Here is a 54889-nt window from a genome sequence, read left to right on the forward strand (position 1 = left end):
TGGTGCAGATCCGCCATGAGGAGCATGTTCTCCTCGCCGGTGATCAGCCCGTCGACGGCGGAGAACTGCCCGGTGACGCCGATCGCGGCCCGCACGGCCTGCGGGTCGGTGGCCAGGTCGTGGCCGCCGACATGAAGATCACCGGCGTCGGCGGTGATGAGGGTGGAGAGGATCTTCACGGCGGTGGTCTTGCCCGCGCCATTGGGGCCGAGGAGGGAGAAGACCGTGCCCTGCGGCACTGCCAGGTCGATGCCGTCGAGGACCGTCTTGTCCCCGTAGGCCTTGCGCAGCCCCGTGGCCGCGATGGCGAGTGGGGGCGATGTCGTGGTGGTCATGCCGCAGAGCGTGCGGCAGGGCGCATTCAGAGCGGTTTCACGATGGTTTCAGCGTCCGCAGGAGGGGCCGCGGGGGATCCGCAGAGGGCCCGTCCGCATGAAACGAAAAAAGGCAAGGAGAGAACTCGCTCCTTGCCACTCTTAATTTATAGCGCACTGGGGGGCTTGCGGCAAGGCCCCGGTGGTGCCGCACAATCACTCGCCTAAGCCAGGACCTGAGGAAATAGGTGATTCACGAAGTGCGTGCATTGTTGTCGGTCAACGGGTCGTGCGAGGACAGCGCGTTCGACCTTCCCGACACCCTCTCCCCCAAGGCCGACCCGACGCTGATCGACGGCGACGAGCGGCACTTCGCGGCCATCGCGGAGAGCCTCGAGCAGACGATCGCCGAGGTGTCCGACCGCCTCGACACCGAGCGCAGGGCGCCCGGCGGCATCGGCCGTGAGGCCATGGACCGGGACCTGGAGATCCACCGGCTGACCGGCCGGCTGCGCGCCCTGCGCCGCTTCGGACTTGACCTGTGCCTCGGACGCGTCGTCAGCGAGGACAGCCCCGAGCCCGTGTACATAGGACGGCTCGGCCTCACCGACAGCGAGGGCCGCCGTCTGCTGCTCGACTGGCGCTCCCCCGCGGCCGAGCCGTTCTTCGCGGCGACCCACGCCAACCCGATGGGCCTGGCGAGCCGCCGTCGCTACCGCTGGACCCGTGGCCGGATCAGCGACTACTGGGACGAGGTGTTCACCGCCGACGGGCTCGACGGGCACGCCGCGCTCGACGACCAGTCCGCCTTCATCGCGAGCCTCGGCAGCAACCGCTCGGACCGGATGCGGGATGTGCTCTCCACCATCCAGGCCGACCAGGACGCCATCATCCGGGCCGGGTCCCGCGGCGCCCTCGTCGTCGACGGCGGTCCTGGCACGGGCAAGACCGTCGTGGCGCTGCACCGCACCGCCCACCTCCTCTACTCCGACCCCCGTCTCGGTCACCGTCGGGGCGGCGTGCTGTTCGTCGGTCCGCACCAGCCCTACCTGAGGTACGTCGAAGACGTCCTCCCCAGTCTCGGAGAGGAGGGCGTGCAGACCTGCACCGTGCGGGATCTCGTGACCGAGGGGGCGGGAGCCGTGCAGGAAAGCGATCCGGACGCGGCACTTCTGAAGTCGTCCGCCGCCATGGTGAAGGCCATAGAGAAGGCCGTCCGGTTCTACGAGGAGCCGCCCACCAAGGGGATGACGGTCTCGACCGACTGGGCCGACATCTGGCTGAGCGCCGACGACTGGGCCGAGGCGTTCGCAACACCGGGGCCGGGCACTGCGCACAACGAAGCGCGCGAGGAGATCTGGGAGGAGCTGGTCGCGATCTTGCTGGACAAGGCAGACGGCGATGTGCCGATCGACCTGTTCCGAAAGTCGCTGCGGCACGACGAAGAGCTGGTCACGACCCTCAACCGTGCGTGGCCGCTGATCGAGGCGACCGATCTCGTATCGGACTTGTGGTCGGTGCCCGCCTATCTGCGGATGTGCGCTCCCCACCTCGGCCCCGACGACGTCAAGAAGCTGCGCCGCCCGGAGGGCGAGGCCTGGACGGTGTCCGACCTGCCGCTCCTGGACGCGGCACGGCGGCGGCTCGGCGACCCGGAGGCGGCACGGCGGCGGCGTCGGCAGGAGGCCATCCTCGCCGCCCAGCGCGAGAGCATGGCGCAGGTCGTGGACAACCTGATCGTGGCCGCGGCCGACTCCGGCGCGGACGGTGACGACGGCGAAGGCCTGGTGACCATGTTGCGCGGCAAGGACGCACAGGTGAGCCTGGTCGACGAGTCCGAACTGCCCACTGCCGACCCGGACTTGCTGGCGGGACCGTTCGCGCACATCGTGGTGGACGAGGCCCAGGAGCTGACCGACGCGGAGTGGCAGATGCTGCTGCTGCGCTGCCCGTCCCGGAGCTTCACCATTGTCGGCGACCGCGCCCAGGCCAGGCACGGGTTCACGGAGTCGTGGCAGGAACGCCTTGAGCGGATCGGCCTCGACCGGATCGACGTGGCGTCCCTGAGCATCAACTACCGGACGCCGGAAGAAGTGATGAAGGAGGCCGAGCCGGCCATCCGGGCGGCGCTCCCGGACGCCAATGTGCCGACGTCCATCCGCAGCAGCGGAATCCCGGTCACCCACGGCTCCGTGACGGAGCTGCACTCGATCCTGGACACCTGGCTCGCATCGAACGCCGAGGGGATCGCCTGCGTCATCGGCGATCCCACGTTCCGGGCGACGTCCCGCGTCCGCTCGCTGACCCCGAGCCTTTCGAAGGGTCTTGAGTTCGACCTGGTCGTCGTCATCGACCCGGAGTCATTCGGCGAGGGGATCGAGGGAGCGGTCGACCGCTATGTGGCGATGACCCGGGCGACCCAGCAACTCGTCGTACTCACAAGCCGGTAACACCGACGGGCGGTTGACGCAGCGGCGGCAGCGGGGGCTTCAGACCGCTGCCGCCGCTGCCACGGGGGTCAGGACGCATATAGGCCAGGATCTGACCTCTATGACTCTTAGCGTGTTCCTTGACCGACGGAGCGAGAACACCGGAAGGCAGACCATGACTGCAGACGAACTGACCACCCGCGACGTGGACGAGGCGCCCGCCGTCGGCGGTGAGCGTGCCCAATGGCTGGCGGCGCTGGCCAAGCACCGGCATTTTCTGCGCTTCACCACCCGTGACCTCACCGACGAGCAGGCCGGACTGCGGACCACCGTCAGCGAGCTGTGCCTCGGCGGGCTGATCAAGCACGTCGCCGAAGTCGAGCGGGTCTGGGGGGACTTCATCCTCGGCGGCCCGGCGGCGATGCCTGATTACACGGCCATGACCGAGGCCGACCGGGCCCGCCGGGCCGACAGCTTCCGGATGCTGCCCGGCGAGACGCTGGCCGGCGTCCTGGACAACTACGCCGAGGTGGCGCGGCGTACCGACGAGTTGGTCACCACGGTGCCCGATCTGGACACCACATGGCCGCTGCCGAAGGCCCCGTGGACGGAACCCGGTGCGCAGTGGTCGGTCCGCCAGGTGTTGATGCACATCATCAGCGAGACCGCTCAGCACTCCGGTCACGCCGACATCATCCGTGAGTCCCTCGACGGCGCCAAGAGCATGAGCTGACCGCCGGCGAGGCGTGCGACGGTCCGGCGCGGGTGCCGCGCCGGACCGCTTCACATACGTACGGCGATGCCGTGAAAAGACGCTGCCGCTGCGGCAGTTGTCAGCTCGCCGCGAGGTTCGCGAGGAGTTCGGCGGCCGGCTTCGGGCGGACGAGCCACTGCAGGTGACTGCCCTGGAGCGTCCGGACGTCGAAGGGGTTGTCCGGGGTGAGCGTGTCGGCCTCGCGGATCATGCGGTCCTGCATGGCGAGCGGAATGCTGGCATCGTCGGTAAGACGCACGAAGGTCTTGGGCACCTTCCCCCACGTCGCGGCCTGTGCCCGGTCGTCGGCCGCGCCGAAGTCGAGGTTCTCGTCGGGCTGGAAGGTGTTCAGGAACGTGTGGAACTCGTCGTCGGTGAGATCGGCGGCGAAGGCCTGCCGCATCGCGGCCAGCACCCCGGGCTCTGCGGTGCGGAAGTTGATACGGATCAGACCGAGTTCGGCGGGGTTGCCCGCCATCGCCGGAGCGAAGGCAGCGGGGTCCACGTCCGCCATCTCCGGCTCGCCGTAGTAGTCGGTGAGGTCGACGGGGCACCAGGCGGACACGTACACGATCCGGTCGATCAGGTCGGGCCGCGCGTTGGCGGCAGCGGTGATCGTGACGCCGCCCCTGCTGTGGCCGACGAGGATGGTCGGCCCGTTCCGCTTCGCGCGTTCGAGGACGTCGATCACGCGGGCGACGTTGTCGGCGAGGGTGACGCCCTTGATGCTCCCCGGTGCCGCGGCGAGCGCGGCGAGATCCTGGGGAGCCTGGTACGCGGCGGGGAACGTCGCCTCGAACCCGTGCCCCACAAGGTCGACCGCGGCCGACCGGTGCCCGAGCAGGGCGAGTTCGGCCTGCAGCGGTGCGAACGAGAACGAGTTCGCGAAGGCGCCATGAACGAGTACGAATGTCGGAAGATTCTGCATTCCCGCAGCTTCCACCGAAACGATCTTCGAGACAAGGCCCGTCAGGCGTCGAAGCTTTGGCGGGAGGCTTCGATGTGGCCGATGTGCTGGTGGGTCCAGTCGCACATGCGGTGGACCATCTCGCGCAGGGCGAGGCCCGGTTCGGTGAGGGTGTACTCGACCCTCGGCGGCACGGTGGGGTACACGGTCCGCTCGACCAGGCCGTTGCGCTCCATCATCCGCAGGTTCTGGGTGAGCATCTTGTGGCTGATGCCCTCGACGCCCTTGCGCACCTCGCCGAAGCGCAGGGTGCTCTCACCCAGCGCGTCGATGATCAGGAGCGCCCACTTGTTGGCCACGTCCGAGAAGATCTCCCGCGCCAACGAGTCCGCGCGCGTCAGGTCCGCGTCCTCGGGGGAGCCGCTGAACTGCTTGGTCACCATGAGGTTCCTCAGTCACCGAAAAGTGCGTTCTTCCAGGTCAGCGCTCACTCTCCTACAGTTCCCGAGTAACCACAAGAGAGCGCTTCATTACTGGCGCGTCATTACCGAGGAGGCACACACATGGCCATCACCCTGGTGAACCCCGCCGGACTGCCGGAGATCGACGCCTACCGGCAGGTGTCGATCGCGACCGGGTCGAAGCTGGTCTTCATCGCCGGGCAGGTCGCGTGGACCGCCGACGGGGTCACGGTCGGCGAGGGTGACCTCGCCGCCCAGGTCGAGCAGTGCTACCTCAATATCGCCACCGCCCTGACCGAGGTCGGCGCAACCTTCGACGACGTGGCGAAACTGACGGTGTACGTCGTCGACTGGACCCCCGACAAGATGCCGCTGCTCATGGACGGCATGGCCCGGGCAGCCGCGAAGCTGGGGAGCACACCGGCCCCGCCGGGCACGCTGATCGGCGTTGCGGCGCTGGATGTCCCCGACCACCTGGTCGAGGTCGAAGCGACCGCGGTCATCGACTGAGCGGCTCGCTCACGAGGGAAACCGGGCGGGCCCCGGCCGCCGAGCCCGCGGCGACCGGGTCCCTGAGTGGGCGTCAGGCCGTGGGCGCGAAGCCGAACTTGTCGACGGCCTGGTAGTACGTCCAGGCCGTCGCGTTGCAGGAGGCCAACTTCGCTCCGCTGTACGCGGAGCAGACTCTCTTGAGGTCCGCGTAGAAGGCGCTGTCGACGCGCGCCTTGTTGGCGTCGAAGGTGCCCGCCTCCTTGTAGTTGCGGTAGCCGAAGTCATGCCGTGCACATGACATCTGGAAGGGGAAGCCGAAGGGGTTGTCGGGGGACGACGAGCAGTAGTCGGTGGACCAGTTGAAGGCGTAGGCGCTCCAGGCGCCCTGGTTCGCCCGGGCCGCGGCCCACGCGTCGTAGCTGCCGGCGCTGGTCTGGGTCCAGTCGCTGAGTACCTGGCCCTTGTCGGCGGGGACGGCCCCGGCCGGCGCGGCGACCGCCACGCCGAGGGCGAAGACGGCGGCGGTCACGGATGTGGCAAGAAGCTTGCGGCGCACGGGTTCCTCCAGTGGGTACGAGACGCGGACTGGTACGTGCGCCGGCACGGGCGCGCACGCCACATGGCTCATACCCGTTTCTGATCCCCCCTCAGACAACTTGCGTCCGAACGGAGTTCAAGCACAGGATCTCGGCATCGGCCCTGCCGGCGCCGAAAGATTCGCACCGCTCCACCGCTGTCACGTGGCATGCAGACCAACACCGGGAGGCATCGCCTCGTCATTTGGGGCCGCTCCAAGGGCATCGGCGTCAACGCGGACGGCACGAGCGGCAGCGTCACCTACGAGGACGCCCTGGTGCCCACCGATCGGGGCTGGCGCATCAGCCACCGCAAGGTCGCCGCCCGGTGAGTGCCTCTGAAGGGCCGGGGCGTCCCCGGCCCGGCCCGGCCCTTCAGAGGCGATCGAGGTTGCCGGTCAGTCGAACTGGCCGGGCCGGTAGTCGCCGCCGGGCCGCTGGGTGATGACGTTCAGGCGGTTGAAGGCGTTGATGATGGCGATGACCGACACCAAGGCGCCGAGCTGCTCCTCGTCGTAGTGCTTGGCGGCGTTCGCCCACACCTCGTCGGAGACACCTTCGGCCGCGTCGGCGATGCGGGTGCCCTCCTCCGCCAGGGCCAGGGCGGCCCGTTCGGCATCCGTGAACACCGTGGCATCGCGCCAGGCGGCGACCAGATGGAGCCGCGCCGGGGTCTCACCGGCTGCTGTGGCCTCCTTGGTGTGCATGTCGATGCAGAAGCCGCAGCCGTTGATCTGGCTGACACGCAGCAGCACCAGCTCCCCCGTCGCGGCCGGCAGCGTCGACTCGGCGACCGCCTTGCCCGCCGAGACGAGGCCCTGCACGGCCTTGGCCGCCACCGGATTGGTGAGGTGGTCGAGTCGTGTCTGCATGGTGATCTCCCCTTTCGTGCCCGGCCGTTCCGCCCCGTGAACGGAACGGCTGTTCGCGGGACCGCCTTGGTCCCGGTACTACCGACGAGGCGGCTCCGCGGATTGTGAGGCGGCGCGCCGACGTCACATTTCGCGGGGCCGTCTCGTCGTACTGGTGAGCACCAGCACAGCCAAGGGAGCGGCGACACGATGAGGACCCCATCCGCGCCGGGAGACGGCAGGCTCGACCCGGCCCTGAGCACGATCATGAGCGAGCGGCGTCAGCTGACCGGCCTCGCCTACCGGCTCCTGGGCTCGCTGGCCGACGCCGAGGACGTCGTCCAGGAGACGTACACCCGCTGGTACGCGATGTCCCCTCACCAGCGCTCGGTCATCGCATCGCCCGGCGCCTGGCTGACCAAGGTCGCGAGCCGCGTCTGCCTCGATCTGCTCGGCTCGGCACGCGCCCGCCGCGAACGCTATGTGGGCGAATGGATCCCCGAGCCCCTGCCCCACCACACGGACTGGGTCAACGGGCGGCCGGGCGGCACGGCGGCCGACCCCGCCGACCGCGTCACCCTGGCCGAGTCGATCAACATGGCCTTCCTCGTCGTGCTCGAGACCATGACCCCCGCCGAGCGCGTCGCGTTCATCCTCCACGACGTCTTCCAGTACCCCTTCGCCGACGTCGCCGAGATCGTCGGCCGGACGCCCGCCGCATGCCGCCAGCTGGCCACCTCCGCCCGCCGTCGCATCCGCGCCTCCGAGGCACCCACGACGTCGGCTTCCCGGCGGGCCGACATCGTCAGAGACTTCAAGCAGGCCTGGGAAGCCAGAGACATCGCCGCACTCATCAGCCTGCTCGACCCCGACGCCACGGGACTCTCCGACGGCGGCGGTGTGGTCCGGGCCGCACTCGATCCCATCCAGGGCGGCGAACAGCTCGCGCGCTACCTGATCGCCCTCACCGGTGCGACATCGGACCTCGACCGGACGCTCCTGGAGCGCACGGTCAACGGCCAGCCCGGCCTGGTCATCCAGCAGGACGGCATCACCACTGGGGTGATCGCCTTCGACATCACGGGCGACCGGATCAAGCACCTCTGGGCGGTACGGAACCCCGAGAAGCTCCGCCCGTGGAGAAGGGTCTGACGCAGGCCGCCGCGCCGCCCCTGCCTAGAATCCGCACCGGCGATCGCCGCGACGCCACCGAGGAGAAGAGCTGTCGATGACTTTCCGCCTGCACCTGGGGCAGGTTGCCGCGCGCACCCTGGCCGAGTTCCCCGAAGAGGTGGCGCCCGAGATCTATGCCGTCACGTTCCGGATCGACAGCGTCGACCAGGATCCCCGGTTCCCGTATCTGGCGATCGGCTACAACACCGAGACCGAGGTGGCACGGCTGCTCGCCGAGCTGGGTCCCCGCGAGGCGTGGGAGGCCCGCTGGAACTACGCCTACTTCCCGCCGTCGGGCCTCGAAGGCGTACGCATCACCGGCCACGATCCCCAACACGACCCGGCCGGCGCCGAGTTGCACCGCCACGAGGCGATGGAACAAGGCCTTTGGTACGAGGATGACCAGGCCGCAGCGGAAGGCCTCTCCGAGGAGGAGCAGGAGGAGCGTGACGAGCGGCTCGCGGAGGAGTTCAACGCGCTCTGCGTCGACGTGGCCCGCGAGCTCCACGCGGAGGGCCACCTCGTCCGCGCTCTGGGGCGGCCGCTGCCGGTGATCCTCTACGACATGTTCGCCCCTGACGAGATGTTCGCCCTCACCCGGGCCGCCAACCCGCCAGAGCTGGTTGCGGAGTTCCTCAGCGAGGATCCCGAGGGCCAGGCCTGAAGTTCACCTTTCTGCGACCAATTCCCGTACGGGCAGGAACCGCGCCTTCTTGATGTCCGGGCCGTCGGACGTTCCGGGGAGGACCCAATAGCCGTGCTCCTCACGGGGCTTGACGAAGCCCCGGTAGCCGATGAGGAGTTCGGCGGCGCCGTCGCGGTCGAGGTCGGCGGCGGCGACGTCCCAGCCGAAGTTGTCGGCGTCCGCACTGTGCGATGGACGGCTCGGCAGGTCGAGCCGGAGGCGATCCATGGTGAGCGGGGCCGCGTAGCCGCCGTGCGGCCGCGAGAGCAGGATGGTCACGTTGCCCGCCGGTTTGTTGCGGGAGTCCCGGTACACCAGGTCGTCCTGGCCGTCGCCGTTCAGGTCGGCGCGGGCCGGGCCTCCGGTGTAGCCGACGGTCCGCAACGTTCCGGGCGGGTCCTCTCCCCCGGTGTCGTAAGGGGCGGGAAGGCGGCTGGTGCGGGCGCCGGGGCCGTGCGGTCCGCCGTGCAGGATCGTCCCGTCGGCCTGGATGATGTCCGTGAACCGGTCGCCGTCCAGTTGTCCGACGGTGAGCAGCGGCGTGCTCGTCCCGTCGCGGTCCGGCAGCGGCAGAGCGCTCCCCACGCCGGCGGGCAGGGCGGCGACGGCAGGACCTGCGGGCGTACCACGGTAGAAGCGGGTGTCCGTGAGGCCGCGGGGCAGGCGGTCCTCGTCGTACCAGTCGGACACGTCCTGGTCCTCCGCCGGCAGGGGCAGCCCGCCGCGGGTGACCACGTCGTCGCGGCCGTCTCCGTCGAAGTCCCCGGTGACGAAGGCGGACACACCCACGTACCCGCCCTGGGTGGCCTCGACGGCGACGGTCCTGCGGGGTGCGCCGGCGCGGGTGAACGGCCCGTAGAGGATGGTGAGGCAGGCCGACGGGCGCGGCACGTGGAAACCCGCGGGCTCCATGTCGCGGCCCTCCCGCAGCCCGATCAGGTCAAGCGCCCCGTCTCCGTCGAAGTCACCGTCCGACATGAACAGCGGGTCGTCGGCGGGGAGTCGCACATCACGCGGGGTGCCCTTCTTGCCGCCCCAGACGATGCTCTGTCCGGTCCAGTTGTGTTCGCGGTTGCGGAACAGGTTCTGGACGACGAGGTCCGCAAGGCCGTCGCCGTCCAGGTCTCCCATGAGGTGGGCGGCGCTGTTCATGACCAGCGGCCGGGTGCTGGTGGCCGGGTCGAGTCCGGGAAGGCTCAGCGGGACGCCGGCGGCCGGCGCGATGCCTCGCGCCGAGCCGGCCACGAGGGCGCGGTGGTGCAGCCAGCCGCCGCCTTCCTTGGGCCGGTACCAGGCGTTGAGGTGGAGGTCGGGGAAGCCGTCGCCGTTGAAGTCCGCGCGGTTGACCTTCTGTCGCGGAGCTGCCGGTGCGGTGCGCTCCGAGGCGGCGGGCGGCGCGGCGCACTCGGCCGGGGCGACGGCCGGCGCCTTGCCGTCCGACTCGACGGGCGACGTGGGCTGCGGTATGCCCGGGTTGCGGTGCCCGCTGGAGGAACCGGAGAAATGCACGTACGTCACCACGCTCGCGAGAGTCAGCGCAAGGACGACGAGGGCGAGGACGGCGATACGGCGACCGGCCCCGGCCCCGGCCCCGGTCCGAGTCGGCGGCTTGGGACGGATGCCTTGCGGCGAAGGTGTGCTCACAGGCTTGACTGACCGTTCAGCGGCACCAAAGGTTGCATCTCAATCACCCCAATCGCTTCCATCACTGCCATCACTGCCACCCCTGATTCCCCACGCCACGCGTCCGCCTCTGAAAAGATCTGCCTCCAGGGGAAGTTGGCCGAAGACGGGGAGTGTCGATGGAAGCTCTGCAGGCGGGTGACCCGGACCGGGTGGGCGGCTACCGGCTGGTGGGGCGGCTTGGCGCAGGCGGCATGGGGCAGGTCTTCCTCGGCCGTTCCGCGGGCGGCCGCCCGGTGGCGGTCAAGCTGGTCCGCCCGGAGTACGGGACCGACGCGGGGTTCCGTCGCAGCTTCGCCCGGGAGGTGGAGGCGGCCCGGCGGGTGGGCGGCTTCTACACCGCCCAGGTCATCGACGCCGATCCGCACGCGGAGCGCCCCTGGCTCGTCAGCGCCTACGTACCGGGGCCTTCGCTGCAGACGGCGGTCACCGAGCACGGCACGCTGCCGGCCAAGACACTGCGCGTACTGGCGGCGGGACTTGCCGAAGGGCTCGGCGCCGTACACAACTGCGCCCTGGTGCACCGCGACCTGAAACCGGGCAACGTCATCCTGGCCTCCGACGGGCCCCGCGTCATCGACTTCGGGATCGCCCGCGCCCTGGAGGCCACCACACACACGGCGACCGGCGTCATCTCCGGCACGCCCGCCTACATGTCGCCGGAGCAGGCCCGCGGCGACACCGACATCACTCCCGCCAGCGACGTCTTCTCGCTCGGCTCCGTGCTGGCCTTCGCCTCGACCGGCGCCTCTCCCTTCGGCGTCGGGCATCCGGCGGCCGTGCTCTACCGGATCGTCCAGGAGGAGCCCGATCTGTCGCTGGTCGACAACGAGTTGCGCGGTCTTGTGGCCGCCTGCCTGGCCAAGGATCCGGCCGTCCGGCCGGAGATGGCCGACATACTGCGCGCCTTCGCGGGCGCCGACGCGAGCGACGACTGGCTGCCGCAGCGGGTCACCACCTTGATCGGCGACGTAGAGGCCGAGATCGGCAATGACGCCGATGACGGTGATGACTCCGAGGTCGCAGAAGGCGGCTCGATCGAGGACGGCGATCTCGGCGGTCTCGGCGCTCGTGCGAGCCGTGACGGTGCGACCCGCCGCGACACGACCGCCCCGGACTCCCCACCCCGCCGCGGTCTCTCCCGATTCGTGCCGGGCCGTCGGCGGGCGACGGCCGGCACCTCGCCTGCCGTCACGGAGCCCGGCTCGGTCGAATGGGGCTGGAACGGTCTGCCGTGGGGCGCGACGGTCGCCGATTTCCGGGCGCGGTTCTCCGCCGCCACACAGGAGAACGGCGAGTGGTGGGTCACGGGCCAAGGCCCGGAGACGTTCTGCGACGTCGTGATGAACACGCAGTACGGCTTCAACGACCGCGGCAGGCTGTATCTGGTGGTCTTCTACCCCGAGGCCGAGGACCGGGAGAGGCTGCCGGTGGCCGTCCTGACGACGATGGGCGCACCCGACGGCTCGACGACGAAATGGACGAGGGGCAAGGTCGTGGTCGACGTGAAGGTGGCGGGCATAGCCGCCAGCATCACGCATCTCGGCTTCGACGACGCCCGCTGACGGCATCGGCGGGTGGGCCCGACCGGGGGCGTGATGGGCGTGCTCCTTGCGCCGCCGAGCGTCGACGAGGCCGTCGACGGCTATCTGGAAATGGACTTCGTGGAGCCATCGCCGGGAGTCGCCGCTGCGGATCGCGGGCACGTGAGGGGGGCGGGACGGTGGCCGTCCGGATTCCCCGTCTCTACGTCACCCGGTCGGCGACCTGGGTGTCGTACGCCGTCGAGCGCTTCGACAGGGGCAGCTTGCGGTCCGAGGTCCTGGCGCTGAACGAGGCGGACCCGGAGGGCCGGCGCCCCTGACGGCGCCGGGGCCGGGGCCGCTACTTGCCGCGGCGCGGCTTTCCGCGCTTGCCGCCCTTGGCGGCGCCCGAGCCGCCGCGGGAACCCTTGCCGGCCGGCTTGCCCGCCGCGGGCTTGCGGCGGGCCCCGCCGGTGTCGGGGCGCTTGCTCTTGGTCTGCTTGGCCGGGGCCGGCTGCGTACGGCCGCGGGAGCTGTTGACCGTCCGTCCGCGCACGATGCCGATGAAGTCCTCCACCAGATCGGTGGTCTCCTCCTCCGGCCAGGACAGGGCGATGCGTGACTCGGGGGCGCCGGTCAGCGGCCGGTAGGTGAGGTCCTTGCGGTGGTGCAGGCGGGCCAGGGACTGCGGGACGACCAGGACGCCCACGCCGGCCGCGACCAGTTCGACGGCGTCTGCGGTGGTGGCCGGGCGCTCATGGGCGGGCCGTCCCGGCAGCTGCTCCCAGTCGAGGGTGTCGTCGAGGGGGTGCAGCACGATCTCGTCGGCGAGGTCCTCGCAGGACGCCTCTTCGACGGCTGCCACGACGTGGTCCTTGGGGATCACGACCACGGTCGTCTCGGTGTAGAGGGGGATCGCGCTGAGGTCCGTGCGGTCGACGGGCAGACGTACGAAACCGGCGTCGGCGTCAGGGCCGCGCAGCAGGTCGAACGCTTCGGCGGCGGGCACCGCGACGAGGGTCAGCGGGATGTCGGGGAGCCGCTCGTTCCAGATCCGCACCCACTTGGTGGGCGTCACCCCCGGGACGTAAGCGAGCCTGAAGGAAGGGGCTACCTGCGAGTCTGTCACTCCGCCAGATTACCCGGCGTGGTCAGCGGTAGCTCACATGCTCGATACCCTTGACACCATGACGTCGCACCAGACCACCCAGACCATGAAGCCCGCGACCGCGGCGAAGAAGCTGGGTGTGTACCTCGAGGCCACCCCCGCCGAGTTCCAGGAGGGTGTCGTCTCGCGCACCGAGCTGAACTCCCTGCAGACCGATCCGCCCGCGTGGCTGCAGGAGCTGCGCGCCAACGGCCCGCACCCCCGGCCGGTGGTCGCGTCGAAGCTGGGCGTCTCCATCGCCGGTCTCGCGCGCGGCGGGGTCACCGAGGCGCTCACCACGGAGCAGATCGAGGCGCTGAAGACGGAGAACCCGGAGTGGCTGCAGAAGGAGCGCGCCACGCAGGCCGAGGTCCGCAAGGAAACGGTGCGGATCAAGGAGAAGCAGAAGGAGAAGGAAGCGCAGCGGGCCGACCAGTCCCGCGGCCCGCGTTCCTGACTCCTGGCCCAGTGAGGTCAGACGCTCCCGGCGCAGTCAGAGCCTGAAGACGCGCCGGGCGTTGCCGGACAGGAACAGGTCGGTGGCCTCCTCGTCCAGGTCAAGATCGCCCAGGTGCTCAAGCGCCTGGCCGGGCGTGATCATGGGGTAGTTCGAGCCGAACAGCGCCTTCCCGCGGCCCCGACCGCGTACGTAGTCGACGAGTTCGCGCGGGTAGCGGCGTGCGGTGTAGGCGCTGGTGTCGATGTAGACGTTGGCGTGCTTGTCGGCCACGGCGATCATCTCTGCCGTCCACGGGTAGCCGATGTGTCCGCACACGATGGTCAGCTCGGGGAAGTCGATGGCCACCTGGTCGATGTACGGGATGGGGCGACCGGTCTCGGACGGGCGCAGCGGGCCGGTGTGCCCGACCTGGGTGCAGAAGGGGATGCCGAGGTCGACGCAGGCCGCGTACAGCGGGTAGTAGAGCCGGTCGGTGGGCGGGAGCTGCCACAGCCAGGGCACGATCCGCAGGGCCACGAAGCCGAGCTCCCGCACCGCGCGGCGCAGTTCGCGCACCGCCTCGACCGGCCGGGTGAGGTCGGCGCCCGCGACTCCGCGCAGCCGTCCATCGGACTGGGCGACGAAGTCCGCCACCTCATCGTTGCTGATCAGCGGCCCCTGAGGGCCGTACCAGGCTGCCGCGAGCCCGATCTCGACGTCGGCGGCGGCCAGCGCGGCGACCGTGGTCTTGACCGGCAGTGGTTCCTCGAGGAGCCCCTGCCCCGTCCACCGGCGCAGCGACTCGAACATCTCGTGGTTGGAGTGGCGGAGCGTGGGGTGCTGCATCCACGCGTCGATGACCGGCACGGGCTGCCTGCCTCTCTCTCGTGACGCGGCCTGCCGTCCTGCGGGGAGGCGCTAAGCGTCCGCTTAGGGGAGACCTTAGTCCCACGGCCCGCCGGACAGCCACCCTCGGAAACCGCATTCCCCCTGGCCCGCTCCGAAGCCACCCCCACCGATCTGCCGAACCAAGGCCCCTGCAATTCTGATCCCGTGGCCCTCACCTCCTCCGCCCCGGAACCCATCACCGCCGATCCGCCCTCCTGCACCGTGAACCCGCTGCTCACGCAGTCGTGGTTGGATCTGGCGTTTCTGCACTGGGCCGTGGATCCGGCCGACGTGGCGCCGCTGCTGCCCGCCGGGACCGTGCCCGATGTGCACGAAGGGGTCACCTATGTGGGGCTCGTCGCGTTTCGGATGCACCGGGTCGGCTGGTTCCGGCTCCCCGGCATTCCGTACCTGGGCACGTTCCCCGAGACGAATGTGCGGCTGTACTCGGTGGACGGCCACGGCCGCCGCGGCGTCGTCTTCCGTTCCCTCGACGCCTCGCGGCTGATACCGGTGGCGGTTGCGCGCGGCGCCTTCCGGCTGCCCTACCAGTGGTCCCGGATGAGCATCCGGCACAGCGGCGACATCGTCACGTACACGAGCAGCAGGCGCTGGCCCGGTCCGCGCGGCGCGCAGAGCCGGATCGCGGTGCGGGTGGGCGAACGGGTGGCGGAACCCACCGAGTTCGAGCATTTCCTGACGGCGCGGTGGGGCATGCACAACACCTTCTTCGGGCGGCAGATGTTCCTGCCGAACGTGCACCCTCGCTGGCCGCTGCACCGCGCTGAACTCCTTGCCTGCGACGAGGACTTGGTCGTCGCCGCGGGGCTTCCCCGGCCGGTGGGCGACCCGGTGAGCGTGCTCTATTCGCCGGGCGTCCCGGTGCGCTTCGGACGTCCCGCACGCCCCGGCGGCATCCCCACTCCCTGACCGGCCGGAAGCCTCGACCCGGCCCGTCCTATGCTGAGCGAATGATCGAACTGCCGCTTTCCGCACTGGAAGTTGCCATGGTCGAGGCCGGCACGTCGGCCGCCGACGCGCTGCGCAACTGCGACGGTGCCGCCCAGGAACTCGACCGTCTCGGCTACCACCGGCTGTGGTTCGCCGAGCATCACCGCTCCCCCGCCATCGGCGCCTTCCCGCCGCCGATCATGACGGCACGCATCGCCGCCACGACGTCGCGCCTGCGGGTCGGCTCGGGCGGCGTACTCGCCCCCAATCACGCGCCCTTCACCGTGGCCGAGCAGTTCGCGACGCTGGCCGCGCTGCATCCCGACCGGATCGACCTCGGGATCGGGCGCGGCCCCGGGACCTTCGACGAGGGGACGGCGCGTGCGCTGCGCCGCGGGGCGGATCCGGCCACGGACGAGGAGTACGGCCGCGATGTCGCCGCGACGCTGGAGTTCCTCACCGAGGTCGGCCTCGGCGAGCTGCCCGAGCCCTGGTTGCTGGCATCGAGCCGCGCGGGGGCGGCACTTGCCGCCGAACTGGGCCTGCCGGTCGCGTTCGCCCACCACATCCGCCCGGAGAACACCGTCGAGGCGCTCGCGCACTACCGGGAGGCGTTCCGGCCCTCCGCCTGGTGCGAGAAGCCGCGCGTCCTGGTGTGCGTGGAGGTCGTGTGCGCGGACACCCAGGAGCGGGCCGAGGAGCTGACGCGCCCCATGGCCGTGGTGAAGGCGGGCCTGCTCCAGGGGCACAGCGATGTGCCCTTCCCCAGTCCGGCGACCGCGGCGGCGCACCGGTTCGACGCCCGGGAGGAGACGGCGCTGGCCGCGTTCGCCTCCCACCAGGCCCATGGGACACCGGAGTTGGTCGAGAAGCGCCTGACGCGGCTCGCGGAGACCACCGGGGCCGACGAGCTGATGCTGGTGACGCCCGTCTACGACCTCGCCGATCGCGTCCGGTCCTTCCAGTTGGTACGCGAACTGGTCACTCCGCTTGGTACGTGAGCCGGTCAGACGGAGCTGCGGGCCTCTTCGTGGTCCGGCTCCGGTATCGGATCCTTCTTCTTTCCGGCGGCAGGCAAGGTGATCAGGAGCACGGCTGCTCCGAGGAGTGCGATGACCGCGATCCAGCCCGCGCCGACGTGCATGGCATGGATAAACGCGTCATCAGCGGCCTGAGCAAGAGCGGGCCGGTCGACAGTGGTGGCGACGTGGCGGGCCTGTTCGGCGGAGACTCGCGCCTGGTCCTGCACCGGACCGGGTGCGCCCTCCAGCGAAGGTTCGATCGCACGTCGGTACATGATCGACATGATCGTGCCGCCCACTGCGATTCCGATCACGCTGCCGGTCTGTCGCACGGTGTTGGTGACGGCCGATCCCGCACCGGCCTGTTCCAACGGAAGGTCGCCGATCAATGCGGCCGTGACGGGGCCGATCACCATGCCGACCGAGAGGCCCTGTATCAACAACAGGATCTCGATCCAGACGAGTGGAGTTTGGAGTCCGAGAAACCCGTACCCGCCCATGGTCAGCGCAGCCACGGTCAGCGCCGGCACGGCGACAAGGCGTAGCGGCAGGCGGCGAACCAGGCGCGAGGCAAGAGGCGCCCCTATGAGCGCGCCGAATGCGGTCGGGATATTGGCCAAACCCGCCTTCATCGGTGAAAATCCGAGCGCGCCTTGCAGGTAAAACGCGTTATAGAAGGTGATGGCGGCCACCCCGAAGAGCAGCAATCCGAGCGCCAAATTTCCGCCACCGAATGTGCGTTGCGCGAACAGGCGCGGATCAAAGCTGGGCACCTTGACACGCAGTTCGACGAGTACGAAAACGGCCAGCAGAACGAGACCGACAACGATCGGCGCCCAGACGTCGGTACGACTCCACACCGTCACCTGCCCCGCCCGGATCAGCCCGTAGGCCAACGCCACGAGCCCACTGATCGACAGCAACATTCCAGCGGGGTCCAGTGGCCGCGGAGTGGGGCTGCGGAAATTCGGAACCAGCACGGCGAGCCCGACCAACGCCAATGCCGCGACCGGGACATTGATGAGAAATACCGAGCCCCACCAGAAATGATCGAGCAGGAACCCCGCAAGGACCGGGCCGGCAGCCATTCCGACACCGGCCGACGTCGAGAATATGCCGATCGCGGCGGCCCGCGCGGGGCCGGTAAAGGTCCACATGAGGATGGCCATCATGGCGGGCGTGATCAGCGCGCTGCCCACACCCATCGCGGCTCGAGCCGCAATCAGCTGGCCCGTATCGCTTGCGTACGCCGCCCACAGCGAGGACCCGGCGAAGATCACCATCCCACTGGAAAACACAGTCCGGTGACCGAACCGATCGCCCAATGCGCCTGCAGTAAACATCAATGTGGCGAAGGCCAGAGTGTACGAACCGGTCGCCCATTGCAGCTGACCGGGATTGGCCCCCAGTCCACGGACCGGGTCTGCGAGGGTCTCAAGCGTAGTACTCAGGACGGTATTCTCTAGCCAAATAAGCAGCGAACACAGCATAAGAACGGCAAGAATCAATTGCTGCCTGGACTTCGGCAACGTTGGAGGGGCGGTCATGAACACCTTCGGATGTCGATCGGCGGGAAACTGAACGACTGGACGATAAGCAAACTCCACGACGCCGTCAAGCTCAGAATTTCTCGCCAATACCGTTGCGAAGGAACGGACCATATGCCCTCTGCCAGATTTGCGGACTGAACAATTTTGTGCCCCTGGCGGATTTGCGAGTTGAAGGATTTCATGTCCCGGAGGGTTGTGACTGAGGGTTGCGACCGAGCGGATTTCATGCCCTCCACTGATATGGCTCAGAGCGGCTTCGGCGCCGGGTCCATTGCCAAGGCGACGGCTTGGTCGACGCTGAGCTGGGTGCCGCGGGTGAAGGCCTTGTCGTAGTCCTCCGGTCCCAGTTCCTTGCGGCTGAGGGTGCGGGCGGCATCGTGCGGAGCGTTGAAGTGTGCCGAGCCGAAGAGGGGAAGACCGACCCTCCGCCAGATGCGGTGAGCCGCCCCTTGAAGCACGGCGGCGTGGTCGCTGTGGCCGCCGGACGCGTGGAGCAGGGCGATGAATTCGATGGGCAGGACCACTCCGACCAGGTCGTGGAATTCGTAGTTGATCGAAAGGCTCTCCCGCGCCAGCTCCGCGGCCTCGTCGCTCTGCCCCCGAGACCACGCCGCAAAAGAGAGCACATACAGCACATACGCCTTGCCCCAGCGCTCGCCATGCACATCGCAGATGTGGCGGGCTTGTTCGCAGACTTCGACGGCGCGCTCAAGGTCGCCCTGGAACGCGAATGCCATGGCCAGCTCGATCCGGGCCATCAATACGTTGCTGTTGAGTTCCCCCAGGGCCGCGTATCGGTCGAGGGCGGCTTCGAAGTACTTCTGTGCCACCCCGTGTTCATCACGGATCAGCGCGGCACAGCCGAGCCGGTGGGTGGCGTACGCGTATGCGGCGTCGTCGTCGATACGCAGTGCCTGGGCTCGGCAGTCTTCCAGCATGGCCACGGCCACCGCCGAGTCGCCCTGGAGAATGGCCACGTATCCGGTGACCCAGAGGGCCTTGAGCCGATCGGGAGTGCGGCGGGAGGCAGTCGCGAGGGCTCTGTCCAGCCAGTACCGGCCGTCGCCCAGCAGCCCGCAGCCGACCCAGTAGAACCAGAGCGTCCCGGCAAGCCGCAGCCCTGCCTCTTCCTGGCCGGGCGTGGACAAGGCGGAGTCGAGCGCCGTGAAGAGGTGGGTGTGCTCGCGCCGGGCGGCGTGGAAGACGGCGGCCTGGCCGGGGCCGAACCAAGCCCGCTCGCCCTGCTCGGCGAACTCCTGGCACCAGGCGAGATACCTGCTCTGCTGCGCTTGCTCCTCGCCGAGGCGCCGCAGCCATTCGCCGCCGTACGCCCGCACGGTGTCGAGCTGGCGAAAGCGCTCGCCGTCCGGCCACTTGTCGCGCACGAGCAGAGACTTGGTGACGAGCCCGGCGAGCAGATCAGCGATCTCCGGTTCGCCCAGAGGCGAGTGACCGCACACCCGCTGGGCGGCGTCGAGGGAGAAGTCACCGGCGAACACGGAGAGCCGGGCCCACAGCAACCGCTCGTGCGGCCGGCACAGTTCGTGGCTCCAGCCGATGGCCGTACGGAGCGTGCTGTGCCGGTTCGCGCCACCGGACGTGGACGTCTGCGGATCTGCCTCCGTGGCCTCCTCGACGAGGACCTGGAAGCGGTCTTCCAAACGACTGCCCACCGTGTCGAGCCGCTCGGTCCGCAGGCGTCCTGCCGCGAGCTCGATCGCGAGCGGGATTCCGTCAAGGCGTGCACAGATCCGCTCCACTTCTGGCCGGTTGCTGTCGGTGAGTTCAAAACCAGGACACGCCTCGCGAGCGCGCTGCGCGAAGAGCACCGCCGCCTCGTCGACGACCGGCATCGGCTCGACCAGGAACTGCTGCGCGTCCTGAAGGGGAAAGGGCTGCCGACTGGTGGCGAGGACGTGCAGACGGGGGGCGGCGCGCAGCAGCAGTACGGCAAGGTCCGCGCAGGCTTCAACGAGGTGCTCGCAGGTGTCGAGGACGAGCAACAGGCGTTTGTCCTCCAGGTGATCGGTCAGTGCCTCCTCCTGGGACCGTGTCGTGTGGTCGGTGACACCGATCGCCGCGGCAACCGCGTGCACCAACAACTCGCCGTGCCGCAGCCCTGAAAGGTCGATGAAGCACACCCCGTCGTCGAACTCGTTCGCCGCTTCTGTGGCCGAGCGCACGGCGATACGGGTCTTGCCGACCCCGCCGGTCCCCGTCAGGGTTACCAGCCGGGAACGGGTTCGGGCCTTGCGCAGCACAGACAGCTCATGCCGGCGGCCGATGAAGCTCGTCTCCTCCACAGGCAGATTGCCGAACACCAGCACCTCACATCAGGGGATATGCGCCGAATCCTCGGCAGAGAACCTACGCGTGCAGACGGACTGGATGCCGGGGCCCCGGGGAGGATGAAAGATTTCCGACGGCCCCTGGCGACTATGCGCTTGGCTGTCTCCGTAATCGCATGCTTTCGGGATGCTCAAAGATCACGGCGCCTGGGACGACTCAGGCCGGCGACAACTTCCCTCCCTGGAGGAACAGTTGAAGGGTTGACGGGAGCCTGACAATCAGTATGGTCTAGGCCAATGAGTCGACCGAGGCGCCCGGTTGTCTCCGTCCCCCTCATCCCCCCACCTCCGAGGGAGCAGAGATGAACAAGAAGCAGAAGCTGGCGGCCGCCCTTGGCGCTGCCTTCGCGCCCGTAATCGTGCTGGCCTCCGTCACCCCGGCCGGCGCTCACGGATATGTCAACGCGCCTCCGAGCCGGCAGGCCCAGTGCGCGGCCGGCACGGTGAGCTGCGGCGAGATCACCCACGAGCCGCAGAGCGTCGAAGGCCCCAAGGGGCAGACGACCTGCAGCGGCGGCAATGCGCGGTTCGCCGAGCTGGACGACGACGGCAAGGGCTGGCAGACCACCGACGTCGGCTCGTCCCAGGAGTTCAGCTGGAAGCTGACGGCGGCTCACGCCACCAGCACCTGGCAGTACTTCGTCGGCGGCAACAAGATCGCCGAGGTCGACGACGGCGGCGCCAAGCCGGGCGCCACCGTCACCCACACCGTCGACTTCGGCGGGCTCAGCGGCAAGCAGAAGGTGCTCGCGGTGTGGAACATCGCCGACACCTCCAACGCCTTCTACGCCTGCATCGATGTGAACATCACGGGCTGAGGAGGCCGATCCGCGCGGGGTGGTTCCCCCACACCATCCCGCGCGGTCCGCCGGGCCGGCGCAGCCCCAACCGTCACCGATGGCTTTGATGATGCCGATGACTTCGAGGCGCGGCGGGAGTCCCACCTTCGACCACATCCCGTAACCGGTTGAGAAGGTGGACGCATGGCTGATCTGCGCGAAACGCTGGAAGCGCACGTCGACAAGGGCTCCGTGCCCGGGGCGGTGGGCCTGGTGGCCCGCGGTGACCGCATCGACGTGGCGGCCGTCGGGTCCGTCGACGTCGAGGGCAGCGCCCCGATGGCCAGGGACTCCATCTTCCGTATCGCCTCGATCACCAAACCCGTCGTCGCCGCGGCCGTCATGATGCTGGTCGAGGACGGGCGGATCGCGCTGGACGACCCGGTCGCCCGGTGGCTGCCCGAGCTGGCGTCACCGAGCGTCGTCCGCACGCCGGCCTCGCCGGTGGACGACGTGGTCCCCGCGGTGCGGCCCATCACCGTCTTCCATCTGCTGAGCTCCCGCACCGGTTACGGCTTCGCCTCCGACTTCTCGCTGCCCGCGGTCGCCGCGCTGGCCACCGCGCTGAAGCAGGGCCCTCCCGCGCCGCAGGCCGTGCCGGCGCCCGACGACTGGATGGCCGCCCTGGGGCGGATCCCGCTGCTGCACCAGCCGGGCGACGGCTGGCTGTACAACCTCAGCTCCGAACTGCAGGGCGTGCTCATCTCCCGGGTCACGGGCCGACCGCTGCCCGACTTCCTCGCCGAGCGGATCTTCGAACCGCTCGGGATGACCGACACCGCCTTCGCCGTGCCGCCCGCCAAGCTCGACCGGTTCACCGCCTACTACGGTGCCGCCCCCGAGGGAGGCCTCACCCTCCTCGACGCCGCCGACGGGCAGTGGAGCCGGCCGCCCGCGTTTCCCTCCGGCGCCGGCGGCCTGGTCTCCACCGCCGACGACTGGCTCGCGTTCGGCCGGATGCTGCTGGCCCAGGGGGCGGCAGGCTCCCGCCAGTTGCTCTCCCCCGCGTCGGTACGGCAGATGACGACCAATCAGCTGACCGTGGCCGAGCGGAAAGCCGGCGGTCTGTTCCTCGAAGGCATGGGCTGGGGCTTCGGCGCCGCGGTCGACGTCGAGCGGGCCGAGCCGTGGAGCGTGCCGGGGCGCTATGGCTGGGTCGGCGGCACCGGCACGACCGCGCACATCATCCCGGCCACCGGCACGGTCACCATCATGCTCAGCCAGCTGCAGATGGGCGGGCCGAGCTTCCCCGAGCTGATGCGGGACTTCTGGCGGTACGCGGCGGAGGTGTGACGGGCCGGCCCCTCCGGGTACGCCCGGTGGGAGATCGCCCGCTTCTCGAGTCGAAGCACCGCAGTCGTCAGGACAGCGGGCAGCCGGTCAGCAAGGTGGTCGGGTCCGCTCCGGTGGGGCGCGGGATCGTGTGGCTTGGTGGTGGGGCGTGGCCGGTGCGGAGCCAGTGTTCGGTGGCGGTGAACGCCGAGCGGTGGCAGGGCACCAGCGGGCGGAGTCTGTCCGGGAACGTGTCGTACAGCGAGTCGGTGTGTGTGCCGCCCTCGATGCGGTAGGAGCGGAACAGGTCGCCGCGGCCCGCGTCATGGACCATGCGGGCGTACACGTCCGCGTCGCGGCTGACGGGCAGCAGCACGTCGAGGGTGCCCTGCACCGTGATCAGCGGTTTTCCGATCCTGCCGGTCAACGCGACCCGCTGCACGGCTCGGTGGACCTCCGCCGGACGTGACGCGTAGTCGTAGTCCGCGTCGCAGGCGGGCGTGCCGGGTGCGCAGTAGGGAGTGCCTGCCTCCGTGGAGCCGTCGAAGTCGGGGTCGAACTCCTCGCGGTACACACGCTGGGTCAAGTCCCAGTACGAGCGGTGGTGGTAGGGCCACAGGAACTCCGAGCCCGCGGGGAAGCCCGCCGCGAGCAGCTGCCGGTGGGCGCGGGCGGCACCCGCGCCGCCTGCCGCGTAGGTGGGGTACGCGGCCAGGGCGGTCGGCAGGAACGTCAGCAGGTTCGGTCCGTCCGCGCGCCAGAGGGTGCCTTCCCAGTCCACGCCGGCGTCATAGAGCTCGGGATGGTTCTCCAGCTGCCAGCGCACCAGATAGCCGCCGTTGGAGATGCCCGTGGCCAGGGTGCGGGTGGGCTGCCTGCCGTAGCGCTGGGCGACCACCGTGCGGGTGGCCTTGGCGAGTTGGGTGACGCGCCGGTTCCATTCGGCGACGGCGTCGCCCGGCCGCCGGCCGTCGCGGTAGAAGTGGGGTCCGGTGTTGCCCTTGTCGGTGGCGGCGTAGGCGTACCCGCGGGCCAGCACCCAGTCGCCGATGGCCCGGTCGTTGGCGTACTGGGCCCGGTTGCCCGGGGTACCGGCGATCACCAGGCCGCCGTTCCACCGGTCGGGCAGCCGGATGACGAACTGGGCGTCGTGGTTCCAGCCGTGGTGGGTGTTGGTGGTGGAGGTGTCGGGGAAGTGGCCGTCGATCTGGATGCCCGGCACACCGGCGGGCGTGGACAGGTCCTTGGGGGTCAGGCCCGCCCAGTCGGCCGGGTCGGTATGACCCGAGCCGACCGTTCCGGCGGTGGTCAACTCATCGAGGCAGGCGGCCTGTTGGCGCGCGGCGCCCGGCACGACCAGGTGGCCGATGCGGGCGCAGCTCCCCTCCGCTGCCGCGGTTGGGACGGCCACGCTCGGGGTGGCCGTGAGCGCAAGGAGCAGGGCCGCTCCGGTGGCGACGCGGCGCAGCGGGCGGAGGCGGAGGCGGAGGCGGAGGCGGCGTGAACTGCCCTCTCCAGGTGGTGTGTTGGCGTGGGCTCCATGGGGGCGCATGCGGATGTCTGTCTCCGTGTACGGGAACGGAAGGGGACGAGCGGGTGCGACGACCTGCCGGACGCGGATGGCCGGTGGTCAGCCATAGAGCCCGAAGAACTCGGTGATCCAGTGGCTGGAGCAGATCGAGGCGATGAAGTGGGCGGTCCCGGTGGCGCCGCACTGCTGGGCGGCTGTGCCGGGTTCCACGGGTGTGCCGTGGCCGATGTTCGGCACCCGGTCGACCTCGACCGCGACACTGCCGTCGGGGGCCAGGTACTGCTCCCGTCGCGTGCCGTTCGGCCCGATGGTGGACGTACGGTCCGGGCTCTGCCCCAGGCCGTGCACGGCGGTCCACTGATCGCGCAGGGCGTCCGCGTTCTTCGGTACGACGGTGGCGTCCCGGTCGCCGTGCCAGATGGCCACCCTCGGCCAGGGACCGGTGTGGCCGGGGGCGGCGTCCGTCACGTTCTTCGCCCAGGCCGCGGGGGTCCGGTTCACTCCCGGGTTCATACAGGTGTACGCGGAGACGACGTCGGTGGCGCAACGGTAGGGCAGCCCGGCGACCACCGCCCCGGCCCGGAAGACGTCCGGGTAGGTGGCGAGCATGGCCGCGGTCATCGCACCGCCCGCCGAGAGGCCCGTCGCGTACGTCCGGGCGGGATCGCCACCGTAGGAGGATCCGGCCTTGGCGACCATCTGCCGGATCGACGCGACCTCGCCCTGACCGCGCTGTGTGTCCCCGGTCTGGAACCAGTTGAAGCACTTGTTGATGTTGTTCGACGACGTCGTCTCGGCGAAGACCAGCAGGAACCCGTACTGATCGGCGAACTTGGTCAGCCCCGAGTTGTCGGCATAGATCTGGGCGCTCTGCGTGCAGCCGTGCAGGGCCACCACGACCGCCGGTTGGGCGGGCAGCGACTGCGGCCGGTACACGTACATGTTCAGGGCGCCCGGGTTGGCCCCGAAGTCGGTCACGCGCTCCAGGGCGACCGTCGCGCGGGCCTGGGGCGCCGGGGCGAACAGGGAAGCCCCCGCGGCGAGCGCGAGAGCGGCGGCGGGCAGGCCGATCCTGCGCAGCCGACGTCTCAGCGGTGCCGCGCGACGGGGCAACAGGGCTGTCGGGGTGGGGGGTTGGGCGATGCCGTCCGGCATGGAAGCCTCCTAAGGGCAGCCGAGGTGCCGGTCACCCTAAGAGGCGGTCCAGTCGCCGCGACATGGCGGCGGACGCCACAACCACCGTCCACGCAAGGGGCGTTCGCCCTGTTGCGCAAGCACAAGCGGCAGGCCGGGTGAAGTCGTGAGCGTCTTCCTTGACTACTGTGCGACCGTGCTGACACTGAAGACGGAATCCGATGCCGAACTTGCGGTGGCGGCGGCCCAAGCCGGAGCCGCTGTCGTGCGCACCATGTACGGGGATTCACTGCCCCGGTTCGAGAAGACGGCCGGCGACTTCGCGACGGCCGCGGACCTCGCGGCGGAGAAGGCCATCTGCGACGTCCTCAGTACGGCCAGGCCCGATGATGCCATCACCGGCGAGGAGGGCGGTCAGCAGGGCGCGGGCGACGCGGCGCGCCGATGGCTGGTCGATCCCCTGTGCGGCACGCTCAACTACGCCGCGCACACCATGCTGGTCGCGGTGAACGTCGCCCTGCGCGTAGGAACGGACATCACGGCCGCCGCGTCAGCCGATCCGTTCACCGAAGAGGTGTTCTGGACCGACGGGGAACGCGCCTGCCTGCACCGCGGTGGCGTGGACGAGGAACTCGCGCCCTCCCCCGATTCACGCCTCGTGGACGTCAACCTGGACCCGCCGTTCCCGAACGCCCCTGCCTTCCGGGCGGTTCGGCTGCTCGCCGACCCGGCCTTCGTCCAGGGGTTCCGGCCCCGTGTCGTCTCCACCACTCTGGCGGTGGCCTGGGTCGCGGCCGGCCGCCGGGCCGCCTACATCACCGACGGACATCTCCGCGACAGCGTGCACTTCTCCGCAGGCATCGCCCTGTGCCGAGCCGCCGGCTGCACGGTGACCGGCATCGACGGCCAACCGCTGCACACGGGCGCGGGCGGCCTGATCGTGGCAGCCGACCGGCAGACCCATGCCCAGCTCCTGGACATGATCGGCCGTCAGGAGCCGTCGGCGCGCTAGCTCGTCGCCCGTTGACCGTTGCCCGTTGCCCGTTGCCCGTGCTCAAGCAAGGGACAGCACGGCCACGTCGTACCGCTCCCGCACAGGAACCGGTCGGGACGTCGGCTCGTTCTCGGCGTCGGCCCGCAGCCGCCCAAGCCCCTCCTCGAACTGCGCGACGGTGAGCTGGGCGAACTTCGACTGGGGCCGCGAGGCCATGCGGGCGTGGTAGTCGCGAAGACTGGTGGTGATGGGGCGGGCGAAGGAGATGACGGTCCGGACCGTGAAGCCGGCCAGGGCGAAGTCCTCGAGCACATCGGACCTGGAGGGAAAGCGCTGCTCGTCCAACTCGCGGAGGCCGGGCCAGTAGTCGTAGACCAGGGCGTCGAGCCGCTCGCGAAATGTCGTGCGGATGACGGTCGTTCCGCCGGTCCTGAGGATGCGGGCCAGCTCGTGGGCGACCCGCACGCGGTCCGGCAGATGGTGGATCACGCGCGACAGCAGGGCCAGGTCGAACAGGTCGGAGCGGGTGGGCACGGCTTCGGCGGTACCGGCCAAGTACTGGACCGCGGCATGGGAGTTGTGCCGCCGAGCTTCAGCGAGCATGGGCACGGAGGCGTCGATCCCGACCACGCGCGAGGGGTCGAGCCGCCGCGCCATCGAAGCGCAGAACATGCCCGTGCCCGCCCCGATATCCACCACCGCGGGCGACGGCCGGCCCACGAAGGAACCGATCAAGTGTGTCCAGTCGTGGAGAGACGCGTCGGGCATCTCATTGCCGCCCTGATATACGCCCGCCAGCCGCTCATCGTCATAGACCCTGCCCATGCCGATCATGCTTACGGCTCGGACACCGCAGGGCAAGACCGCCCGCGCGTTCAAGTACGCGCAGCCTTACGCCTCAGACCTGCGCGTCGGCCTTACGCATCAGCAGATGACCCCGGCGGAAGCGCTCCCCCTCGCCCGGCTCACGCAGCATCCGGCCGATCTCGACGAATCCGGCCGTGCCGGCAAGCCCCGCGAGCTCATCGATCGGCCACCGGTAGGCAGTCGCCACCTTGTGGTCGAACGGCGTGACCGGCTCCCCCTCCGACTCGAAGAAGCCGAGCAGGAGATGCCCTCCGGGTGCGAGTACGCGCCGGAACTCGGCGAAGTACGGGGGCAGTTCCTGCGGCGGGGTGTGAATGACCGAGTACCAGGACACGATGCCGCCAAGACCGCCGTCGGCCAGGTCCAGGGCGTCCATGGAACCGACCTCGAAGCGCAGGTCCTGGTAGGCCGCGCGGGCGAGGTCGATCATCACCGGCGAGAGGTCGACGCCGAAGACGTCGAGCCCCAGGTCCCGCAGGTACGCGGTCGTCTGTCCCGGACCGCAGCCCAGCTCGGCGACGGGCCCCGCATCGGCGCTCCGCACGATGTCGGCGAACGCGGTGAGCACCGCGCGATCCAGCGGAAGAGCGTCCAGCGAGTTGCGGGCGAATTCCGCGTAGATCAAGGCCATGGCGTCGTAGGCGTCCGCTGTTGCACTGAGGTAGGAGGAAGGTTGAGTCACAAGCGCGGATCCTAGGGGGCCTGCCCGATCGGTCCGGTGGCCGCCCCTGCTGTGCCGGCTTCGCCCGCGTCAGGTATCGCGGCCGCATCCGGCGCGGCATCCGCAGGCGCCGGTCTCGCCCTCGTCGGACGGGAGCAGTGCGGCCGTCGGGGCGGCGCAGCAGCCTCTGCCCAGCCATGCGTCGCGGCCCTCCTTGACCGCCATGGCGGCGATGACCAGACCGGCGATCGGGTCGGCCCAGTGCCAGCCCAGGGCGGCGTTGAGGACCAGGCCGAGCAGGAGCACCGCGGACAAGTACGTACACAGCAGCGTCTGTTTGGAGTCGGCCACCGCGCTCGCGGAACCGAGCTCACGGCCGGCCTTGCGCTGCGCGGCGGACAGGAACGGCATGACCGCGAGCGACAGTGCGGCGATCACGATGCCCGGGAGGGAACGCTCGGCCTCGCCCGTGCCGGTCAGCGCACGGATGGCATCGACACCGACATAAGCCGCGAGCGCGAAGAAAGAGAAGGCGATGATGCGCAGGGTGGCCTTCTCACGGGCCTCGCGCACGGAGTGCTCGCGCGCGGAGAACTGCCAGGCGACCGCGGCGGCGGACGAGACCTCGATGACCGAGTCCAGACCGAAGCCGATCAGGGCCGTGGAGGAGGCGATCGAGCCTGCCGTGATGGCGACGATCGCCTCGATGACGTTGTACGTGATGGTCGCACCGACCAGCAGGCGTATCCGCCGGGTCAGCGCCTCGCGACGGACCAGGGACGGGCCGAGGGATATCGCGGCCATCAGCAGCAGCCCTTCTCGTCGGCATCGGGGCACGTTCGGTCGCTCTCGACGGCGACCACGGCGGTGCGCAGCGCGTCCAGGGCATGGCCGAGGCGCCCGTCGGCGAACTCGTATCGGGTCCGGCGACCGTGGGGAACGGTGACGACCAGGCCGCAGTCGCGCAGGCACGCCAGATGGTTGGAGAGCCGGGTGCGCGAGACACCGAGAGCATCGGCGAGGTCGGCGGGGTAGGCGGGCGCTTCACGCAGGGCGAGCAGGATGCGGCAGCGGATCGGATCGGCGAGCGCACGGCCGAACCTGGCAAGGACCTCGATGTCGGAGGCGACAGTCAACACACCTCAACAGTACACGGATTCCTGAATTCAGCTAATCGTGTACTCACACTGCGGAGAGTGGTCGGAGCAGCACCGCAGGATGTGGAACGGCAGTTCCGCGGCTGCCTGGACGAGGCGCATCGTGACTTCGACGCGGCCCTCGTCGGCGGTGTCGGGCACGCCTGGGAGGTCTCCGGCGAGGGACTACGGGCACTGGAGGCGGCCACCGGCGAGTGCTGGACCCGCAGCTACTGCCTGCTCTACGGTCAAGATCGGCGGCGTTCGGCTGTTCAACGTGGCCATCTTGCACGTTGAACACGACACGGCCGTCGCCAAGGCGCGGGCGACGCTGGGAGATTCGGCGTACGCGGCCCAGCACGGCGCTGGTCGCGGAGGGGCTGACGGACCGGCAGATCGCCGAACGGCTCGTCATCTCCAAGCGGACGGCGGACGCCCACGTGGAGCACATCCTCGGCAAGCTGGGGCTCACATCGCGCACCCAGATCACGGGCCTGGAGACCTGACGCCGCGGAACGAGCGCCGGTAGATCTGCGGCGGGACCCCGACGACCCTTTTGAACTGGCGCCGCAGGGTCGTGGCGGTGCCCATGCCGGTGGCCAGCGCGATCGCCTCGATGCTGTCGTCGGTGGCTTCCAGCAACTCCTGGGCGCGGCGCACGCGTTGGGTCAGGAGCCACTGGAGCGGCGTCTGCCCGATCACCGACCGGAACTGCCGCCCGAGATGGCGCGGGCTCGTGTTGGCCTTCCGCGCCATGTCGGTCACGGTCAGCGGTTTGTCGAGGCGCTCCTGTACCCAGGCGAGCAGGTGGGACAGCGTGTGGTCGCCCGTGGCCGGTACGGGCGTGGACACGAACTGGGCCTGGCCGCCGGGCCGATGGGGCGGCACGACGAGACGGCGGGCCACGGAGTTGGCGACGGCGGCGCCGTGGTCGACATGGACCAGATGGAGGCAGAGATCGACGGCGGCGGCCTTGCCCGCGGCCGTGAGGACGCTGCCGTTGTCCGTGTACAGCACGTCCGGGTCGACCAGGGCGCGCGGATGGCGTGCGCTCAGCTCCGCGGCATGAGCCCAGTGGGTGGTGGCCCGCCGGCCGTCCAGCAGGCCCGCGGCGCCGAGCACGAACGCACCGGTGCACAGGGATGCGATCCGGGCACCCGCCTCGTGCGCCGCCCGCACGGCGTCGACGAGCTCCGCCGGGAGCGGATCGTCGATGTCGGCGCAGGCGGGCACGATCACGGTGTCCGCATCGGCCAGCCGGTCGAGACCGTGGTCGGGCTCGACCGTGAACGGGCCGACCCGCACCGGTCCCGGCCCGCAGAGCAGTACGTCGTACCAGCCCCGGGTGGCCTCGCGCGGAGGGTTGCCGAAGATCTCGTAGGCCACCGCCAGTTCGAAGTGCAGCAGGTGACCGGCGGCCGGCAGCGCGACAGTGGGCATGTCCGAAAGTGTACGGGTGTTGTCGTTCCGGACCATCACGGTCGGGCCGCATCGGCGGCAACACTGGGCCCATCAGCACATCGAGAGCGGGGGAACCATGGGTACAACAGGAGCAGTTGTGGTCTACGGCGCGACCGGGCACACCGGTCGCTTCATCGTCGCCGAACTGCGCAGACGCGGCTTCGGCACGATCGTCTCCGGCCGCAACGCGGACCAACTGACCGCGCTGGCCGCCGAGTTCGGGGATGTGGAGGTGCGGCCGGCCACCGTGGACGACGCGGGCTCGCTGGACCGGGCCCTCGCCGGAGCGGCGGCGGTCATCAACTGCGCCGGGCCGTTCGCGGTGACGGGAGGCCCGGTCGTCGAGGCTGCGCTGCGCGCGGGGATCCCGTACGTCGATGTCGCGGCGGAGATCGAGGCGAACGTCGCGATGTTCACCGATCATGCGGAAGCCGCCCGGAAGGCAGACGTGCCCGTGGTGCCCGCGATGGCCTTCTTCGGCGGTCTCGGCGATCTGTTGGTGACCGCGGCGATGGGCGAGTGGACCGCCGCCGACGAGGCGCATGTCGCCTACGGGCTGACCAGTTGGCATCCCACGGCGGGCACCCGGGCCGCGGGCGAGGTGTCCCATGACCGGCGCGGGGGCCGAAGGGTGCGGTTCGCGGGCGGGGCGCTGGAGTACCACGACGACAAGCTGCCGGAGCAGGACTGGGACTTCCCCGAGCCGCTCGGCCGGCGGGCGGTGCTCGCGGAGTTCACCATGGCCGATGTCGTCACCGTCCCCAGCCACGTGTCCGTACCCGAAGTCCGCACGTACATGGCCGCGGACGCCGCGCGCGACCTGGCCGACGAGGACACACCGGCGCCGGAGCCGGTCGACGACCTGGGCCGTTCGGACCAGACGTTCGTCGTCGACGTCATGGTCCGCGCCGATGGCGTCGAGCGGCGCGCCACGGCCCGCGGCCAGGACATCTACGCCGTCACCGCTCCCCTGGCGGTGGAGGCCGTGCGGCGCGTCCTGACCGGGCAGACCCGCACCACGGGAGTCGCGTCGGCCGGCGCGATGTTCGACGCGGCGGACTTCCTGAAGGCGCTGCACCCGTACCTGTCGGTCGAGCTTCCGAACTGACCGGCAGGACCGGCCGCCGCGGCATCTTGCCTGGTCAGCACCTAGACTGCTGCCGTGAGCGAGAACCTTCCCCCCTGCCCCGAGTGCGCCGGCGCCTACACCTACGAGATGGGCGCACTGCTGGTCTGCCCGGAATGCGGGCACGAGTGGTCCCCGGCATCCGCCGAGACCCCCGACGCCGGTGGTGCGCCCGCGGTCATCAAGGACTCGGTCGGCAATGTGCTCGCCGACGGCGACACGGTGACCGTGGTCAAGACCTTGAAGGTCAAGGGCAGCCCGGCCGGGATCAAGGCGGGCACCAAGGTCCGCAACATCCGCCTCGTGGCGGACGGCGTGGACGGCCACGACATCGACTGCAAGATCGAAGGATTCGGCCCCATGCAGCTCAAGTCCAGCGTGGTCAAGAAGGCGTAGCGGCCCGCTTCATCCTCAGCGCACGGTTCGCACCTTCGCCTCCGCGTCGCGCAGCACCCCCGGCACCAGTCGGCGGTGGACGGCGGACAGCGGGGGCCACAGCAGTCGGCCCAACCACCGGTCGTAGCGCAGGAACGTGCCGAGCGACACCCGCCCATCGGCCGCCCGCACGACAAGATTGCCGGTCAGGAACCAGGAGGCGGCCTCGAGCCGTATCCAGTCCTCGCCGCGTTCGGCGATCCGCCAGCCGGCCACGGTCTGCGGCGATCGCCCCCGGCTGAGCCGGATCCCGAGCAGACCGCGCCAGATGAACCGCTCGGCGGGGCTGGGGACATCGCCGAACATGGCCCGGGCCCACCGCTCCGGCGAGGCGACGACATCCGTGGCGATGGTGAAGCGGTCGACGTAATCGATGACCGACAGAGAACTCAGCGCGCGGAAGGACTCGGGCAGACGGTGCACTCCCACGGCACCATCGATCTTGCGTTCACGTTCGTCGAAGGCGACGGTCATCTCGCTGTCTCCGTTCACTTATACGGATGCGTATATGGCGACGATAGCCCGTTTGTACGGTGGCGTATACGCGGCGGAAAGTGAGGTGGGGCACAGAGGACGATCCGTGGTGGCAGGATGCTCCGATGGCCCCGCACACCGAACCCTCGCCCTCGTCCTCGCCCTCCGACGACGAGTCGGCCGCCGCTCCTCGTGACGCCTTCCACCCCGACCTCCCCGGCCATGAGGCCGGGGCGCCACCGCTCAACTCCCGCCTGCATCACATCCGCGCCGACGCCCTGGACGGGGAGACGGCGCAGACGGGCGGCATGCGGCGGTTCGCCGCGATCAGCGGGCGGAGCGTCGGTTCGGAGCACATCTGGATGGGCCAGACGCACGTCGCCCCGAACACCGCCTCCTCCAACCACCATCACGGCGCGTCCGAGACCGCCATCCATGTCATCAAGGGCCACCCGGAGTTCGTCTTCCTCGACGACTCCGGCGGGACCCCGCAGGAGATCCGGATCCGCACGGCACCGGGCGACTACGTGTTCGTCCCTCCGTACGTACCGCACCGCGAGGAGAACCCCAGCCCCGGCGAAGAGGCGGTCGTGGTCATCGCCCGCAGCACGCAGGAGGCCGTCGTGGTCAACCTGCCGGAGCTGTACGTCCTGGGCGGCGAGCCCGATGCCGCCGACATCAACCCCCCGCGCTTTCCCTGACGATGAGCCGGTGCCCGACCCGGTGATCCCGGGTCGGACCGCCGTCGGCCCCCTCGACGCGTTACAGAGCAGCGCGTCCGGGCGGGGCCGACGGCAGGTGCTCGGTGGCTTCGCGTGCGGCGCGTACGTTGTCGATGCCCACGTCGTTCGTGAGCGTGGACCGGGCCGAGGTCTATACGGACTGACAGCTCAGCGGAAGGCGCCCTCGCCGGTCAGGGCCTTGCCGATCACCAGGGTGTGGACCTCGCTGGTGCCCTCGTAGGTGAGGACCGACTCGAGGTTGTTGGCGTGGCGGATCACCGGGTATTCGAGCGTGATGCCGTTGGCCCCGAGCAGAGTGCGGCACTCACGGGCGATTGCGATGGCTTCGCGTACGTTGTTGAGCTTGCCCAGGCTGATCTGCTCGGGCGTCAGCCGCCCCGCGTCCTTGAGGCGGCCGAGTTGCAGCGCGAGCAGCATGCCCTTGCCCAGTTCGAGCGTCATGTCGGCGAGCTTCTGCTGGGTGAGCTGGTAGGAGGCGAGGGCGCGGCCGAAGACGGTGCGGTCGCCGACGTAGGAGATCGCCGTCTCCAGGCAGTCGCGGGCGGCGCCGAGTGCGCCGAAGACGATGCCGAAGCGGGCTTCGTTCAGACAGCCGAGCGGTCCGGAGAGCCCGCGCGCGGACGGCAGCATGGCCTCGGCGGGCAGGCGGACGTCTTCGAGCACGAGCTCGCTGGTGACGCTCGCGCGCAGCGACAGCTTCCGCTTGATCTCGGGGGCGGAGAAGCCGGGGGTGTCGGTGGGGACGACGAAGCCGCGCACGCCGTCGTCGGTGCGGGCCCAGACGACGGCGACGTCGGCCACCGAGCCGTTGGTGATCCACATCTTGGTGCCGTCGAGGATCCAGTCGGAGCCGTCGCGCCGGGCCGTCGTGCGCATGGCACCGGGGTCCGATCCTGCGTCGGGCTCGGTCAGGCCGAAGCAGCCGATCTTCTCGCCCGCGGCCATCCCGGGCAGCCATTCCTGCTTGTGCTCCTCGGAGCCGTACTTCCAGATCGCGTACATCGCGAGGGAGCCCTGGACGGACACCAGGCTGCGCAGTCCGGAGTCGACGGCCTCCAGTTCGAGACACGCGAGGCCGTAGGACAGCGCGCTGGTACCGGCGCAGCCGTAGCCCTCCAGGTGCATGCCGAGGACCCCCAACTTGCCCAGTTCGCGGGCGAGTTCACGGGCGGGTATGGCGCCGTCCTCGAACCACTGAGCGACCTGCGGGCGCAGTTCGCGCTCGCCCATGGTGCGGACGGTGCGCTGGATCTCGCGCTCCTCCTCGGTGAGCAGGCCGTCGATGGCGAAGAGGTCGAAGGGGTGGGTGCGCATGGGGCGGCCTCCGGATCGGGTGTGCGGTCGTGGTGTGCGGATCGGGGTGTACGGGTTGTGGTGTGCGGGTCGTGGTGTGCGGGGTCGGTCGGGCATAGGCTAGCCCCAGATCGGATTTTGGATCCAGTATTGATTATCCGTAGCGCCGTGCGTAGGTTCACGGGCCAGGGATTCACGGGCCAGAGGAAGGGAGCCGCCATGCCGGGCCAGTTCAGCCCCGCCCCCCAGGGGGCGCTGTCAGGGATCGTCGTCGCCGACTTCGGGCGGGTGCTCGCGGCGCCGTACATGACCATGCTCCTCGCCGATCTCGGCGCCGAAGTGATCAAGATCGAGCGGCCGGGCACGGGGGACGACACCCGGGCCTGGGGCCCGCCCTTCGCCGACGGCGAGGCCACGTACTTCCTCGGCGTCAACCGCAACAAGCGCTCGGTCACGCTCGACCTCGGTCAGCAGTCGGGGCGGGAGGCGGCCCGCGCGATCGTGGCCCGCGCGGACGTCGTCGTGGAGAACTTCCGGCCCGGCACGATGGACCGCCTCGGCCTCGGATACGAGGAGATGCGGGCCCTCAACCCCGGCCTGGTGTACTGCTCGGTGACCGGGTTCGGCACCGACGCCGGCGCCCGGCTGCCCGGCTACGACCTCCTCGTACAGGCCATGGGCGGCCTGATGAGCGTCACCGGGGAGCCCGGCGGGCAGGGCACCAAGACGGGCGTGGCCCTGGTGGACGTGATCACCGGCCTGCACGCCGGGATGGGCATCCTCGCCGCGCTGCGGCACCGCGAGCGCACCGGCGCCGGCCAGAAGGTGGAGGTGTCCCTGCTGTCGTCACTCCTGTCGGCGCTGACCAATCAGTCTTCGGCGTACGTCGGTGCGGGGGTGGTGCCGCAGGCCATGGGCAATCGGCACCCGAGCATCGTTCCGTACGAAGTGATCGCGGCGAAGGACCGGCCGCTGGTCCTCGCGGTCGGCAACGACCGGCAGTTCGGCACTCTGTGCACGAGCATCGGCCGGGCGGACCTCGCGGACGACGAGCGGTTCGCGACGAACAGCGCGCGGGTCGCCCACCGGGAGGAGCTCCTGCCCGAGCTCGCCGCGGCGCTGTCCGCGCGGACCGCGGACGAGTGGTTCGAGCACCTGACCGCGGCCGGGGTGCCCTGCGGCCCGATCAACGACATGGCTGCGGCCTTCGACCTGGCCGAGCGCCTGGGGCTCGACCCGCGGACGGCGATCGACGACCCGCGCCGGGAAACACCCGCCGCCCAGGTGGCCAACCCCATCCGGCTCGGCGCCACGCCCGCCGCCTACCGCACCGCGCCGCCACGCCTCGGGGAGGACACCGCGGCGCTCCTCGCCGAGCTCGGCCTCGAGCAGGCCGGGGCCGCGGACGCACCGGATGCGGCCGGATAGGAAGATGGACGCGGCGTGACCGAGTACCGGGCGCCGGAGACGAAGAGGTGACGGGTGATGAGCAGCACGGCACAGCGGCGGCGGCCACCGACCGCCCAGCAGTTCGTCCTGGACGAACTGCGGCGCGCCATCACCAGCGGCGAGCTGAAACCGGGCACCGCGATCCGGCAGGACGCGCTCGCCGAACGGCTTGAGGTGAGCCGGGTGCCGCTGCGGGAGGCGCTGAAGATCCTCGAGGGCGAAGGCATGGTCGTCCACCGGGTGCACCGCGGCTATTTCGTCACGGAGCTGTCCCTCGACGACCTGCGCGAGGTGTACCGCATCCGCGAACTCCTCGAGGCCGAGGCCGTCCGCGAGGCCTGCACCCGGCTCTCCCCCGCGCTCCTCGACACGCTCGACGAGGCCGAGCGCGCCGTGGAGGAGGCGAGCGAGGCCGGCGACGTCAGCGCCATGGCCGCCGCCAACCGGCGCTTCCACTTCGCCCTCATCGAGGCGTCCGGCATGCCCCGGCTGATCCGGCTGATCTCCACGCTGTGGGACGCGACGGACGCCTACCGCTCCCTGTATTACGTGGCATCGCCCAACCGGGAGCGCGTCGTCCACGAGCACCGCGCGATCGTCGAGGCGCTGCGGGCCGGTGACGTCGAGAGCGCCGTCCGGCACCTCGACGAGCACCGCGCGCACGCCGTCGACACCCTGCGCGAGATCCTCGAGGCGCAGTGACACCGGCCCCGGGTCCCGGCCGGCGGGCCGTCCTGGGCGCCACCGCGGCCGCCCTCCCCTTGCTCGCCGCCGCATCCGGATGCCTGCCGGGAGGGTCCGAAGGACCGACGGCCCGTCTCACCCTGGCGACAGGTGCGTGGGGCGGCCCCTTCGCCCGGTTCGGGGAGCGTCTTGCCCGCGAGCTCGGCGCCCGGGAGCCGGGGCTGAGGGCCCGCGTCCTGCACACCTCGGCCAGCGTCGCGAACCTGCGTCTCCTCGCGACGGGCGACGCCGATCTCGCCCTGTCCCTCGGGGACACCGCCGCGGACGCGCGGGCCGGCGCGGGCGGCTTCCGGACCCCCGTCCGCGTACGGGCACTGGCCCGGATCTACCTCAACTACCTCCACCTCGCCGTCCCCGCCGACTCCCCTCTACGGAGCCTGACGGACCTGGCCGGTCGCCGGGTCGCCGTGGGCGCGGCGGGCTCGGGCACCGCCGTGGTCGCCGAACGGGTACTCGCCGCCGCCCGCCTGTCCCGTCCGGTGCGGGAGGTGCGGCTCGATCTCGACGCGTCCACGCGGGCCCTGGCGCGCGGCGACGTCGCGGCCCTCTTCTGGTGCGGCACCATCCCCACCGCGGCGATCACCCGCCTCGCGGCCGGGACACCGGTGCGTCTGCTGCCGCTCGACGGCCAGGCGTCAGCACTGCGCGAACGCCACGGTGCGCCCTACGTCCCGGTGGAGGTGCCGGCCGGCACCTACGGAGTGCCGCACGCGGTGCCCACGGTGGGCGTCCCCAGCTATCTGGTGGCCCGCCGCGACCTCTCCGCGCAGGTGGCGGAGGCGGTGACCCGGGTGATGTTCGAGGCCAGGGAGCAGTTGCCGGGCCCCGAGGTGCCGGGCGGCTATCTCGACGAGCGGTACGCGATCGGCACCGGCAGCGTGCCGCTGCATCCCGGGGCTGTCGCCTACTACCGCGGTGCTTACGGCTGAGGGGGGAGCGGCCGTTGCCGGCGCCGCCTACGGCTGCGGCGACAGGCGCGGCAACTGGGTCGTCAGCGGACAACCTTTACTCCGAAGTGATGGCCCATGCCGAGGGCGAGGCCGATGGCTCCGTGCATGTGGGCTGTTCCTGGGTGACGAAGGACTTGACGACCTTGGTCCGCGTGAGGCGCGCTGGATCTGCTCGGCGAGGCTGTCGGTGTCGCAGGGATCGAGCTTGGGCATGGTGCCCCACGGTGTGGGCCAGGGGTGGTCCATTTCGGCGCCGTAGAGGTAGGGCACGGCGTAGTCGATGAGGGTCTTGCCGGCCAGTTGGCCGGCGATGGCGGTCAGGGCGGTGACGGCGTTGTGGCCGTCGATGCCGTGTAGGGCGGGTTGCCCATCATGTCGGGCTCGGTGCGGGCCAGGGTGGCTTCGACATCGCGGGTGCCGACGTACACCTCGTGGCCCAGCTCGCTCAGCTTGGCGGCGTGCGCGCGGCCTCCGCCGCCGGTGCCCAGGACTGCGATCTTCGTGGTCTTCATGGCGAACTCCTTGTGTGCGAGGGGTGTTTGCGAAGGCGTGGGTGGGGGTCAGTGCCCGGTCTTCTGGGTGACCCCGATGACGTAGCCGTTGAGGTCGCGAAAGCAGAGCGCCGGGTGACCGCCCGCAGCTACGGGGCCTTTCATGACGTCGACGTGGTCGCGACGTCGTGGACGCCCAGGCAGGCCGAGATGGCGGGGGTGTGCATGACGTGGTCAGGCGCTTTCGTCGGGCCGGGGGATCATGGCCGGGTCGTCGGGGCCGAAGATGCCGAGGATGTAGCCGTCCGGGTCGCGGAAGAAGAATGAAGTAGTGGATGCCCGAACAGCCGTTGGCGGGCTGCATGGTGGGCAGCAGGGCGCGCAAGCTTTCGTCCCCCTGGATCATCAGGGCGGGCTTGCCTCGATGCGTGATGATCAGCAGCGGGTGTTCGGGGTTCAGGGGCCCGGTGTCCAGGACGCCGAAGCCGAGCTTCTCGTAGAAGGCGGCGGTGGCCAGAGGGTCCTTGACGGCCAGGCAGGGGGAGACGTTCATCATGACGGGCTCCGTGGGGAGGGTGGGCGAGGCCCGGCAATGAGGGCCGGTTCGGGGATGAATTCAGGGATGAATGAGGGCGCCGCACAGCGTGGTGGTGCGCGGCGTGCGCCTCCACGCGGTACCCGCGACGTGGCTTGCATTCCAATTAGTACATAGGTACTGAACTCTGTCCAGAGGTGTGGGCAAATAGGGCATAGGTGATTTCGTCGGCGCCTGGAAGTCTCCGCCCTCCGCGTGAGACTCGGGCCGCACTCGCTCCTGAAGAGGAAGATTGAGTGGCGAGCTGCCGGGTGCGGGATATTCGGATAGGATTGGTACTTCTGTTCAGAACTCTTCTCCTCTGTTCGCGTACGAGACTCCCGGGAGGGACACGGCCATGGCAGACACGGGTGGCCCCGCGCGGCGCCGGTACGACCCGCGGGCGCGGACCGAGGAGGTCACCGCCGCCGCCGAGCGGGTCATCGGTGCCCGCGGCATCGAGGGGGTGACCCACCGGGCGGTGGCCGAGGAGGCCGGGGTGCCGCTGGGGGCGACGACGTACCACTTCGCCACCAAGGACGACCTGATCAAGGCGGCCCTGCAGCGCTCCGTCGACCGCTTCGTGGCCTATCTGGACGAGTGGGTGGCCCGGCGCCCGCAGCTCACCCCGGAGCAGCTCGCCGTGCTGCTCGCCGACGCGTTGATGGGCAGCTTCGGTCCTCAACGTGACCAGCAGGTCGTGGAGTTCGAGCTGTATCTGGCCGCGCTGCGCCGCCCGGCGCTGCGGCCGGTCGCCGATCGCTACATCGAGGCGAGCGTCGATGCCCTGTCCCGGTATGTCGACCCGCTCACCGCCCGCGCCGCCGCCGTGGCCGCCAACGGCTTGACTCTGCGGGGTCTGGCAGGCAGTGAGCCCCCGAGCCGGAGCGAGGTGGAGGGCATCCTGCGGCTCATCCTTACCGCCAGCTCCGGCGCCGCGACACCCCAGGACAGCTGAGGAGCCACCGTGAGCAGCTTCGCCCGTCCCCGCATCACTGCCGGTGAGCGCCGCGCCCGACTGGTGCGCCGCCAACTCCTGGACCCCGCGGTGCGGGCAGGCCGCGTACGCGAGGTGGCGCGGTCCGTCCTTGCGCTGCACGCCACCGACGCGGCGACCGTCCACCTCTCCGTCGCGGCCCGGCTCGCCGACCCCCGCCCCGAGGCGGTGGAGCGGGAGCTGTACGAGCGGGAGTCGCTCCTGCGGATGACCGCGATGCGCTGCACCCTCTTCGTGACGCCGACCGGTCTTGCTCCGGTGCTCCTTGCGGCATCCGGGCGGCCCAACGCCGCCGTACGCAGGAAGCAGTTGCTGCGGCAGCTGGAGTTGTCCGGTATCGGGGACGAGCGGTGGCTGGCGAAGGTGTCCCGTGCCGCCCTGTCCGTCCTTGCCGAGCGGGGCGAGGCGACCACTGGTGAACTGGCCGCCGAAGTAGGCGGGTTGGAGCGGCAGATCGTCGTCGCACCCGGCAAGCGGTACGAGTCGCGCCGCAGCGTTGCTGCCGACCTGCTGTTCGTCCTGGCCGCCGACGGGCACGTCGTGCGCGGGACACGGCGGGGTGGCTGGACCAGCAACCAGCACGCCTGGACCCTGGCGCCCGAACTCCCCGAGCTCACCCCGGCCACGGCACGGGCCGAGCTGGTCCGGCTCTGGCTTGGCGCCTTCGGCCCCGGCACGGTCGCCGATCTGAAGTGGTGGACCGGCTGGACGCTCACCGACACCCGCAAGGCATTGGCCGCCTCGGGAGCGGTGGACGTCGACCTGGACGAGGGTATGGGGTATGCCCTGGCCGAGGATCTGGAGGAACCGGTCGATGGCGCCGGGCCCTCGGCCGTCCTGCTGCCGGCTCTCGACCCCACCCCCATGGGCTGGCGCGACCGCGGTTTCTACCTCGACCCCGCCCACGTCCCCGCGCTCTTCGACCGGATGGGCAACATCGGCCCCACCGTGTGGTGGGACGGCCGGATCGTCGGCGGCTGGGCCCAGCGCAAGGACGGCACCTTGAACTGGCGGCTGCTCGACGATCCCGGCCGACAGGCCCGTGCGGCCATTGAGGCCGAGGCGCAGCGGACCGCGTCCTTCCTCGGCGATCGTCGCTTCACCCCTGCCTACCGAACCCCACTGGAGCGCGATCTCGCCTCCTGAGCGACTGGAGCTTGGAGTGGACGACCGTCCGGTCCGCGCCCGGGGTCTTGTCCATGCCGGGCACGTGGGAGATCAGCATGGTGCGGTCCCTTGGCGGTCATGGCGGGCTCCTCTCCTGTCGGGGCAAATCGGTAGAAACTCCTCTCCAGCTCCTCTCCTTGCTTCAGGCCCCACGCGAGACCTCGCTGCGGGCCCTGACCAAGCTGGAACAGCAACGAGGAGGCGGCCACCGAGACGGCTCGGTAGGCGTCATCGCCCTTCAGCTGCCAAGTCCCGAATCCGATGGGCGGGATCATCGTCGGTCGACGGCTCCGTTGGCCATCCGGTCGACGTCCAGGGTCAGTTCGAGGGCGTCTAGGACGGTCGCGGGGGCGATCTCGTTGTCGGCCTCGCCGCGCAGGCACGCCAGGACGTGGTCGATCATCGCCGCGTACTGGTCGGCGGGCGGCAGCTCCAACTCCCGTACGCCATCAGGGGTGTAGGCGGTGAGGGTGCCGGTCGGCTTGCCGTCGAAGCCCATCGTCGACCGCGACTCGAGGACTCCCTGGGCGAAGGTGGCGGTGTAGCCGCCGCGGGCGCCCCACGGCATGGGCAGCAGCGAGGACACCGAGTCCCGGGCCATGGCCCCGTCGAAGCGCAGGACCGCCTCGATGGCTGCGCTGTCGTCGTCGCGGGCGACGGTGGTGACGTCCAGGCCCTGGGGCTTGCCGAGGGTGCGGATGACGATGTCCATGTCGCCGTGCATGGCCTCCAGCGGCAGCACCTTCAGGCCCAGGGAGAACCCCGGCCACAGGTGGGCCGTCCGGTTCCACAGGGCCAGCTGCTCCAGACGCCCGTAAGTGCCCTCGCGTACGGCGTCGAACAGGACCCGGTTGGCCGGGATGAACCGCTCGTACATGTCCACGAACACCTGCTTGTCGCTGCGCTCGGCCGCCTCGGCCACGCGCCGTGCGTCCGCCAGGTTGTCGGCGAGCGGAAGCTCGACCAGGACGTGCTTGCCCGCCTCCAGCGCACGCAGCACGTACGCGGTGTGGAGCGGGACGGGCAGGCAGATGTCGACGAGGTCGAAGTCGCCGTCGAACGCCTGGTCAAGGTCGGTGGAGGCGGCGAATCCGAACTGTCCGGCCACCGTTTCGGTCTTCTCCGGATCGCGGCCGAACATCACCACTTCCACGTCCCCGCGCGCGGCGTAGACGGCGGCGTGCGCCTGGCCGAAGTTGGTGCCGAGAAGAGCGATCCTCATGCCGTCACCTGCTCGTCCGTCGAAGCGGGGGTGGGAGCGTCGACCGGGGCGGAGAAGAGACCGAAGCGGTTGCCGCGCGGGTCGATGATCCGGGCGTAGACGAGTCCGTCGGGGTTGGCATCCGGGCCGAACTCCACTGTGGCGCCCAGCTGTTGGGCCCGCTCGGCCGTCGCGGGCACGTCGAGGACGAGGAAGGCGGGCATCAGGTAGTCGACGCCGTCCGCCCCGTGGTCGTACAGCCCGCCGGAAGGCCACGGATTGCCGGTGAAGATGTTGGAGTAGGGCTTGCCGCCCGCGCTCTTGTCCTGCTCTATGCGCCAGCCGAACGCGCGACGGTAGAAGTCCTCGGTGCTTTCGGCGTCGGTGGTGCCGATCTCGAACCAGGCGAACGAGCCGGGCACCGGCTTGGCCGCCATCTCCTGCATCTGCGCTTGCCCCTGCTCGGCGAAGTCCTTCAGCCGCTCTGGGGTCTGGTCGTTCTGGAACAGCGAGAACACGTTGCCCCGCAGATCCGCCATACGGCCGAACGCGGTCACATCGGAGACCTGCGTCGCCGGGACGACCACGGTCGCGCCCAGCTTCTCCAGCCTGTCCTGGTCGGCGGCGACGTCCGAGGAGACGATGGAGGCGTTGATCGTTTCCTCGGGGCTGCGGGAGTTCTCGTAGACCGCGCCCATCGGGTACGGCATGCCCGGAGCCATGATCCGCGTGTACGTGACGCCACCGACCGAGGAGTCCGGGTCGACGGCGAAGCTCCAGCCGAGGAGCGGGCCGTAGAAGTCCTTGGCTGCCTGGCCGTCAGCGGTGCTGATCTCGAACCAGACGACGTTTCCCGGGTCCATGAAGCTCATGCCGGTTCCTCCTCCTGTGAGGGGTGACGAGGGGTGATGTGGCGTCGTCCGACGCGATCCCGCCGGACGCTTTCGATCCGTTTCCGACGCTAGACTCCTTTTAGGACACGTCACGCCCTAAAAGACTGGCAGCCTGAACGGCATGACCCAGGACCTGCCCGCCCGCATGCTCCGGCTGCTCTCCCTGCTGCAGACGCGCCGCGAATGGTCGGGCGCCGAACTGGCCGAACGCCTAGGCGTCACCGGCCGCACCGTCCGCCGCGACATCGACCGCCTGCGCGAGCTCGGCTACCCGGTCGAGGGCACCACCGGCCACGCGGGCGGCTACCGTCTGGCGGCCGGTACGGATCTGCCCCCGCTCCTCCTCGACGACGAGGAGGCCATCGCCATCGCGGTCGCCCTGCGCACCGCCACCTCCGGTGTCACCGGCATCGAGGAGACGGCCGTGCGCGCGCTCGCCAAGTTGGAGCAGGTGCTGCCCGCCCGCCTGCGTCACCAGGTGTCCGCGTTGCAGACGGCCACGGTGCCCCTGGCCTGGGGCGGCGGCCCGCAGGCCGACCCGGGCGCCCTCGCGGCCCTGGCAGCCGCCTGCCGCGACCACGAGGCCGTCACCTTCGACTACCGCTCCCGGCAGGCCACGGAGGCCACCGCCCGCCGCGTCGAGCCCCACGCGCTGGTGGCGGCCGGCAACCGCTGGTACCTCGTCGCCCACGACCTGGGCAAGGACGGCTGGCGCACCTTCCGCGTGGACCGCCTGGCCGCCGTCTCGCCCACCGGCCGCCGGTTCACCCCACGCGAGCTGCCTGCCGACGACCCGGCCGCGCACGTCGCCACCACCATCGCCACCGCCCCCGCCCGCTACACCGCCCGGGCCACCGTCCCCCTCGACGCCGCCACCGTCCGCGCGCGCACCGGAGCCCTGCCCGAGCGCGTGCGGCCGCAGGGCGACCACACCTGCACCGTCGACATCAGCGCCGACAACCCCCTCCACATCGCCGTACAGCTCCTCAACCTCGGCGCCGGCGCCATACTCCACGGCTCACCCGAACTCGCCCCGCACCTGGAGGAGCTGGGACGTCAACTCTTCGGTGCCGGCCGCACGCTCAGCGATGCGCCGAGCCGCGAGGAGGCGGACCGGTGAACGCCACCGACCCGTACCCCGCCCTCTTCCCGGCCTCCGCCGTGACCCCGGCTCCGCCCCCGTCACCGGACTTCCAAGGCGTCACCTTCCACGAGACCCGGGCCCGCACCCTCCTCAACCGCCTGCCCGGCGCCGAGCCCGGCGGCATGGGCTGGACGCTGAACCCCTACCGCGGGTGCACCCACGCCTGCACCTACTGCTTCGCCCGCGACGGCCACCACCACCTCGGCCACGACACCGGCGAAGACTTCCAGACCCACCTCTACGTCAAGACCAACGCCGCCGCCGTCCTGCGCCGCGAACTGCGCACCGGAAAGACCGGCGACCAGTGGGTGATGGTCGGCACCTCCACCGACTGCTACCAACGCGCCGAAGGCCGCTACCAGTTGATGCCCGGCATCCTGAACGCCCTGACCGACTACCGCGTCCCCTTCACGACGACCACCAAGTCCGCGCTCCTGCGCCGCGACATCCCCCTCTACGCCGAGGCCGCCCGCATCACCGACGTCCTGGTCATGACCTCGCTCGGCTCCCTCGACGACCGGGTCTGGCGCGCCTTCGAACCCGACGCGGCTCCACCCCGCGCCCGCCTCGACACGATCGCGGCCCTGCGGGCGGCCGGAGTCCCCGCTGGAGTCCTCATCGCGCCCGTCATCCCGCACGCCGGCGACCACCCCGACGCGCTCGACGCCCTCGTCGACGCCTGCGCCGAGGCCGGAGCCGTCACCGTCTTCCCCGACGTCATGCGGATCAGCCCCGGCGCCCGCGACTGGTTCCTCACCCAGTCCGCCCGCGTCCTCCCGCCCCACCTCCACCAACGCCTGGCCGCCGACTTCACCACCCGCCGCGCCATGCCCCCGCGCTACGTACAAGAGGTCACCGCCCACATCCACGCCCGCGCCGCGCACCACGGGCTGCCCCGCTGGCAGGACTACGTGCGGCACGTCAGTCACGCGCGCCGGTCCGTCCCTGGCTCGGCAGGTCAGAGGGCCTGCACCACCCACAACTGAAGTGACAGCCGCACCGCTACTGCCGGGCCTCCGAACGCTCAAGCGGCAGCCGCAACCGCACCACCAAGCCGCGCGGCTCCCGCGGCAGCAGGTCCAAGCTGCCGCCGCTCGCACGCGCCAGCTCATCGGCGAGGGCGAGGCCGAGCCCGCTGCCGTCGACGTTGGAGTGCCGGGGCGAGCGCCAGAACCGGTCCCTGGCCACGGCGAGTTCATCGGGCGGCAGCCCCGGTCCGTCGTCGGCGACGCGCAACACCACCTCCCCCGCGGCCTCGGCCAGGCTCACCTCGACCCGCCCGCCCTCCGGGGTGAACTTCAGCGCGTTGTCGACCGCGACGTCCAGGACCCGCCCCGCGGTCTGCGGCACACAGCGGGCGGCCAGCTCCCCGGGCAGCCGGACGGCGAAGTCGATCCCGCGCGCCTCGGCCACCTCCGACCAGGCATCGAGCCTCGGCCGCACCTCGCCCACCACCTCCACGGGTTCCACGGCGGCGGGCGTGCCGCTCTCCACCTGGGCGAGGGCGAGGAGGTCGTCGAGCAGGGCGCTGAGCCGGTCGATCTCGTCGAGGGCGCGCTCGTAGTCCTGCGATCCGGGGTCGGTCAGCTCCGACCGCAGGTTCTCCACCCGCAGCGTCAGCACGGCAAGCGGCGTACGCAGCTCATGCGAGGCATCCGCGACGAACGCCCGCTGGCGCTCCACCACCGCGGCCACCGTGTCGGCCATCGCGTTGAACCGCTCCTCGAGGCGCCGCAGCTCCGAAGGCCCTGAGCCGCCGACCGGAGCCCGCGCATGCAGCTGCCCCGCGGCGATCGCCTCCGTCGCCGCGTCCAGCTCCGCCACCGGCCGCAGCGTCCACCGGGCCAGGCGGCCCGCCGCCACGTAGGCCGCGGCGAACATCGCGACGGCGCCCCCGGCGAGCGCCGCCCACACCAGCGCGACGTCCCGGCGCGCCGCGTCCGCCGGCGCGACCAGCAGGACAGTGCCGACGACCTGGGCGTCCCGGCCCGCGGGTTCGGCCACCGTGACCCGCCGCGGCGCGAACGGCGTCACCAGCGGCAGCCGTTCCGTGGTCCGCCCGGCAAGGGCTCCGTGCCGGGCGTCGCGCGCGCCGTCGCCGACGCCGCCGCCGGCAGCGAGGACCTCTCCGGTGGCGTCCCTGACCTCGGCCCCGGCGTCGTAGAGCCAGGTGTACCTGCGGACCTCCGCCGCCAGGTCCGCTTCGGCCGGACCGCCTTCCCGTACCGCCTGTTCCGCGAGACCGGCCAGGTGGGTGGCGTCCGCGCGGCGGTCCAGGAGCAGTTGGTGCGTGCGCTGCTGTGCGTAGGCAAGGCCCAGCGGGACGGCAAGGGCACCGAGCAGCGCGCCGATCAGGAGGACGTACGTCAGGCGCAGGCGGCGGCGCATCAGTCCTCGGCTAGGCGGTAGCCGGTGCCGCGCAGGGTGCGGATCAGGCCGGGGCAGCCGGTCTTGGCGCGGATCCCGGCTATGTGTACGTCGAGCGACCGCGACACCGCCAAGTAGGCGTCGCCCCACACCGCGTCCAGGATCTCCTCGCGCGCCCGCACCACACCCGGCTCGCGGGCGAGCAGCGCCAGGACGTCGAACTCACGCCGGGTCAGGGCGACGGGCCGACCGGCCACGGTCACCTCCCGGGCGCGCAGGTCGACCGCCACGTCGCCCACCCGGACGGTCTGAGGCGCGGGCGCGGGACCTGAGCCGGTCCGTCCGGTGCGGCGCATCACCGCGTCCATCCGGGCAAGGAGTTCCTCGATGCGGAACGGCTTGACCAGGTAGTCGTCGGCTCCCGAGCGCAGTCCCTGGAGCACGGTGCCCTCGTCCGAGCGCGCGGTGATCACGATGACGGGTACGGCGGACACCTTGCGGAGCCTGCGCAGCAGCTGCAGTCCGTCCAGGTCCGGAAGGCCGAGGTCGAGCAGCACGAAGTCCATGCCCTGCTTCAGCCGCAGCGCGTCGTCGGCCCGCCCGGCCCGCACCGTGCGGTGACCCCGCGCCGCAAGCGCCTGGCCCAGGACCTCGGCAAGCCGGTCGTCGTCCTCGACGAGCAGCACCTGCATCCGTCACTCCTCGATTCGGCGTACCCCGCCCCATTGATCCCGGACAGGGTACGCCGCCTCTGATCAGGCCTTACGGCCCGTGACCCGGGTCATCGCCCGGCAGGCTGGGCGACCGCATCCGCCGGCTTCCCCTCCCCCGCCGCCGCTTCGCGCTCCGACCGCTTGAGCGCGATGTCCCGCGTCTCGCGCATCGCCAGGTACACCACGAAGGACACCGCGGCGCAGCCCGAGACGTACCAGTAGAAGCCCGACTCAATGCCGGCGTTCTTGAACCACAGCGCCACGTACTCGGCGGTGCCGCCGAACAGCGCCTGCGCCAGCGCATAGGGCAGAGCCACGCCAAGGGCCCGGATATGAGTGGGAAACAGCTCCGCCTTCACGGCCGCGTTGATCGACGTATAGCCGGTGACGATCACCAGGGCGATCAGCATCAGACCGAAGGCCTGCCAGAATCCGTCCACGCCGCCGAGCGCGGAGAGCAGCGGCACGCTCCCGAACATCGATCCGGCGCCGAACGCGATCAGCAGCGGACGCCGCCCGATCCGGTCCGACAGCATGCCGCCCAGCGGCTGCAGACACATGAACACCGTCAGCGCGCAGAAGCTCACCAGCGTGGCGTCCTGCTTGGCGAGGCCCGCGGTGTTCGACAGGTATTTGGTCAGGTATGTGGTGTACGTGTAGTACGAAACCGAACCGCCCAGCGTCAGGGCGAGGACCAGCACCAACTCCCGCTTGTAGGGCGCAAGGGCGCGCAATGTGCCGCGGCCGGCGCGAGGATCCGTGGCCACGTCCTCCTCTTCCTCGTAGGCCTCGGTCTCCAGGAGATTGCGGCGCAGGTAGAAGACGACCGCAGCGCCGAGTGCGCCGACGAAGAACGGGATCCGCCACCCCCAGGAGGTGAGCGTGTCCGGGTCCATGGTCCGCTGCAGCACCATCTGCAGGGCCAGGCCACACAGTTGGCCCAGCGTCATCGACACGTACTGGAAGCTCGACGCGAAGCCGCGCCGGCCCGGAGCCGACGCTTCCGTCAGATAGGTGGCGCTGGCCGCGTACTCGCCGCCCACCGAGAGTCCCTGCAGCAACCGGGCGACCAGCAGCACCACGACGCCGAGGTATCCGGCCTGGTCGTACGTCGGCGCGATGGCGATGAGCAGTGCGCTCGCCGACATCAGGCTCACGGTCGCGGTCAGCGCCGCCTTGCGCCCCTTGCGGTCGCCGAGCCGGCCGAGCAGCCACCCGCCGACCGGGCGCATCAGGAACCCGACGGCGAAGATGCCCATGGTGTTCAGGAGCTGCGCCGTGGAGTTTCCCTCGGGGAAGAACGACGAGGCGAAGTACACGGCGAAGCTGGAGTAGACGAACCAGTCGTACCACTCGACCAGATTGCCGATCGAGCCGCCGACCAGCGCCTTCCAGGGGCTCCTTGCGGGTGGCGGCGGGCTGTCGACGGTGCCGGGAAGTGACGTTGTCACCGGGCATCTCCTCACACGTTGCGGGTATTTCGCCCGCAGGCAGAGCAGCAGGCCCCCGCAGGTTCACCGCGCGAAGGATCATCCGACAACGGTCGGGTCCGAGATCTAACATGCGGCTAACGTTCGCCCCGGCGGTTCACCGGCCGCTCACCGGCCGCAGAGGGACTTCCAGTCGTCCTCGAGAATCGAGTACTGGACGATGTCGTGCCACACGCCGTCCACGTGGCCGTAGTGGCGCAGCACTCCCTCGCGGACCATGCCGGCCTTCTCGATGGCCCGCTGCGCGGCGACGTTGGACGGCATGAACCCCGACCAGACGCGGTGCAGTCCGAGCCGGTCGAAGCCCAGAACACCCAGCAGGAAGCCGATCTCGACGCTGTGGCCGAAGCTCACCCGGTCGGCGCGCAGCGCGAGACCGACCTCTGCGCTGCGGTAGCCGACGCGGACCATGCCGCCCTCGCCCGACTGGTCCTCGACGATCAGCTTCGCCGAGCCGATCAGCTCGCCCGTGGCGATCTCGCTGACGCCAAGCCGGTAGTGCGTGCGAGGAGTCCGCGCGGCGCCCGCCCTGGCCTGCTCGACCAGCGCGGCGGCGTCGGCGCGCTCAAAGGGCGGCATGCCGAACTCGCGGGTGGTGCGCGGGTCGCCGAAAATGCCGAGTACGCCTTCGACATCGCCGGGCAGGAATTCCCGCAGCCGCAGCGTGGCGCCTTCGACGAGAACGGCCCTGCTCGGTGCTCGCGGCGCGCAGACCTGCTCGGCTGCCGGGCAATCCGTCATTTGTTGACTCCTTGGTGATGTTCCGTCAGACCGAAAGACACACGCGTCACCCAGAGCGGCTTTCGCGCGCGGATCGCGGGCAGAAGGCCGGCCAGCGGCAGCAGCCACCCGCAGAGGAAACCCCGGCCCCGTGGCTCCCGAACCGCTCGTACGGCGGCGATGTTCGGATGCACCGCGTGGAGCCCCCGCTGATGCGCCGGTGTCATCCCCCAGAGCATCGGCGGCGGCCGGTATCCGGCGGGGTACTTCCACCGCCCCCGTGCGGTGCGGGCGGCCATCCAGGCGGGCGGGGTGTCGAAGACGAACTCCGCTCCGGGGAAACGGGCGGCGCACGCCTCGATGAGCCGGTGCACCACGTCCAGCGGGAGATACATCAGCATCCCCTGGGCGATGATCAGCACCCCGCGCGAGGCGTCCACCTCGTCCATCCACCGCGGGTCGGTGGCCGAGCAGGCCATCGTGCGGTGGCGCGGCGCGTCCGGCAGCAACCGCCGCCGCAGCTCCGCGACTTCGGGCAGATCGACCCCGAGCCAGCGCACCCTGCCGTTGTCCACCCGCCAGAACTGCGTCTCCAGACCCTCCCCGAGCGAGACGACCGTGCCGTCCGGGTGGTCCTCGAGGAAGCGGCGCACCTCTCGGTCGTAACAGCGTGCCCGTACCGCCATCCCCTGTGCCAGGCCCCAGTTGCCGGTGCCGAACCGCCGTTCAAAGGGGTAGTCGACGGCGTCGATCACCTCGATCGCCTTCGGGTCCGTCAGGGCAGAGCCCGGGTTCCTCGCGGCCAGAGCGCGGTGATGCAACGTCCATAGCGTCGTCTCTGCGACGCCGTCCAGCTCAGCATTCCGCTTCCGTCCGTCCATCGGGCGATGGTCACAACCCGGTCGGCGCCCCAGCAAGGAGCGTCACTCCTCTGCGCGGATAGATCACTCATTCAGTGGGATTTCCTTCCGCGGAAGCCGCCCCCGCCCTGCTTTCATGACTACCGCCCTTCATCTAATCTAGGTAGACCTACCTACCCAGTTTGGACTGTGATGAGCGAGACCGCGGATGCGAGGACGTCCACGCCGGAGCGGGGGCGGCGGCGGCCGGCCCGGGAGCGGCTGCTCGCAACCGCTGCCCGCCGCTTCTACGCGGACGGTGTGGCGGCGACCGGCATCGACACGATCACGGCCGAGGCCGGCGTGGCGAAGATGAGCCTCTACAACAACTTCTCCTCCAAGGCCGACCTGGTCCGCGCCTACCTGGACGCCCGGCACGAGGAGTGGCTCGGCCTGTACCGGGCACGGCTCGATCGGGCCAAGGGTCCGCGCGAGGGCGTTCTGGCGGTCTTCGACGCCTATGCCGACCACGCGGCCTTCGCCTACGAGCACGGCTTCCGCGGCTGCGGACTGCTCAACGCCGCCGCCGAACTCCCGGCCGGCGACGACGGCCGGGCCGTGGTGCGCGCCCACAAGGAGGAGGTCGAGCGCCTGATCGCCGGCCACCTGGAGGAGCTGCTGCCCGAGCGCCCCGACGATGCGCATGCGACGGCCGAGCACCTCGCCTTCCTGCTGGAGGGCGCGATGGCCCGTGCCGGTCTGGAAGGCGACGGCGGCCGCCTCCAGCACGCCCGCGCCATGGCGGCCACCCTCCTGGACCGGATGTGAAGCGGCCCGACGGACGAGTCCAGTCCGCGGGGATGGGCGCACTGTGCGTACTTGCGGCCTCAGTTCTCTGGGGCACGACGGGCACGGCCGCGACGTTCGCGCCGGACGTGGGCCCGCTCGCCATCGGCGCCGTGGCCATGGGCCTTGGCGGACTCCTCCAGGCCCTCGTCGCCGCGCCTCAGATCGCCCGCCACGCGGCCCGTCTTCACGCCCAGAGCGGCACGGTAGTGCTCGGCGCGGTCGCGGTGGCCGTCTATCCGCTGGCGTTCTACAGCTCCATGCACCTGGCAGGGGTCGCGGTCGGCACCGTGGTGTCGCTCGGCACCGCTCCCCTCGCCTCGGCCCTGATCGAACGCGTCATGGACCGCCGCCGGCTCACGCGCCGCTGGATGCTGGCGGCGGCCCTCGGCCTGCTCGGCACCGTCCTGCTGTGCGTCGCCGAGGCCGCCGACGGCGGGGGCCCGTCATCGGTGGCCGACACCCTGCTCGGCGTGAGCCTCGGCCTGGTCGCCGCCGCGACCTACGCCCTCTACTCCTGGGCCGCGCACCGCCTCATCACCCGCGAGATCCCCTCCCGTGCGGCGATGGGATGCGTCTTCGGCCTCGGTGGCCTGCTCCTCCTGCCCGTCCTGCTTGCCACCGGAGCGCCGCTCATCAACTCCTGGTCCAACGCGGCCGTGGGCACCTACATGGCGCTCATCCCCATGTTCGCCGGGTACGTCCTGTTCGGCTGGGGCCTCGCACACGTGCCCGCCAGCACGGCGACCACCCTGACCCTGCTGGAACCGGCCGTCGCCGCCGTACTCGCCGTCCTGGTCGTCGGCGAACGCCTCCCCACCACCGGCTGGAGCGGCATCGCCCTGATCATCGCCTGCCTCGCCGTCCTCACAAGACCGCCGGGCGCCACCCGGCGCCGAGGGCGGGTGCGGGGGCCGGTCGTGGGAGAGGATGCGGCGCGAGAGGGCCTTGTACGCCCCGGGGCCTGAGGTGCCTCGGGGCGACGGCGGAGAAGCGGAGGAACTGTTCATGGACGCCGGCGGTCGGGGTGCGTCACGATGACGGGCAGCCAGCTGATCAGCGTCCCGCAAGTTTCTGACTGCCCACGCCGCGCCGCCCGTGAACTGCCGCCCCGTCAGGCGCAGTTGGACCGGGCGCCGGCCTCTGGAAGGGATCGGTCTCTTGTCCTCATCGCCCGGTACGTCCCGCGCCCCCGTCTTCCACAGCCTCCCGTCGAGCGCCGACGTCGTGATCGTCGGCGGGGGCGTGATGGGTGCCTCCATCGCCTTCCACCTCGCCGAGGCCGGGGTGCGCGACATCGTCGTCCTCGAACGCGGCGAGCTCGCCTGCGGCAGCTCCGGCAAACCGATCGGCGGCGTACGCGCCCACTTCTCCGACCCCCTCAACATCGAGCTCGGCCGGCGCAGTCTGCGCGCCTTCCAGGACTTTCCGCACCGGCCGGGCGCCGGCATCCGCCTGGACACCGTGGGCTATCTCTTCCTGCTCACCAGTGAGACGCAGGCCGCCGAGTTCGAGCAAAGCGTCCGGCTGCAGAACGGGATGGGCGTGCCCAGCCGCATGGTCGACGCGGCAGAGGCGCGGCGCCTGTGCCCCTATGTGAGCGCCGAGGGCCTGGTGGCCGCCGTGCACTCCCCCACCGACGGGCACGCCCGCCCCGCCCTGGTCGTGCGCGGGTACGCCTACGCGGCGGCCCGGGCGGGCGTCCGGTTCGCCACGCACACCCGCGTGACCGGCATGGACACCGCAGGCGACCGCGTCAGCGCCGTGCACACCGACCGCGGCACGATCGCCTGCGCCACCGTCATCTGTACCGCGGGCGCCTGGTCCGGGCAGATCGGCGCCATGGCCGGCGTGGACCTGCCCGTCCGGCCGGTGCGCCGCCAACTCGCCTTCACCGAACCGCTGTCGCCGTCGGCCCCGCGGATCCCTTTCACCATCGACTTCACGTCGTCGGCGTACTTCCACAACAGCGACGACGGCCTGCTGTTCGGCCTCGCCGACCCGGGCCAGCCCGACGGCTTCGACACCACGTGGACCCCGGAGTGGCTCGGCCTGTTCCGGGACGTCGTACGCCACCGCGCCCCCGCGCTCGCCGCGATGCCGGTCGCCGACGGCTGGGCGGGGCTTTACGAGGTCACCCCCGATCACAACGCGCTGATCGGCCGCTCCGGCGAAGTGTCCAACTTCCTTTACGCCACCGGGTTCTCGGGCCATGGATTCCTTCAGGCACCCGCCGTCGGCGAGATCGTGCGCGATCTGCACCTGGAGCGGGAGCCGTGCGTCGACATAGCTCCGATGAGCGCCGAGCGGTTCCGGGCCGGGGCCGCGATCCGCCCGGAGGCACACGTCGTATGACTCGTCCACCCGCTTCGAAAGGCAGGCCTTTCATGATCAGCCAGTGGCGGCTGCGAGCCGCCTTCGCCGTCCGGCTCTCGGAGATGTACGGGCGTGAGGTCCCCGCCTACACCACGCTCGTGGACGTCTCGCGCGAGGTGAACGAGGACGTCCTGCGCGCGCGGGGCGCCGACGCCGAACGGCTCGGCTCCATCGGCCGGGTCACCGCGGAGCGGCACGGCGCGATCCGCGTGGGCACCCCCGCCGAACTGCGCGATGTCGCACGGGTCTTCGGCGCGCTCGGCATGCGTCCGGTCGGCTTCTACGACCTGCGGGAGGCGGCCGCGAGCGCGGTGCCCGTCGTGTCGACGGCGTTCCGCCCCGTGGACGCCGAGGAGCTGGCGCGCAATCCCTTCCGGGTGTTCACCTCCCTGCTCACGCCCGCTGACCCGCGCTTCTTCGACGCCGACCTGCGCGCCCGCCTGGAGACGTTCCTGGCCGGGCGTGAGCTGTTCCCGCCGGAGCTGCTCGCCCTGGCCGACCGGGCCGGTGCCGAGCGCGAGCTGCCCGAAGCGGAGGCCGAGCGCTTCCTCCAACTGGCCGTCCATGCCTTCGAGTTGTCGGCAGAGCCGATCGACCAGGCCTGGTACGCGGAGCTCGAGAAGGTCTCCGCGGTCGCCGCTGACATCGGCGGCGTCGGCTCCACCCACATCAACCACCTCACCCCGCGCGTCCTGGACATCGACGAGCTGTACCGGCGCATGACCGACCGGGGCATCGAGATGATCGACGCCATCCAGGGCCCGCCCGACTGGAAGGGTCCCGATCTGCTGCTGCGCCAGACGTCCTTCCGCGCCCTGGCCGAACCGCGCGCCCTGCGCCGGCCGGACGGCACCGTCACGCGCGGCGCGCTGCGGGTGCGGTTCGGCGAGGTCGAGGCCCGCGGCATCGCCCTCACGCCCGCGGGCCGCGCACTCTACGACCGGCTGCTCGCCCTCGTCGACGACCAGGCCACGGCCCGCCCGGCCGCGGACCGCACCGCACTGGCCCGCGCCCTGTGGGCCGAGCACGTCCCCGGCAGCGAGCGCGAACTCGCCGCCCAGGAGCTCGCCTACTTCACCTACAGCGTCACCCCCGACCGAGCCCGTACAAGCGACGCCCAACTCCCAGCCACCATAGGCGAGTTGGTGGACCAGGGCTGGGTGCGGGCCGAACCCGTCGTCTACGAGGACTTTCTGCCGCGCTCCGCCGCCGGCATCTTCCAGTCCAACCTCAGCGGCGAGGGCTCCCGGAACACCGGCCAGGAAGGCGCCGCGTACGACAGCGACTGGCTCTCCGACGCCATCGGCCGCGAGGTCCTCGACCCGTTCGCCCTGTACGAGCGTCAGCAGAGCCTCTCCATCACCCGGGTCGGCCGCGAACTGGGCCTGAGCCTCGACGGCACGCACCCCCGCTGAAACCCCTCCGCCCCCACCCGCACACCTCACCCAGGGAGCACCATGACCGGCACCACCACCCTGCCCACCACCGACGACCTGCGCGCCCGGGCCCGCGCGAGCCTGCAGCGCATCGGCGTCACCGTCCTGGACGGCACCGGCCTCCAGGCCCGGACGCCCATCACCGGCGAGGACCTGTTCGGCCTGGCCGCGGCGACCGCCGCCGAAGTCGATGAGGCCGTCGCCGCCGCCCGCGAGGCGTTCCTCGCCTGGCGCACCACACCGGCCCCACGCCGGGGTGAACTCGTGAGCCGCCTGGGCGAGTTGCTGCGCGACCACAAGAGCGACCTGGCCGATCTGATCACCGTCGAGGCGG

Annotated in this window: 57 protein-coding genes and 2 pseudogenes (1 of these 59 cut by a window edge); 32 read left to right on the top strand and 27 right to left on the bottom strand. The window is 70.7% G+C overall.

Annotated elements, in window-relative coordinates; genetic code table 11:
* On the bottom strand, positions 1–335 hold a 335-nt coding region (locus AB0G47_RS39355), incomplete at its 3' end, for an ATP-binding cassette domain-containing protein (protein ID WP_360780414.1).
* Positions 336–574: 239 nt separating this feature from the next.
* Here AB0G47_RS39355 and helR point away from each other — a divergent pair.
* On the top strand, positions 575–2764 hold the full coding sequence (gene helR, locus AB0G47_RS39360) for an RNA polymerase recycling motor ATPase HelR (RefSeq protein ID WP_360780417.1): 2190 nt from the start codon (positions 575–577) through the stop codon (positions 2762–2764).
* Between the two features lie 154 nt (positions 2765–2918).
* Positions 2919–3476 (top strand): DinB family protein, encoded by a 558-nt coding sequence (locus AB0G47_RS39365; RefSeq protein WP_360780420.1) that lies wholly within the window; start codon positions 2919–2921, stop codon positions 3474–3476.
* Between the two features lie 100 nt (positions 3477–3576).
* Here AB0G47_RS39365 and AB0G47_RS39370 read toward each other — a convergent pair whose 3' ends face one another.
* Together AB0G47_RS39370 and AB0G47_RS39375 are read right to left on the bottom strand one after the other, a co-directional pair.
* Complete coding sequence (locus tag AB0G47_RS39370) at positions 3577–4425, bottom strand: alpha/beta fold hydrolase (protein WP_360780422.1); 849 nt, start codon at positions 4423–4425, stop codon at positions 3577–3579.
* 41 nt (positions 4426–4466) lie between these two features.
* Entirely contained in the window at positions 4467–4847 is a 381-nt protein-coding gene (locus AB0G47_RS39375; protein ID WP_360780425.1) for a helix-turn-helix domain-containing protein, read from the bottom strand.
* Between the two features lie 120 nt (positions 4848–4967).
* Here AB0G47_RS39375 and AB0G47_RS39380 point away from each other — a divergent pair, with 120 nt between their 5' ends.
* Positions 4968–5375 carry a RidA family protein gene (locus AB0G47_RS39380; protein WP_360780428.1) on the top strand — a complete coding sequence of 136 codons (408 nt, stop codon included), beginning with the start codon at positions 4968–4970 and terminating at the stop codon, positions 5373–5375.
* 73 nt (positions 5376–5448) lie between these two features.
* Here the strand turns inward: AB0G47_RS39380 and AB0G47_RS39385 are convergent, their stop codons facing one another.
* On the bottom strand, positions 5449–5886 hold the full coding sequence (locus AB0G47_RS39385; protein WP_360780599.1) for a phospholipase: 438 nt from the start codon (positions 5884–5886) through the stop codon (positions 5449–5451).
* Between the two features lie 216 nt (positions 5887–6102).
* Between AB0G47_RS39385 and AB0G47_RS39390 the strand changes: the two genes are divergently transcribed.
* Entirely contained in the window at positions 6103–6264 is a 162-nt protein-coding gene (locus AB0G47_RS39390; RefSeq protein WP_360780431.1) for a hypothetical protein, read from the top strand.
* A gap of 66 nt (positions 6265–6330) precedes the next feature.
* Here AB0G47_RS39390 and AB0G47_RS39395 read toward each other — a convergent pair whose 3' ends face one another.
* On the bottom strand, positions 6331–6804 hold the full coding sequence (locus AB0G47_RS39395) for a carboxymuconolactone decarboxylase family protein (protein WP_360780434.1): 474 nt from the start codon (positions 6802–6804) through the stop codon (positions 6331–6333).
* A gap of 189 nt (positions 6805–6993) precedes the next feature.
* Between AB0G47_RS39395 and sigJ the strand changes: the two genes are divergently transcribed.
* Together sigJ and AB0G47_RS39405 are read left to right on the top strand one after the other, a co-directional pair.
* Positions 6994–7935, top strand: coding sequence for an RNA polymerase sigma factor SigJ (sigJ, locus tag AB0G47_RS39400; protein WP_360780436.1), 942 nt, complete (start codon positions 6994–6996; stop codon positions 7933–7935).
* A 76-nt stretch (positions 7936–8011) separates the two neighbouring features.
* Positions 8012–8620: a hypothetical protein gene (locus tag AB0G47_RS39405; protein WP_360780439.1), complete on the top strand. Its 609-nt coding sequence runs from the start codon at positions 8012–8014 to the stop codon at positions 8618–8620.
* Positions 8621–8623: 3 nt separating this feature from the next.
* Here the strand turns inward: AB0G47_RS39405 and AB0G47_RS39410 are convergent, their stop codons facing one another.
* Entirely contained in the window at positions 8624–10285 is a 1662-nt protein-coding gene (locus tag AB0G47_RS39410) for a VCBS repeat-containing protein (RefSeq protein ID WP_360780442.1), read from the bottom strand.
* A 158-nt stretch (positions 10286–10443) separates the two neighbouring features.
* On the opposite strand from AB0G47_RS39410, the gene AB0G47_RS39415 reads away from it, so the two are divergent.
* Positions 10444–11889, top strand: a complete 1446-nt coding sequence (locus tag AB0G47_RS39415) for a serine/threonine-protein kinase (RefSeq protein ID WP_360780445.1) — start codon at positions 10444–10446, stop codon at positions 11887–11889.
* Between the two features lie 158 nt (positions 11890–12047).
* Positions 12048–12188 (top strand): hypothetical protein, encoded by a 141-nt coding sequence (locus AB0G47_RS39420; protein ID WP_360780447.1) that lies wholly within the window; start codon positions 12048–12050, stop codon positions 12186–12188.
* 20 nt (positions 12189–12208) lie between these two features.
* Here the strand turns inward: AB0G47_RS39420 and AB0G47_RS39425 are convergent, their stop codons facing one another.
* Positions 12209–12976, bottom strand: a complete 768-nt coding sequence (locus tag AB0G47_RS39425; RefSeq protein ID WP_360780450.1) for a LysR substrate-binding domain-containing protein — start codon at positions 12974–12976, stop codon at positions 12209–12211.
* A 58-nt stretch (positions 12977–13034) separates the two neighbouring features.
* On the opposite strand from AB0G47_RS39425, the gene AB0G47_RS39430 reads away from it, so the two are divergent.
* Positions 13035–13451, top strand: coding sequence for a DUF5997 family protein (locus AB0G47_RS39430; protein WP_360780452.1), 417 nt, complete (start codon positions 13035–13037; stop codon positions 13449–13451).
* 36 nt (positions 13452–13487) lie between these two features.
* Here the strand turns inward: AB0G47_RS39430 and AB0G47_RS39435 are convergent, their stop codons facing one another.
* Positions 13488–14300, bottom strand: coding sequence for an amidohydrolase family protein (locus AB0G47_RS39435; protein ID WP_360780455.1), 813 nt, complete (start codon positions 14298–14300; stop codon positions 13488–13490).
* Between the two features lie 186 nt (positions 14301–14486).
* Here AB0G47_RS39435 and AB0G47_RS39440 point away from each other — a divergent pair, with 186 nt between their 5' ends.
* Complete coding sequence (locus tag AB0G47_RS39440; RefSeq protein ID WP_266873480.1) at positions 14487–15251, top strand: DUF2071 domain-containing protein; 765 nt, start codon at positions 14487–14489, stop codon at positions 15249–15251.
* Positions 15252–15292: 41 nt separating this feature from the next.
* The gene (locus AB0G47_RS39445) at positions 15293–16273 is read left to right on the top strand and encodes an LLM class flavin-dependent oxidoreductase (RefSeq protein WP_360780457.1); all 981 of its coding nucleotides are present in this window, start codon (positions 15293–15295) and stop codon (positions 16271–16273) included.
* A gap of 5 nt (positions 16274–16278) precedes the next feature.
* Here AB0G47_RS39445 and AB0G47_RS39450 read toward each other — a convergent pair whose 3' ends face one another.
* The gene (locus tag AB0G47_RS39450) at positions 16279–17841 is read right to left on the bottom strand and encodes an MFS transporter (protein WP_360780460.1); all 1563 of its coding nucleotides are present in this window, start codon (positions 17839–17841) and stop codon (positions 16279–16281) included.
* Positions 17842–18089: 248 nt separating this feature from the next.
* A complete protein-coding gene (locus tag AB0G47_RS39455; protein WP_360780463.1) occupies positions 18090–20165 on the bottom strand; it encodes an AAA family ATPase in 2076 nt (691 codons plus the stop codon).
* A gap of 329 nt (positions 20166–20494) precedes the next feature.
* Between AB0G47_RS39455 and AB0G47_RS39460 the strand changes: the two genes are divergently transcribed.
* Entirely contained in the window at positions 20495–21010 is a 516-nt protein-coding gene (locus tag AB0G47_RS39460; protein ID WP_360780467.1) for a lytic polysaccharide monooxygenase auxiliary activity family 9 protein, read from the top strand.
* A gap of 165 nt (positions 21011–21175) precedes the next feature.
* On the top strand, positions 21176–22324 hold the full coding sequence (locus AB0G47_RS39465; RefSeq protein ID WP_360780469.1) for a serine hydrolase domain-containing protein: 1149 nt from the start codon (positions 21176–21178) through the stop codon (positions 22322–22324).
* A gap of 67 nt (positions 22325–22391) precedes the next feature.
* On the opposite strand, the gene AB0G47_RS39470 is transcribed toward AB0G47_RS39465, so the two are convergent.
* Both AB0G47_RS39470 and AB0G47_RS39475 read right to left on the bottom strand, forming a co-directional pair.
* Complete coding sequence (locus AB0G47_RS39470) at positions 22392–23855, bottom strand: 3-hydroxybutyrate oligomer hydrolase family protein (protein ID WP_360780472.1); 1464 nt, start codon at positions 23853–23855, stop codon at positions 22392–22394.
* A gap of 81 nt (positions 23856–23936) precedes the next feature.
* Positions 23937–24914: pseudogene (locus AB0G47_RS39475) on the bottom strand (PHB depolymerase family esterase); the annotation flags it as partial.
* A 250-nt stretch (positions 24915–25164) separates the two neighbouring features.
* Between AB0G47_RS39475 and AB0G47_RS39480 the strand changes: the two are divergent.
* Positions 25165–25980, top strand: coding sequence for an inositol monophosphatase family protein (locus AB0G47_RS39480; RefSeq protein ID WP_360780475.1), 816 nt, complete (start codon positions 25165–25167; stop codon positions 25978–25980).
* Between the two features lie 42 nt (positions 25981–26022).
* On the opposite strand, the gene AB0G47_RS39485 is transcribed toward AB0G47_RS39480, so the two are convergent.
* From AB0G47_RS39485 to AB0G47_RS39500, 4 genes are all read right to left on the bottom strand, one after another.
* Positions 26023–26787: a class I SAM-dependent methyltransferase gene (locus AB0G47_RS39485; protein WP_360780478.1), complete on the bottom strand. Its 765-nt coding sequence runs from the start codon at positions 26785–26787 to the stop codon at positions 26023–26025.
* A 73-nt stretch (positions 26788–26860) separates the two neighbouring features.
* Positions 26861–27511: a class I SAM-dependent methyltransferase gene (locus tag AB0G47_RS39490; RefSeq protein WP_360780481.1), complete on the bottom strand. Its 651-nt coding sequence runs from the start codon at positions 27509–27511 to the stop codon at positions 26861–26863.
* Between the two features lie 69 nt (positions 27512–27580).
* Positions 27581–28294 carry a cation transporter gene (locus AB0G47_RS39495; RefSeq protein WP_360780484.1) on the bottom strand — a complete coding sequence of 238 codons (714 nt, stop codon included), beginning with the start codon at positions 28292–28294 and terminating at the stop codon, positions 27581–27583.
* Positions 28294–28629: a metalloregulator ArsR/SmtB family transcription factor gene (locus AB0G47_RS39500; RefSeq protein WP_360780487.1), complete on the bottom strand. Its 336-nt coding sequence runs from the start codon at positions 28627–28629 to the stop codon at positions 28294–28296. The genes AB0G47_RS39495 and AB0G47_RS39500 overlap by 1 nt, the downstream gene beginning before the upstream one ends.
* 57 nt (positions 28630–28686) lie before the next feature.
* On the opposite strand from AB0G47_RS39500, the gene AB0G47_RS39505 reads away from it, so the two are divergent.
* Together AB0G47_RS39505 and AB0G47_RS39510 are read left to right on the top strand one after the other, a co-directional pair.
* Positions 28687–28923: a hypothetical protein gene (locus tag AB0G47_RS39505; RefSeq protein WP_360780490.1), complete on the top strand. Its 237-nt coding sequence runs from the start codon at positions 28687–28689 to the stop codon at positions 28921–28923.
* A gap of 68 nt (positions 28924–28991) precedes the next feature.
* Positions 28992–29132, top strand: a pseudogene (locus AB0G47_RS39510) (helix-turn-helix transcriptional regulator); the annotation flags it as partial.
* Here the strand turns inward: AB0G47_RS39510 and AB0G47_RS39515 are convergent.
* Positions 29113–30066, bottom strand: a complete 954-nt coding sequence (locus AB0G47_RS39515) for a helix-turn-helix domain-containing protein (protein WP_360780493.1) — start codon at positions 30064–30066, stop codon at positions 29113–29115. The pseudogene AB0G47_RS39510 and the gene AB0G47_RS39515 sit on opposite strands and share 20 nt — an antisense overlap.
* Before the next feature lie 97 nt (positions 30067–30163).
* Here AB0G47_RS39515 and AB0G47_RS39520 point away from each other — a divergent pair, with 97 nt between their 5' ends.
* Together AB0G47_RS39520 and AB0G47_RS39525 are read left to right on the top strand one after the other, a co-directional pair.
* Positions 30164–31195 (top strand): saccharopine dehydrogenase NADP-binding domain-containing protein, encoded by a 1032-nt coding sequence (locus tag AB0G47_RS39520; protein WP_360780496.1) that lies wholly within the window; start codon positions 30164–30166, stop codon positions 31193–31195.
* A 54-nt stretch (positions 31196–31249) separates the two neighbouring features.
* A complete protein-coding gene (locus tag AB0G47_RS39525) occupies positions 31250–31609 on the top strand; it encodes a zinc ribbon domain-containing protein YjdM (RefSeq protein WP_360780499.1) in 360 nt (119 codons plus the stop codon).
* Between the two features lie 15 nt (positions 31610–31624).
* On the opposite strand, the gene AB0G47_RS39530 is transcribed toward AB0G47_RS39525, so the two are convergent.
* Complete coding sequence (locus tag AB0G47_RS39530; RefSeq protein WP_360780502.1) at positions 31625–32122, bottom strand: hypothetical protein; 498 nt, start codon at positions 32120–32122, stop codon at positions 31625–31627.
* 125 nt (positions 32123–32247) lie between these two features.
* Here AB0G47_RS39530 and AB0G47_RS39535 point away from each other — a divergent pair, with 125 nt between their 5' ends.
* On the top strand, positions 32248–32823 hold the full coding sequence (locus AB0G47_RS39535) for a cupin domain-containing protein (protein ID WP_360780505.1): 576 nt from the start codon (positions 32248–32250) through the stop codon (positions 32821–32823).
* A gap of 189 nt (positions 32824–33012) precedes the next feature.
* Here AB0G47_RS39535 and AB0G47_RS39540 read toward each other — a convergent pair whose 3' ends face one another.
* A complete protein-coding gene (locus tag AB0G47_RS39540) occupies positions 33013–34179 on the bottom strand; it encodes an acyl-CoA dehydrogenase family protein (protein WP_360780508.1) in 1167 nt (388 codons plus the stop codon).
* A gap of 198 nt (positions 34180–34377) precedes the next feature.
* Here AB0G47_RS39540 and AB0G47_RS39545 point away from each other — a divergent pair, with 198 nt between their 5' ends.
* Genes AB0G47_RS39545 through AB0G47_RS39555 form a run of 3 tightly spaced genes read left to right on the top strand, consistent with a single transcriptional unit; the run spans position 34378 to position 37280 of the window.
* The gene (locus AB0G47_RS39545; RefSeq protein ID WP_360780511.1) at positions 34378–35586 is read left to right on the top strand and encodes a CoA transferase; all 1209 of its coding nucleotides are present in this window, start codon (positions 34378–34380) and stop codon (positions 35584–35586) included.
* A 57-nt stretch (positions 35587–35643) separates the two neighbouring features.
* Positions 35644–36309, top strand: coding sequence for a GntR family transcriptional regulator (locus tag AB0G47_RS39550; protein WP_360780514.1), 666 nt, complete (start codon positions 35644–35646; stop codon positions 36307–36309).
* Positions 36306–37280 carry a TAXI family TRAP transporter solute-binding subunit gene (locus tag AB0G47_RS39555; protein ID WP_360780517.1) on the top strand — a complete coding sequence of 325 codons (975 nt, stop codon included), beginning with the start codon at positions 36306–36308 and terminating at the stop codon, positions 37278–37280. The genes AB0G47_RS39550 and AB0G47_RS39555 overlap by 4 nt, the downstream gene beginning before the upstream one ends.
* 338 nt (positions 37281–37618) lie before the next feature.
* Here the strand turns inward: AB0G47_RS39555 and AB0G47_RS39560 are convergent, their stop codons facing one another.
* The gene (locus tag AB0G47_RS39560) at positions 37619–37813 is read right to left on the bottom strand and encodes an NAD(P)-binding domain-containing protein (RefSeq protein WP_360780520.1); all 195 of its coding nucleotides are present in this window, start codon (positions 37811–37813) and stop codon (positions 37619–37621) included.
* A 114-nt stretch (positions 37814–37927) separates the two neighbouring features.
* Here AB0G47_RS39560 and AB0G47_RS39565 point away from each other — a divergent pair, with 114 nt between their 5' ends.
* From AB0G47_RS39565 to AB0G47_RS39575, 3 genes are all read left to right on the top strand, one after another.
* Entirely contained in the window at positions 37928–38119 is a 192-nt protein-coding gene (locus AB0G47_RS39565) for a hypothetical protein (protein WP_360780523.1), read from the top strand.
* Positions 38120–38724: 605 nt separating this feature from the next.
* Positions 38725–39324 carry a TetR family transcriptional regulator gene (locus tag AB0G47_RS39570; protein WP_360780526.1) on the top strand — a complete coding sequence of 200 codons (600 nt, stop codon included), beginning with the start codon at positions 38725–38727 and terminating at the stop codon, positions 39322–39324.
* A gap of 9 nt (positions 39325–39333) precedes the next feature.
* Positions 39334–40509 (top strand): winged helix DNA-binding domain-containing protein, encoded by a 1176-nt coding sequence (locus AB0G47_RS39575; RefSeq protein ID WP_360780528.1) that lies wholly within the window; start codon positions 39334–39336, stop codon positions 40507–40509.
* Between the two features lie 292 nt (positions 40510–40801).
* On the opposite strand, the gene AB0G47_RS39580 is transcribed toward AB0G47_RS39575, so the two are convergent.
* A complete protein-coding gene (locus AB0G47_RS39580; protein ID WP_360780531.1) occupies positions 40802–41752 on the bottom strand; it encodes a Gfo/Idh/MocA family oxidoreductase in 951 nt (316 codons plus the stop codon).
* A complete protein-coding gene (locus AB0G47_RS39585) occupies positions 41749–42603 on the bottom strand; it encodes a VOC family protein (protein WP_360780533.1) in 855 nt (284 codons plus the stop codon). Before AB0G47_RS39585 ends, AB0G47_RS39580 begins: the two co-directional genes overlap by 4 nt.
* Before the next feature lie 142 nt (positions 42604–42745).
* Here AB0G47_RS39585 and AB0G47_RS39590 point away from each other — a divergent pair, with 142 nt between their 5' ends.
* Positions 42746–43744, top strand: coding sequence for a transcriptional regulator (locus AB0G47_RS39590; RefSeq protein WP_360780536.1), 999 nt, complete (start codon positions 42746–42748; stop codon positions 43742–43744).
* A complete protein-coding gene (locus AB0G47_RS39595) occupies positions 43741–44754 on the top strand; it encodes a radical SAM protein (protein WP_360780539.1) in 1014 nt (337 codons plus the stop codon). The genes AB0G47_RS39590 and AB0G47_RS39595 overlap by 4 nt, the downstream gene beginning before the upstream one ends.
* 16 nt (positions 44755–44770) lie before the next feature.
* On the opposite strand, the gene AB0G47_RS39600 is transcribed toward AB0G47_RS39595, so the two are convergent.
* The 5 genes from AB0G47_RS39600 to AB0G47_RS39620 form a co-directional block, all read right to left on the bottom strand.
* Positions 44771–46156 (bottom strand): HAMP domain-containing sensor histidine kinase, encoded by a 1386-nt coding sequence (locus tag AB0G47_RS39600; protein ID WP_360780542.1) that lies wholly within the window; start codon positions 46154–46156, stop codon positions 44771–44773.
* Positions 46156–46827: a response regulator transcription factor gene (locus AB0G47_RS39605; RefSeq protein WP_360780545.1), complete on the bottom strand. Its 672-nt coding sequence runs from the start codon at positions 46825–46827 to the stop codon at positions 46156–46158. The genes AB0G47_RS39600 and AB0G47_RS39605 overlap by 1 nt, the downstream gene beginning before the upstream one ends.
* Positions 46828–46916: 89 nt before the next feature.
* Positions 46917–48233, bottom strand: coding sequence for an MFS transporter (locus AB0G47_RS39610; RefSeq protein ID WP_360780602.1), 1317 nt, complete (start codon positions 48231–48233; stop codon positions 46917–46919).
* A gap of 213 nt (positions 48234–48446) precedes the next feature.
* Positions 48447–49079: a GNAT family protein gene (locus AB0G47_RS39615; RefSeq protein WP_360780548.1), complete on the bottom strand. Its 633-nt coding sequence runs from the start codon at positions 49077–49079 to the stop codon at positions 48447–48449.
* Positions 49076–49939, bottom strand: coding sequence for a class I SAM-dependent methyltransferase (locus tag AB0G47_RS39620; RefSeq protein ID WP_360780551.1), 864 nt, complete (start codon positions 49937–49939; stop codon positions 49076–49078). The genes AB0G47_RS39615 and AB0G47_RS39620 overlap by 4 nt, the downstream gene beginning before the upstream one ends.
* A 171-nt stretch (positions 49940–50110) precedes the next feature.
* Here AB0G47_RS39620 and AB0G47_RS39625 point away from each other — a divergent pair, with 171 nt between their 5' ends.
* The 5 genes from AB0G47_RS39625 to AB0G47_RS39645 all read left to right on the top strand — a co-directional run.
* Complete coding sequence (locus tag AB0G47_RS39625; protein WP_360780553.1) at positions 50111–50725, top strand: TetR/AcrR family transcriptional regulator; 615 nt, start codon at positions 50111–50113, stop codon at positions 50723–50725.
* 32 nt (positions 50726–50757) lie between these two features.
* A complete protein-coding gene (locus AB0G47_RS39630) occupies positions 50758–51711 on the top strand; it encodes a DMT family transporter (RefSeq protein WP_360780556.1) in 954 nt (317 codons plus the stop codon).
* Between the two features lie 193 nt (positions 51712–51904).
* On the top strand, positions 51905–53098 hold the full coding sequence (locus tag AB0G47_RS39635) for an FAD-binding oxidoreductase (RefSeq protein WP_360780559.1): 1194 nt from the start codon (positions 51905–51907) through the stop codon (positions 53096–53098).
* 32 nt (positions 53099–53130) lie between these two features.
* A complete protein-coding gene (locus tag AB0G47_RS39640) occupies positions 53131–54534 on the top strand; it encodes a DUF1338 family protein (protein WP_360780562.1) in 1404 nt (467 codons plus the stop codon).
* Positions 54535–54576: 42 nt separating this feature from the next.
* Positions 54577–54889: the beginning of an aldehyde dehydrogenase family protein gene (locus AB0G47_RS39645; RefSeq protein ID WP_360780565.1), read on the top strand. The gene runs 1220 nt beyond the window's last position; only the first 313 of its 1533 coding nucleotides appear in the window; it begins with the start codon at positions 54577–54579; its stop codon lies off the right edge, out of view.

Source organism: Streptomyces sp. NPDC021622 (assembly GCF_040640795.1).
Lineage (GTDB): Bacteria > Actinomycetota > Actinomycetes > Streptomycetales > Streptomycetaceae > Streptomyces.

Bases quoted from the DNA above. Each gene is read 5' to 3' on its own strand.
- AB0G47_RS39590 (WP_360780536.1), top strand. From the start codon at position 42,746: ATGACCCAGGACCTGCCCGCCCGCATGCTCCGGCTGCTCTCCCTGCTG.
- AB0G47_RS39600 (WP_360780542.1), bottom strand. From the start codon at position 46,156: ATGCGCCGCCGCCTGCGCCTGACGTACGTCCTCCTGATCGGCGCGCTG.
- AB0G47_RS39470 (WP_360780472.1), bottom strand. From the start codon at position 23,855: ATGCGCCCCCATGGAGCCCACGCCAACACACCACCTGGAGAGGGCAGT.
- AB0G47_RS39445 (WP_360780457.1), top strand. From the start codon at position 15,293: ATGATCGAACTGCCGCTTTCCGCACTGGAAGTTGCCATGGTCGAGGCC.
- AB0G47_RS39535 (WP_360780505.1), top strand. From the start codon at position 32,248: ATGGCCCCGCACACCGAACCCTCGCCCTCGTCCTCGCCCTCCGACGAC.
- AB0G47_RS39405 (WP_360780439.1), top strand. From the start codon at position 8,012: ATGACTTTCCGCCTGCACCTGGGGCAGGTTGCCGCGCGCACCCTGGCC.
- AB0G47_RS39620 (WP_360780551.1), bottom strand. From the start codon at position 49,939: ATGGACGGACGGAAGCGGAATGCTGAGCTGGACGGCGTCGCAGAGACG.
- AB0G47_RS39390 (WP_360780431.1), top strand. From the start codon at position 6,103: ATGCAGACCAACACCGGGAGGCATCGCCTCGTCATTTGGGGCCGCTCC.
- AB0G47_RS39560 (WP_360780520.1), bottom strand. From the start codon at position 37,813: ATGAAGACCACGAAGATCGCAGTCCTGGGCACCGGCGGCGGAGGCCGC.
- AB0G47_RS39370 (WP_360780422.1), bottom strand. From the start codon at position 4,425: ATGCAGAATCTTCCGACATTCGTACTCGTTCATGGCGCCTTCGCGAAC.
- AB0G47_RS39640 (WP_360780562.1), top strand. From the start codon at position 53,131: ATGATCAGCCAGTGGCGGCTGCGAGCCGCCTTCGCCGTCCGGCTCTCG.
- AB0G47_RS39380 (WP_360780428.1), top strand. From the start codon at position 4,968: ATGGCCATCACCCTGGTGAACCCCGCCGGACTGCCGGAGATCGACGCC.
- AB0G47_RS39495 (WP_360780484.1), bottom strand. From the start codon at position 28,294: ATGGCCGCGATATCCCTCGGCCCGTCCCTGGTCCGTCGCGAGGCGCTG.
- AB0G47_RS39415 (WP_360780445.1), top strand. From the start codon at position 10,444: ATGGAAGCTCTGCAGGCGGGTGACCCGGACCGGGTGGGCGGCTACCGG.
- AB0G47_RS39465 (WP_360780469.1), top strand. From the start codon at position 21,176: ATGGCTGATCTGCGCGAAACGCTGGAAGCGCACGTCGACAAGGGCTCC.
- AB0G47_RS39550 (WP_360780514.1), top strand. From the start codon at position 35,644: ATGAGCAGCACGGCACAGCGGCGGCGGCCACCGACCGCCCAGCAGTTC.
- AB0G47_RS39625 (WP_360780553.1), top strand. From the start codon at position 50,111: ATGAGCGAGACCGCGGATGCGAGGACGTCCACGCCGGAGCGGGGGCGG.
- AB0G47_RS39630 (WP_360780556.1), top strand. From the start codon at position 50,758: ATGGGCGCACTGTGCGTACTTGCGGCCTCAGTTCTCTGGGGCACGACG.
- AB0G47_RS39395 (WP_360780434.1), bottom strand. From the start codon at position 6,804: ATGCAGACACGACTCGACCACCTCACCAATCCGGTGGCGGCCAAGGCC.
- AB0G47_RS39365 (WP_360780420.1), top strand. From the start codon at position 2,919: ATGACTGCAGACGAACTGACCACCCGCGACGTGGACGAGGCGCCCGCC.
- AB0G47_RS39430 (WP_360780452.1), top strand. From the start codon at position 13,035: ATGACGTCGCACCAGACCACCCAGACCATGAAGCCCGCGACCGCGGCG.
- AB0G47_RS39375 (WP_360780425.1), bottom strand. From the start codon at position 4,847: ATGGTGACCAAGCAGTTCAGCGGCTCCCCCGAGGACGCGGACCTGACG.
- AB0G47_RS39585 (WP_360780533.1), bottom strand. From the start codon at position 42,603: ATGAGCTTCATGGACCCGGGAAACGTCGTCTGGTTCGAGATCAGCACC.
- AB0G47_RS39450 (WP_360780460.1), bottom strand. From the start codon at position 17,841: ATGACCGCCCCTCCAACGTTGCCGAAGTCCAGGCAGCAATTGATTCTT.
- AB0G47_RS39570 (WP_360780526.1), top strand. From the start codon at position 38,725: ATGGCAGACACGGGTGGCCCCGCGCGGCGCCGGTACGACCCGCGGGCG.
- sigJ (WP_360780436.1), top strand. From the start codon at position 6,994: ATGAGGACCCCATCCGCGCCGGGAGACGGCAGGCTCGACCCGGCCCTG.
- AB0G47_RS39485 (WP_360780478.1), bottom strand. From the start codon at position 26,787: ATGGGCAGGGTCTATGACGATGAGCGGCTGGCGGGCGTATATCAGGGC.
- AB0G47_RS39580 (WP_360780531.1), bottom strand. From the start codon at position 41,752: ATGAGGATCGCTCTTCTCGGCACCAACTTCGGCCAGGCGCACGCCGCC.
- AB0G47_RS39615 (WP_360780548.1), bottom strand. From the start codon at position 49,079: ATGACGGATTGCCCGGCAGCCGAGCAGGTCTGCGCGCCGCGAGCACCG.
- AB0G47_RS39545 (WP_360780511.1), top strand. From the start codon at position 34,378: ATGCCGGGCCAGTTCAGCCCCGCCCCCCAGGGGGCGCTGTCAGGGATC.
- AB0G47_RS39515 (WP_360780493.1), bottom strand. From the start codon at position 30,066: ATGCCCACTGTCGCGCTGCCGGCCGCCGGTCACCTGCTGCACTTCGAA.
- AB0G47_RS39520 (WP_360780496.1), top strand. From the start codon at position 30,164: ATGGGTACAACAGGAGCAGTTGTGGTCTACGGCGCGACCGGGCACACC.
- AB0G47_RS39605 (WP_360780545.1), bottom strand. From the start codon at position 46,827: ATGCAGGTGCTGCTCGTCGAGGACGACGACCGGCTTGCCGAGGTCCTG.
- AB0G47_RS39540 (WP_360780508.1), bottom strand. From the start codon at position 34,179: ATGCGCACCCACCCCTTCGACCTCTTCGCCATCGACGGCCTGCTCACC.
- AB0G47_RS39530 (WP_360780502.1), bottom strand. From the start codon at position 32,122: ATGACCGTCGCCTTCGACGAACGTGAACGCAAGATCGATGGTGCCGTG.
- AB0G47_RS39460 (WP_360780467.1), top strand. From the start codon at position 20,495: ATGAACAAGAAGCAGAAGCTGGCGGCCGCCCTTGGCGCTGCCTTCGCG.